Origin of the sequence: Vibrio sp. 1F263 (genome assembly GCF_041439035.1) — a bacterium.
GTDB classification, from domain to species: Bacteria; Pseudomonadota; Gammaproteobacteria; order Enterobacterales; family Vibrionaceae; genus Vibrio; species Vibrio tasmaniensis_A.
On record NZ_JBGONI010000012.1, the window covers coordinates 1 to 57,671 of the forward strand.

General features: G+C 44.4%; 50 protein-coding genes and 1 tRNA gene (1 of these 51 running past the window's edge). 12 read left to right on the forward strand and 39 right to left on the reverse strand.

Annotated elements, in window-relative coordinates; translation table 11 throughout:
- Positions 1-100 precede the first annotated feature (100 nt).
- The 9 genes from ACED25_RS10185 to ACED25_RS10225 all read right to left on the reverse strand — a co-directional run bounded on the left by ACED25_RS10185 (position 101) and on the right by ACED25_RS10225 (position 11,477).
- Positions 101-193 (reverse strand) — tRNA-Ser (locus ACED25_RS10185).
- Positions 194-667: 474 nt separating this feature from the next.
- A complete protein-coding gene (csrA, locus tag ACED25_RS10190) occupies positions 668-865 on the reverse strand; it encodes a carbon storage regulator CsrA (RefSeq protein WP_009847619.1) in 198 nt (65 codons plus the stop codon).
- 92 nt (positions 866-957) lie between these two features.
- Positions 958-2,139 (reverse strand): aspartate kinase, encoded by a 1,182-nt coding sequence (locus ACED25_RS10195; RefSeq protein WP_080518014.1) that lies wholly within the window; start codon positions 2,137-2,139, stop codon positions 958-960.
- A gap of 220 nt (positions 2,140-2,359) precedes the next feature.
- Positions 2,360-4,942, reverse strand: coding sequence for an alanine--tRNA ligase (gene alaS, locus ACED25_RS10200; RefSeq protein ID WP_371695207.1), 2,583 nt, complete (start codon positions 4,940-4,942; stop codon positions 2,360-2,362).
- Between the two features lie 248 nt (positions 4,943-5,190).
- Positions 5,191-7,062, reverse strand: coding sequence for an alpha-amylase family glycosyl hydrolase (locus ACED25_RS10205; RefSeq protein ID WP_371695208.1), 1,872 nt, complete (start codon positions 7,060-7,062; stop codon positions 5,191-5,193).
- 363 nt (positions 7,063-7,425) lie between these two features.
- Positions 7,426-8,547 carry an ABC transporter ATP-binding protein gene (locus ACED25_RS10210; protein WP_371695209.1) on the reverse strand — a complete coding sequence of 374 codons (1,122 nt, stop codon included), beginning with the start codon at positions 8,545-8,547 and terminating at the stop codon, positions 7,426-7,428.
- 239 nt (positions 8,548-8,786) lie between these two features.
- Positions 8,787-9,269, reverse strand: coding sequence for a glycosidase (locus tag ACED25_RS10215; RefSeq protein WP_371695210.1), 483 nt, complete (start codon positions 9,267-9,269; stop codon positions 8,787-8,789).
- Positions 9,270-9,367: 98 nt separating this feature from the next.
- On the reverse strand, positions 9,368-10,408 hold the full coding sequence (gene lpxD / locus ACED25_RS10220; protein WP_017097678.1) for a UDP-3-O-(3-hydroxymyristoyl)glucosamine N-acyltransferase: 1,041 nt from the start codon (positions 10,406-10,408) through the stop codon (positions 9,368-9,370).
- Between the two features lie 37 nt (positions 10,409-10,445).
- Complete coding sequence (locus ACED25_RS10225) at positions 10,446-11,477, reverse strand: hypothetical protein (protein WP_012604766.1); 1,032 nt, start codon at positions 11,475-11,477, stop codon at positions 10,446-10,448.
- A gap of 500 nt (positions 11,478-11,977) precedes the next feature.
- On the opposite strand from ACED25_RS10225, the gene ACED25_RS10230 reads away from it, so the two are divergent.
- The 6 genes from ACED25_RS10230 (at position 11,978) to ACED25_RS10255 (ending at position 19,250) form a co-directional block, all read left to right on the forward strand.
- Positions 11,978-13,222: a maltose ABC transporter substrate-binding protein gene (locus tag ACED25_RS10230; RefSeq protein ID WP_371695211.1), complete on the forward strand. Its 1,245-nt coding sequence runs from the start codon at positions 11,978-11,980 to the stop codon at positions 13,220-13,222.
- 125 nt (positions 13,223-13,347) lie between these two features.
- Positions 13,348-14,631 carry a carbohydrate ABC transporter permease gene (locus tag ACED25_RS10235; protein WP_371695212.1) on the forward strand — a complete coding sequence of 428 codons (1,284 nt, stop codon included), beginning with the start codon at positions 13,348-13,350 and terminating at the stop codon, positions 14,629-14,631.
- Positions 14,632-14,668: 37 nt separating this feature from the next.
- Positions 14,669-15,502, forward strand: coding sequence for a sugar ABC transporter permease (locus tag ACED25_RS10240; RefSeq protein ID WP_029223077.1), 834 nt, complete (start codon positions 14,669-14,671; stop codon positions 15,500-15,502).
- Between the two features lie 9 nt (positions 15,503-15,511).
- Complete coding sequence (locus tag ACED25_RS10245; protein WP_371695213.1) at positions 15,512-17,350, forward strand: glycoside hydrolase family 13 protein; 1,839 nt, start codon at positions 15,512-15,514, stop codon at positions 17,348-17,350.
- Positions 17,334-18,395 carry an ROK family protein gene (locus tag ACED25_RS10250; protein ID WP_371695214.1) on the forward strand — a complete coding sequence of 354 codons (1,062 nt, stop codon included), beginning with the start codon at positions 17,334-17,336 and terminating at the stop codon, positions 18,393-18,395. Before ACED25_RS10245 ends, ACED25_RS10250 begins: the two co-directional genes overlap by 17 nt.
- Positions 18,396-18,449: 54 nt before the next feature.
- On the forward strand, positions 18,450-19,250 hold the full coding sequence (locus ACED25_RS10255; protein WP_009847632.1) for a TrmB family transcriptional regulator: 801 nt from the start codon (positions 18,450-18,452) through the stop codon (positions 19,248-19,250).
- 295 nt (positions 19,251-19,545) lie between these two features.
- Here the strand turns inward: ACED25_RS10255 and recA are convergent, their stop codons facing one another.
- On the reverse strand, positions 19,546-20,586 hold the full coding sequence (recA, locus tag ACED25_RS10260; protein ID WP_009847633.1) for a recombinase RecA: 1,041 nt from the start codon (positions 20,584-20,586) through the stop codon (positions 19,546-19,548).
- A 139-nt stretch (positions 20,587-20,725) separates the two neighbouring features.
- Complete coding sequence (locus ACED25_RS10265; RefSeq protein ID WP_029225457.1) at positions 20,726-21,220, reverse strand: CinA family protein; 495 nt, start codon at positions 21,218-21,220, stop codon at positions 20,726-20,728.
- Positions 21,221-21,344: 124 nt separating this feature from the next.
- On the opposite strand from ACED25_RS10265, the gene mutS reads away from it, so the two are divergent.
- The gene (mutS, locus tag ACED25_RS10270) at positions 21,345-23,906 is read left to right on the forward strand and encodes a DNA mismatch repair protein MutS (protein WP_371695215.1); all 2,562 of its coding nucleotides are present in this window, start codon (positions 21,345-21,347) and stop codon (positions 23,904-23,906) included.
- A gap of 143 nt (positions 23,907-24,049) precedes the next feature.
- On the opposite strand, the gene rpoS is transcribed toward mutS, so the two are convergent.
- From rpoS to rlmD, 13 genes are all read right to left on the reverse strand, one after another.
- Positions 24,050-25,030 carry an RNA polymerase sigma factor RpoS gene (gene rpoS, locus ACED25_RS10275; RefSeq protein ID WP_009847636.1) on the reverse strand — a complete coding sequence of 327 codons (981 nt, stop codon included), beginning with the start codon at positions 25,028-25,030 and terminating at the stop codon, positions 24,050-24,052.
- Between the two features lie 98 nt (positions 25,031-25,128).
- Positions 25,129-26,043: a murein hydrolase activator NlpD gene (gene nlpD, locus ACED25_RS10280; protein WP_371695216.1), complete on the reverse strand. Its 915-nt coding sequence runs from the start codon at positions 26,041-26,043 to the stop codon at positions 25,129-25,131.
- Between the two features lie 35 nt (positions 26,044-26,078).
- Positions 26,079-26,705 (reverse strand): protein-L-isoaspartate(D-aspartate) O-methyltransferase, encoded by a 627-nt coding sequence (locus tag ACED25_RS10285; protein ID WP_009847638.1) that lies wholly within the window; start codon positions 26,703-26,705, stop codon positions 26,079-26,081.
- On the reverse strand, positions 26,706-27,449 hold the full coding sequence (gene surE, locus ACED25_RS10290) for a 5'/3'-nucleotidase SurE (protein ID WP_371695217.1): 744 nt from the start codon (positions 27,447-27,449) through the stop codon (positions 26,706-26,708).
- Positions 27,450-27,547: 98 nt separating this feature from the next.
- Positions 27,548-28,594, reverse strand: coding sequence for a tRNA pseudouridine(13) synthase TruD (gene truD, locus ACED25_RS10295; protein WP_029223074.1), 1,047 nt, complete (start codon positions 28,592-28,594; stop codon positions 27,548-27,550).
- 22 nt (positions 28,595-28,616) lie between these two features.
- Positions 28,617-29,096 (reverse strand): 2-C-methyl-D-erythritol 2,4-cyclodiphosphate synthase, encoded by a 480-nt coding sequence (gene ispF, locus ACED25_RS10300; RefSeq protein WP_029223073.1) that lies wholly within the window; start codon positions 29,094-29,096, stop codon positions 28,617-28,619.
- A gap of 2 nt (positions 29,097-29,098) precedes the next feature.
- Entirely contained in the window at positions 29,099-29,800 is a 702-nt protein-coding gene (ispD, locus tag ACED25_RS10305) for a 2-C-methyl-D-erythritol 4-phosphate cytidylyltransferase (RefSeq protein WP_009847642.1), read from the reverse strand.
- Positions 29,800-30,081, reverse strand: coding sequence for a cell division protein FtsB (gene ftsB, locus ACED25_RS10310; protein WP_012604777.1), 282 nt, complete (start codon positions 30,079-30,081; stop codon positions 29,800-29,802). Before ftsB ends, ispD begins: the two co-directional genes overlap by 1 nt.
- Positions 30,082-30,379: 298 nt before the next feature.
- Positions 30,380-31,678 carry a phosphopyruvate hydratase gene (gene eno / locus ACED25_RS10315; RefSeq protein WP_009847644.1) on the reverse strand — a complete coding sequence of 433 codons (1,299 nt, stop codon included), beginning with the start codon at positions 31,676-31,678 and terminating at the stop codon, positions 30,380-30,382.
- 81 nt (positions 31,679-31,759) lie between these two features.
- Complete coding sequence (locus ACED25_RS10320) at positions 31,760-33,400, reverse strand: CTP synthase (protein ID WP_371695218.1); 1,641 nt, start codon at positions 33,398-33,400, stop codon at positions 31,760-31,762.
- Positions 33,401-33,532: 132 nt separating this feature from the next.
- Entirely contained in the window at positions 33,533-34,348 is an 816-nt protein-coding gene (gene mazG / locus ACED25_RS10325; protein WP_029223072.1) for a nucleoside triphosphate pyrophosphohydrolase, read from the reverse strand.
- Positions 34,349-34,678: 330 nt separating this feature from the next.
- The gene (gene relA / locus ACED25_RS10330; RefSeq protein WP_009847647.1) at positions 34,679-36,904 is read right to left on the reverse strand and encodes a GTP diphosphokinase; all 2,226 of its coding nucleotides are present in this window, start codon (positions 36,902-36,904) and stop codon (positions 34,679-34,681) included.
- A gap of 136 nt (positions 36,905-37,040) precedes the next feature.
- Positions 37,041-38,360 carry a 23S rRNA (uracil(1939)-C(5))-methyltransferase RlmD gene (rlmD, locus tag ACED25_RS10335; RefSeq protein WP_371695219.1) on the reverse strand — a complete coding sequence of 440 codons (1,320 nt, stop codon included), beginning with the start codon at positions 38,358-38,360 and terminating at the stop codon, positions 37,041-37,043.
- 165 nt (positions 38,361-38,525) lie between these two features.
- Here rlmD and barA point away from each other — a divergent pair, with 165 nt between their 5' ends.
- The gene (gene barA / locus ACED25_RS10340; RefSeq protein WP_371695220.1) at positions 38,526-41,339 is read left to right on the forward strand and encodes a two-component sensor histidine kinase BarA; all 2,814 of its coding nucleotides are present in this window, start codon (positions 38,526-38,528) and stop codon (positions 41,337-41,339) included.
- 125 nt (positions 41,340-41,464) lie between these two features.
- Here barA and acpS read toward each other — a convergent pair whose 3' ends face one another.
- The 11 genes from acpS to rpoE all read right to left on the reverse strand — a co-directional run bounded on the left by acpS (position 41,465) and on the right by rpoE (position 50,899).
- Positions 41,465-41,845 carry a holo-ACP synthase gene (gene acpS, locus ACED25_RS10345; protein ID WP_009847650.1) on the reverse strand — a complete coding sequence of 127 codons (381 nt, stop codon included), beginning with the start codon at positions 41,843-41,845 and terminating at the stop codon, positions 41,465-41,467.
- 93 nt (positions 41,846-41,938) lie between these two features.
- Positions 41,939-42,676 (reverse strand): pyridoxine 5'-phosphate synthase, encoded by a 738-nt coding sequence (gene pdxJ / locus ACED25_RS10350; RefSeq protein ID WP_009847651.1) that lies wholly within the window; start codon positions 42,674-42,676, stop codon positions 41,939-41,941.
- Complete coding sequence (gene recO / locus ACED25_RS10355; protein ID WP_012604785.1) at positions 42,673-43,401, reverse strand: DNA repair protein RecO; 729 nt, start codon at positions 43,399-43,401, stop codon at positions 42,673-42,675. The genes pdxJ and recO overlap by 4 nt, the downstream gene beginning before the upstream one ends.
- A 102-nt stretch (positions 43,402-43,503) precedes the next feature.
- Complete coding sequence (era, locus tag ACED25_RS10360) at positions 43,504-44,475, reverse strand: GTPase Era (RefSeq protein ID WP_004735384.1); 972 nt, start codon at positions 44,473-44,475, stop codon at positions 43,504-43,506.
- A complete protein-coding gene (rnc, locus tag ACED25_RS10365; protein ID WP_004735383.1) occupies positions 44,468-45,145 on the reverse strand; it encodes a ribonuclease III in 678 nt (225 codons plus the stop codon). The genes era and rnc overlap by 8 nt, the downstream gene beginning before the upstream one ends.
- Positions 45,146-45,171: 26 nt before the next feature.
- Positions 45,172-46,068: a signal peptidase I gene (gene lepB / locus ACED25_RS10370; RefSeq protein ID WP_017103267.1), complete on the reverse strand. Its 897-nt coding sequence runs from the start codon at positions 46,066-46,068 to the stop codon at positions 45,172-45,174.
- A 245-nt stretch (positions 46,069-46,313) separates the two neighbouring features.
- Positions 46,314-48,107, reverse strand: coding sequence for a translation elongation factor 4 (gene lepA, locus ACED25_RS10375; RefSeq protein ID WP_371695221.1), 1,794 nt, complete (start codon positions 48,105-48,107; stop codon positions 46,314-46,316).
- A 137-nt stretch (positions 48,108-48,244) separates the two neighbouring features.
- Positions 48,245-48,715 carry a SoxR reducing system RseC family protein gene (locus ACED25_RS10380; protein WP_371695223.1) on the reverse strand — a complete coding sequence of 157 codons (471 nt, stop codon included), beginning with the start codon at positions 48,713-48,715 and terminating at the stop codon, positions 48,245-48,247.
- Positions 48,712-49,674, reverse strand: a complete 963-nt coding sequence (gene rseB / locus ACED25_RS10385) for a sigma-E factor regulatory protein RseB (RefSeq protein WP_009847655.1) — start codon at positions 49,672-49,674, stop codon at positions 48,712-48,714. Before rseB ends, ACED25_RS10380 begins: the two co-directional genes overlap by 4 nt.
- Positions 49,671-50,294, reverse strand: a complete 624-nt coding sequence (locus tag ACED25_RS10390) for a sigma-E factor negative regulatory protein (RefSeq protein WP_029223850.1) — start codon at positions 50,292-50,294, stop codon at positions 49,671-49,673. Before ACED25_RS10390 ends, rseB begins: the two co-directional genes overlap by 4 nt.
- Positions 50,295-50,320: 26 nt before the next feature.
- The gene (rpoE, locus tag ACED25_RS10395; protein ID WP_004735377.1) at positions 50,321-50,899 is read right to left on the reverse strand and encodes an RNA polymerase sigma factor RpoE; all 579 of its coding nucleotides are present in this window, start codon (positions 50,897-50,899) and stop codon (positions 50,321-50,323) included.
- 389 nt (positions 50,900-51,288) lie between these two features.
- Between rpoE and nadB the strand changes: the two genes are divergently transcribed.
- Positions 51,289-52,905, forward strand: coding sequence for an L-aspartate oxidase (gene nadB, locus ACED25_RS10400; RefSeq protein WP_009847657.1), 1,617 nt, complete (start codon positions 51,289-51,291; stop codon positions 52,903-52,905).
- Between the two features lie 65 nt (positions 52,906-52,970).
- On the opposite strand, the gene ACED25_RS10405 is transcribed toward nadB, so the two are convergent.
- Positions 52,971-53,411, reverse strand: coding sequence for a protein YgfX (locus ACED25_RS10405; RefSeq protein ID WP_347230482.1), 441 nt, complete (start codon positions 53,409-53,411; stop codon positions 52,971-52,973).
- A complete protein-coding gene (locus ACED25_RS10410; RefSeq protein WP_004735374.1) occupies positions 53,359-53,619 on the reverse strand; it encodes a succinate dehydrogenase assembly factor 2 in 261 nt (86 codons plus the stop codon). Before ACED25_RS10410 ends, ACED25_RS10405 begins: the two co-directional genes overlap by 53 nt.
- A 167-nt stretch (positions 53,620-53,786) precedes the next feature.
- Here ACED25_RS10410 and ygfZ point away from each other — a divergent pair, with 167 nt between their 5' ends.
- From ygfZ to ACED25_RS10425, 3 genes are all read left to right on the forward strand, one after another.
- On the forward strand, positions 53,787-54,758 hold the full coding sequence (gene ygfZ, locus ACED25_RS10415) for a tRNA-modifying protein YgfZ (protein ID WP_135382346.1): 972 nt from the start codon (positions 53,787-53,789) through the stop codon (positions 54,756-54,758).
- 4 nt (positions 54,759-54,762) lie between these two features.
- Positions 54,763-55,224 carry an aminoacyl-tRNA deacylase gene (locus tag ACED25_RS10420; RefSeq protein WP_009847659.1) on the forward strand — a complete coding sequence of 154 codons (462 nt, stop codon included), beginning with the start codon at positions 54,763-54,765 and terminating at the stop codon, positions 55,222-55,224.
- 563 nt (positions 55,225-55,787) lie between these two features.
- A complete protein-coding gene (locus ACED25_RS10425; RefSeq protein WP_009847660.1) occupies positions 55,788-55,994 on the forward strand; it encodes a DUF1107 domain-containing protein in 207 nt (68 codons plus the stop codon).
- A gap of 148 nt (positions 55,995-56,142) precedes the next feature.
- On the opposite strand, the gene ACED25_RS10430 is transcribed toward ACED25_RS10425, so the two are convergent.
- Both ACED25_RS10430 and ubiH read right to left on the reverse strand, forming a co-directional pair.
- Positions 56,143-57,366: an FAD-dependent 2-octaprenylphenol hydroxylase gene (locus ACED25_RS10430; protein WP_135382347.1), complete on the reverse strand. Its 1,224-nt coding sequence runs from the start codon at positions 57,364-57,366 to the stop codon at positions 56,143-56,145.
- An 11-nt stretch (positions 57,367-57,377) separates the two neighbouring features.
- Positions 57,378-57,671, reverse strand: the 3' end of a protein-coding gene (gene ubiH, locus ACED25_RS10435; protein WP_371695224.1) for a 2-octaprenyl-6-methoxyphenyl hydroxylase. The gene runs 885 nt beyond the window's last position; only the last 294 of its 1,179 coding nucleotides appear in the window; the start codon falls outside the window, past its right edge; its stop codon occupies positions 57,378-57,380.

Consider the following 57,671-nt stretch of genomic DNA (forward strand, 5'->3'; position numbering starts at 1 on the left):
CCTCCGACCGCCTGGTTCGTAGCCAGGTACTCTATCCAGCTGAGCTAAGGGCGCACATTGTTACTTCTGTGTTTGCTTGCAAATTCAAACGTGCAAGAAATGGCGGTGAGGGAGGGATTCGAACCCTCGATGCGGCTACAAACCACATACTCCCTTAGCAGGGGAGCGCCTTCGGCCTCTCGGCCACCTCACCGTCTTGCGGAGGCACATATTACGTTTTACCGAAAATATGTCAAACACTTTATTGAAAAAAATTGGACAAAAACACTCAACCGTTTGCTATTTAATCAAAGCGCTTGCAAATTGAACTTATAAGCTTCAAATCGCGCTTTTTCCCTTAAAAATTAAGGTGAAAGATTGGCAATAATAAATAGCCGAAAACAATTATCTAATTTATCCAGCAGCAAGTGCTACCGCTGTTTGCACAATACTACGGGATGCGTATTTGCGCCATAGGGGAAGCTAACAAATCTTGAGTTTGCGCAGACAAAATACCGTGTAATAGCGATGATCGATCCTATTTGTATTTCATAACGTCATAAAGTTCTCACTTCACCGCGTTAAGACTAACCCGTTACCACCCCATCGATGTTCAAATGCGTATTTCCATTCCCCCAAGATCAAAAAAGGCTAGCAACAATGCTAGCCTCTTCTCTACGCAAAAGTATTAGTAGTTGCCAGGTGCAACGTTACCATTACCTTTTTCAGCTTGAATGCGCATGTAGATCTCTTCACGGTGAACAGATACTTCTTTAGGTGCGTTAACACCAATACGTACTTGGTTACCTTTAACGCCTAGTACAGTAACTGTTACTTCGTCACCAATCATCAGTGTTTCGCCAACGCGGCGAGTCAAAATTAGCATTCTTTGCTCCTTGAGTAATCTCTAAATTTATCTAGCTACGCGAGCATTATCCAACAAAAGTTATATTTTCGTAAACTATCGATTGAGTTTATTTAACCAAAATGCACTTCTTTTTTAGGATAACCCTGTGTTTCACGCGCTACGATGTATGCATTGTGTAATATGTTAGCAGCCATATCGACTTGCGTTGGTGATATCACCAAAGTTAAAGACTGCTGTTGCAATAAGTGATGCTGTACATCAATTTCGCCTTCAGACAACAATCCATGTGAACTGACCACAATTTCTTGTGTTCGGCTTCCTACCACAGTTAACAAACTAACCTGTTCACTATTACGGATTTTCTCGTCAAAAACTAGTTTTAATTTAGCACTTATGTCCGGTTTGATAATGAGTGCTGCCCGTTCTGCTTCCTCGATCACACTACAGACTTCAATCCCTAATAAATGGCAATGCGACATGAGAGACGGTAAATCTTGATTCAAACACTCGACGCGAACCATATCTCTTTGAATGGCTATCCCAGCAATATCATTCAAACAGTCATTACCCGCGATAAGAGTTCCCTCGCCTTCTTCAAAGCTCGAAAGCACTCTCAATGGTACATTGTGTCGCCACGCATGTTGAACACATGGAAGGTGTAAAACCTTAGCGCCTCTGCGAGCCATTTCTTCCATAGAGGGAAAGTCTAAGGTATCTAATTTCTTAGATTGCTTAACCACTCTAGGGTCGCAGGAATATACACCATCAACATCGGTATATATCTGACACTCTTTCGCTTGAAGGGCGCCCGCCAACGCAACGGCCGTGGTGTCTGAACCACCTCGCCCTAAGGTTGTGATATCACCTTTTGCATTAACGCCTTGAAAACCTGCAACAATGACAATCTGGTCATCATCTAACAGCGCTTTAATAGGAGCGGTATCAATACGCTCAATCGTCGCATTATTATGATTAGAATCGGTGTGTATTTTGGCTTGATAGCCAGTCATCGATGTCGCTTCATAACCCAACTTGTGCAACGTCATCGCCAACAAAGCCATGGAAACTTGTTCTCCGGCCGTTAACAGCACATCCAACTCTCTAGCGTTTGGTACGCTATCAACTTGTGAAGCTAAGTTAACTAACCGATTTGTTTCACCTGACATAGCAGAAACGACAACCAGGATCTGGTTCCCTTCATTTTTCGCTTCAATGATTTTTTCTGCTACATGATGGATTCGTTCAATTGAACCCACCGACGTTCCACCAAATTTCTGCACGATAAGAGGCATTTTCACCCTTCCTCACCTTCCCAAGACCAATGTCTATATATGACAAAAAAACACATACTCCGCGTCATGGCGAAGCAATAAAAAATTAACCAAGGAGTCTAACGTTACCATTAGCCTTCTTGGTTAATCTCAATCAAACCTTTTTCAAAGGTTCTTCCAATGGGCAAAATAAAAGATGCCCAATCAGTTGATTGGGCATCTTTGTATCAATTACTTAAGCTTAAAGACGCTCTTCAAGCCAAATACGTACTGATTTAAGCGCTTCAGGTAGTGCTTCAACGTCAGTACCACCCGCTTGAGCCATATCTGGACGACCGCCGCCTTTACCGCCAACTTGCTCAGCAACCATCTTAACGAGGTCACCCGCTTTAACTTTGCCGATAAGGTCTTTAGTTACGCCAGCAATCAGGCCAACTTTACCGTCTGCTACGTTCGCGATCAGGATGATGCCGCTACCCACTTGGTTTTTAGCATTATCAACCATAGTACGTAGGTTCTTGTTGTCTGCGCCTTCAATGGCAGCAACCAGTACCTTAGTTCCAGAGATCTCTTCTACTTTACCCATGATGTTTGCACCTTCAGCTGCAGCCATCTTTTCTTTAAGTAGTTGGATTTCTTTCTCTAGCGATTTCGCTTTCTTAGCTGATTCAGCAAGCTTCTCTTCGTAAGCGTTAGCCTGAGCTTCTACTGCATCTAGAGCTGCTTCACCCGTTACCGCTTCAATACGACGAATACCAGCAGCAATACCACCTTCAGAAGTGATCTTGAATAGACCGATATCACCCGTGTTGCTTGCGTGGATACCACCACAAAGCTCAGTAGAGAAATCGCCCATAGACAGAACGCGAACTTCATCATCGTACTTCTCGCCAAACAGTGCCATCGCACCTTTTTCTTTCGCTGACTCGATGTCCATGATGTTAGTTTCAATCACATGGTTCTTACGAACTTGTGCGTTAACTAGACGCTCTACTTCTTTAATCTGTGCTGGTGTTACCGCTTCAAGGTTAGAGAAGTCAAAACGTAGGTTGTCTGGCTTAACTAAAGAACCTTTCTGAGCAACGTGCTCACCTAGCACTTCGCGCAATGCAGAGTGAAGTAAGTGAGTTGCAGAGTGGTTTAGTGAGATAGCAGCACGACGCTCAGCATCAACGCGCGCTTCTACTTTATCGCCTTGAGCAAATACGCCTTCAACGAGCTCACCGTGGTGTGCAAATGCATTACCTAGCTTTTGAGTATCTTGTACTTTGAATAGACCTGACGCTGTGCTTAGCGTACCCGCGTCACCACATTGACCGCCTGACTCAGCGTAGAATGGTGTCTCTTCAAGGATGATGATTGCTTTGTCGCCAGCCGATAGTGAAGATACTTCTTCGCCGTCAACGAATAACGCAGAAATTTCACCCGCACCTTCAGTACCTGTGTAACCACAGAACTCAGTGTTCGTGTCTACTTTGATCGTTGCGTTGTAATCAGTACCGAACTGACCCGCTTCACGTGCACGCTTACGCTGTGCTTCCATCGCCTTCTCAAAGCCTTCTTCATCGATAGTAAAGTCACGTTCGCGAGCTACATCGTTAGTAAGGTCAGCTGGGAAGCCGTATGTATCGTAAAGTTTAAAGACTGTTTCACCGTCAAGCTCTTTACCTTCAAGTGCGTCTAATGCGTCGTTCAGGATAACCATGCCGCGCTCTAGCGTGCGACCAAAGTTCTCTTCTTCGATGCGAAGTACTTTTTCAACAAGCTCTTGCTGTTTCTTAAGCTCTTCAGCTGCAGAACCCATCACTTCAGCCAGTACACCCACAAGTTTGTGGAAGAACACGCCTTGTGCACCAATCTTGTTACCGTGACGCACTGCACGACGAATAATACGACGTAGAACGTAGCCACGACCTTCGTTTGAAGGCATTACGCCATCAGCGATTAGGAATGAACAAGAACGGATGTGGTCAGCGATAACGCGCAGCGATTGGTTCGATAGGTCGTCGTGACCGACTACTTCTGCTGTCGCTTTGATTAGCTTTTGGAATACATCAATTTCGTAGTTAGAGTGAACGCCCTGCATGATTGCAGAGATACGCTCAATACCCATACCAGTATCTACAGCTGGCTTAGGTAGCGGTTCCATAGTGCCGTCAGCGTGACGGTTGAACTGCATGAATACGTTGTTCCAAATCTCGATAAAACGGTCACCATCTTCTTCAGGTGTACCAGGGCGGCCGCCCCAAATGTGTTCACCGTGATCGTAGAAGATCTCAGTACATGGACCACAAGGGCCTGTGTCACCCATTGTCCAGAAGTTATCAGATTCAAACTTCTTGCCGCCTTCTTTGTCGCCGATGCGAACAATCTTGTCAGCTGGAATGCCCACTTTCTTGTTCCAGATTTCGAATGCTTCGTCATCTGTCTCGTAAACCGTTACTAACAGGCGATCTTTTGGCAGACCTAGTGTTTCAGTTAGGAATTCCCAAGCAAAGCCAATCGCTTCTTCTTTGAAGTAGTCGCCAAAGCTGAAGTTGCCTAGCATTTCGAAGAACGTGTGGTGACGAGCCGTGAAACCTACGTTTTCAAGGTCATTGTGTTTACCACCCGCACGTACACAACGCTGAGCCGTAGTTGCTCGAGTGTAGGCACGTTTTTCTGCGCCTAAGAAGCAATCTTTGAATTGGTTCATGCCTGCATTAGTAAATAGCAGGGTTGGATCGTTATGTGGAACTAACGATGAACTGTCTACGATTTGGTGTTCTTTGCTCTCAAAGAACTTAAGGAACGCGTTGCGAACCTCATCAGTGCTCATGTACATGCAGCTCTTCCTGAAAATAGTCGAGTTAGAATTTTGCCGTATTGTAGATCATGGTTAAGGCTTCGACTAGTTTTCTTGTAGAAAAGACACCCTTGGGCAGGATTTTAGTTGGAATTCGATAAAATGAAGAATATTCCACTAGCTCAAGCGAAGAAAAACAAAAAACCTCGCACACTATGTACGAGGTTTATGCTGTTGAGACTCAATCGAAAACCAGTAAAACCGTTATCAATAGCCTGTATTACCTGTTAGTGCTTAGTGCGTAAGATAACCACTTCATTTTGGTCTAGATTAAATGTACCGCTGCCATTAGAAACAACCACTTGGTCAGTGCCTAATACACTGTCGTAAGTTCCATTTGCCAATCCTAAATTCACCGCGTTAACCGATGTACCTTGACCGAGGTTCATTGCAACCACAACTACGTCATCGCCTGCGTTACGTTCATATACCAATACATCATTGCTTATCCAACGCTCGATATAATCACCTTGCTGAACCGCATAGCTGTCCTTACGAAGCTTACTTAATGTTTTTATCATCTTGTAAGCATTGGTCGTTTTATCAAAGCTTGGCATCATTTCACGGTTGTATGGGTCATTACCTTGTTGGCCAAAACCGTTGGTAGTGAAGTTAGCCGCGTAGTGCTCTGTTCCATAGTAAATACATGGAATGCCACGAGAAGTCATAATAAGCGCTAAACCCAGCTCCACTCTGTCTTGTGCAAATGCAACACTTTGACGACCACCCCACTTGTCTTTGCCTGCGCCAAAGTTCTTCGCGTCTGAGCGTAAAACGGTAGAGATACGTGACGCATCGTGGTTATCTAAGAACACCACTTGCCAATCACTGCTTGTGAATTTTTGGTCTCTCAGCTTCATGTAGTTATTAATGGCATACATGCCAGTGCCATTGTGTTGTAGCAAGGCGTTTTCGATGGTGTTTCTCAAACCAAAATCAAGCAATGCAGAGCCTGATGTATTGGCAAAATCGATAGATGCAAAGTTTGATCCCGTTGCGTCAGCACCTGAATCCATCCACTCACCAAAGAAATAGAAATCTTTACCTTGGCTTTTCTTCGCGTATGCGTTTATTTGGCCAGTAAAATCTTGGATAAACTCTTTATCCATATGTTTCACCGCATCAATACGAATCGCATCCACACCTAAGTCTACCCAAAATTTCGCGCCATCAATCAAGTACTGACGCGCAGGGCCATCTTTACGTTGGTCAAAATCGGTTAAGTTAAACAAGGTTTTATTACGGACCGCCCATGCGTCGTTCCATTCCCAATCTTTACCGTTTTCAGCGATCGCTCCATTATGATGGTAATACCCTGCATTATCATTTTTGTAGTCGGTAACTCGGACACCCTTTTTATAAAGTGCACCGTATTCCCCTTCATCATCAGGGTTAGAGTGATTAGGCGCATAGTCCAGCACGAGTTTCATGCCGTAGCTATCCATTTTCGTCTTTAATGCTTTAAAATCTTCAACGGTACCCAGGTGCTCGTCAACTTTAAAGAAGTCACGTCCCCAGTAGCCGTGGTAACCCGCTCCACCCCGACTGTCAGGGACGTTAATGTTATCAGCTGGAGGCGTTATCCAAATGGCCGTGATCCCCATATCATGCAAGTAATCTAGCTTTGCAGTTAAACCTTTTAAGTCACCACCAAAGTATTTTTTGAAATCCGATTTGTCTGCCGAATACATGTCGGCACCCGTCGCTGTATTATTGGCTGAATCGCCATCATAGAAACGGTCAAGAAACACGAAATACATGGTTTCATCACGCATATCAAAGGGCAGTTTTTCATGGACCACCACTTTATTCGTGTCGTCATAGAAATTAATTTCGTAGGTTTTATTAGGGTCAACAGAGAAATTTGATAGAGGGTAGTTTTCAGACCAATCACCAAAGCGATCAACCTTAAAACTAGGAGAGTTCGTTCCATCACCGGTATTAAATTTTTTCACTATTTGCCAGTGGTTTGCTTTCACTTTAACCATAGATTCGGCTTGCCAGTTATTGGCTGTACCACGGAAATAGGCCTGGTTCCAATCTGCCATAGCAGGTAGGGAAGCCAGTAATGCTGATAGCACAATAAGCTTATTCTTCATGTGTCGTCCTTTATTCACGTTATGTTGGTGTAGGTTATTGTTTTATATCCTTGTCACGCGATTTAACTATCAGGTCGTGTTTCGTGAGCATGCTATATAGTCTCCCTCCCATACAACCATTACGGCCGCGTTAAATAATGTCAGAAGCGATGAAGTCAGCTGTACGAATAAAACCTTCCTTATATAAGTTCTATTTAATTGAGGCGTGACAGTATCTTGAGAATGAGTTCTCAGGATTCATTTATATTTTTATTATGCCCTTAAGCCAAAGTGAGATACTTAGGGCATATTATTAAAGTGAGGTGTTAGAACGTTCTATTGAAACCATTCATCTACGATAGTTAATGCCAATAAGGCCTGATTTTACAACGTCAGGTTCTGTTCGGTTTCACCATCAAAAATATGGCAAAAAGCAGAATCAAAATTAAAGCGTACTTGGCTGCCAATATCTGATGTACTTATGCTTTGGTTATTCACTCGCGCAACAATTTCGTTATCACCCAATTTGAAATACAGGTATTTTTCATTCCCTAAGTTTTCAACCACGGTCAGCTCACCAGGGTGTACGTTCACCATCTCATCATCAGCGGCAATATTTATGTGTTCAGGTCGAATGCCTAGACACACGGGCTTATCAATATGATCCACAAGCTTTTCTTGCAAACGTTTAGGAATAATAATTTGGGCGTTAGGGGCAAGTTCCACGTAAATATCATCACCTAACTTGCGTAGGGTTGTGTTCACTAAATTCATGGCTGGGGAGCCGATAAAACCCGCCACAAACTTGTTCTGTGGTGCGTTGTACAAGTTGGTCGGCGTGTCCACTTGCATAATGTTACCTTGATTTAATACACAAATTCGGTCGCCTAAAGTTAAAGCTTCCGTTTGATCGTGCGTGACATAAATCATGGTCGCAGGGTTACCTTCATCTTTAAGAGACTTGTGTAGTTGTGCGATTTTCACACGCATCGAAACACGCAGTTTGGCATCAAGGTTGGATAGAGGCTCATCAAATAAGAATACGTCCGGTTTACGAACAATGGCTCGCCCCACTGCGACACGCTGACGCTGACCACCCGACATTTCTTTAGGCTTACGATACAGGAGATCAGTAATTTCTAGTTTTTCAGCGGCATCTTCTACGCGTTGTTTGATCTCTTCTTTTGGTCGCTTTTGCATTTTCAAACCAAAGGCCATGTTATCGAAGACCGTTTTGTGTGGGTACAACGCATAGTTTTGGAATACCATGGCAATACCACGCTCTTTAGGCGCTAAATCATTCACCACTCTATCGCCAATACGCACTTCGCCTGCTGAGATATCTTCTAAGCCAGCAATCATTCGCAATGTGGTAGATTTGGCGCAACCAGACGGCCCCACAAATACCATGAACTCACCTTCGTGAATATCTAAGTCAATTCCGTGTACGGCTTTAAAACCATTATCGTACTGTTTTTCTACTTTACGCAGGTTAACTGTTGCCATTTGAAACTCCGAATACGGGTTAAATCTTGATAGGTAAAAATCTTTTTAGCCAGTGACTGGAGCTCTCAAGTTACTGGCTAAAAAGACGTAAATGTTAATCATTTAGGGTTTATGTTTAAAACATAGGTACTCTGATATTCAGAGCACCTTTCATCTGTATCACTGCGTTCAACCACGAGTTTATAAAGCGTGGTTATAAATAGTGATATAGAGTGGGTCATGTTGGTTGGCTACATCGCTTATTTACACGCTTTAACCAATGCGCGAACCGGCTTCTTATCTTCGCTAATTTCAACACTCCATAAATATTTGCCATCCTCTGGAATATTAACGGTTGTGTTTTTTGCAAAGCCACCGCGTTTTAGTGCTTTCTCATAACCTGCTGTCATCGACATGCCAGCTGCGGTAAATTGTGGAGACCAGCCCATCGTTGCGAACTGCAAACTTACGTTGCCCGCTTTTTCTTCGCTTACCACTTGGTAAATACCTTTGCCTTTATGCGACATTTGACGGTTTTCCATGTGGATCCACTGACCATCTGGGAAAGTGCCTATAACATAAAGTGAAGGACGAATTGGCCCGCGATCTTCCACCGTGGCGAGATTACAATCGGCGAAAGGACCTGTTGCTTTCATTTGATTAGCTGCTGGCGTGTCAGCTGTGCTCGCACAGCCCATTAACGCTGAAGATAGAAGTGCGGCTACAAGTAGAGTACGTTTCATTGTCATTTCCTTATTATTTTTTATATATGTAGGGTTCTATTCCGTTTTAGTCATCGCGAGTTAGGGCTTTAATTTTTTAAAGCTCTCGGTTCGGCAACCTATAAACGAAATAGTCTCGCTATTAAGCTCTTTTTCGGTACCACCGATCTTTTGTCTGTATCAAGTTCTAACGATTTAGAGTTTGGACGGGGGTTACTGTTTTTTTGATGAGTTAATTTGTTCAATACGGCTAAGTTTTTATAATAAGAACGTGCATCTTTCGCCGGATAACCGAACAGATCACTATTGGCAGGGAAAGAGTGGCTCACACCTGATTTGGCTTTGATAACGGAGTTTTTCCCGATAGTAAGATGCCCTGCGGTACCGGCTTGACCATGTACAATGACATGATCTTCCAAAGTAGTGTGGCCCGCAAAACCAGCCTGAGATACCAGTAAACAATGCTGACCTATTTTGCAGTCATGCCCTATTTGCACTAGGTTATCTATTTTAGTTCCACGACCAATAACGGTGTCGCCTAAAGTGCCTCTGTCGATGGTGTTATTACAGCCAATTTCAACTTCATCACCAATGATCACTCGACCCACACTTTCCACGCGTTCATAACGGGTGTTGTGCCCGGTCATGTATTCGAAGCTGTAATTACCAATGGAGTTGTTAGAGTCGATGGTGACATTGTTACCAATCACTGTGCCTTCTTTGATGACTGTATTGGCATGAATTGCAACGTTATTGCCGATTGTTACACCGTTCATGATTTTAACACCGGGCATGAAATGGCAACCTTCACCTATTTGACAATGCTTTCCGATATAAACATCGGGAGTATCTGATGTATTCCCTTGATCAAATAATTGATATTTTTGAACTTTATAATGACGCATTAGTTGATTGAGCTTCTCAGCTTCGAGCTTCTCAATCACGATTTTTGTTTTTGCTTTAGTCTGTAAAATGGCTTCTGGCCCAACAATGACATCAGCCAAAGTTTCAGATAGCCCTTTTAAATCGGCTTTAGCAAAGACAATGGCTAAGCCGCCCTCTTCTACGCTGGAAACTGGGCGAATCTTCGATATTTCTACCGTGTTATCACCTTCAATTTTTCCACCAACGATTTGGGCGATATCTGAAACTTTGATCATAATATTACTCTGTCATTTGAGTTGTGATTAATACCACTTAGAAGCGGTAAAGCGCTTGTAGGTACATTGTTTCTTGTTCTACAGTTTTCTCTTCGCCTTTCAGCTTAGAGAAAGTCTCTGTGTCTTTAGCCCACTCAAGTTCGCCTTTTACCAACCAATCGTCGCCAATTGCTTGCTCATAGCCTAAAGTTGCCTTACGAATATCTTTGAAGAAAGTTTCGTTCTTTGCCCAACCGTCTGTATGTTTCGTTTCGTTTTCACCAATACGAGCACGAACGTACATAGTGCCGGCTTCTTCAAAGCTGTACTGAACGATTGGCTCAATGTACATCTCGGTGAAATCGCTGGCTTCATTGAGTGAACCGTTAGCGGTTTTCGCTTTATTTTCTTTAACTTGATAGTAGAGCTCAGCTGCAACTTCCCACTGACCAAAGCGCTTGTAAGGTTTAAATAAGAGGCTGTAACCTTCCTCTTCACGAGAACCCCAAGCACTCTTATCTGAATCGTTGTATAGGTACTCTAGGTTTGAATAGAAACCCGCTGAATATTCATTATTCCAGTACGTGAGGTATGGACGAATACTGTGCTCAGCTTTCGTGGTTTTCAAGCCGTCTACTTTCGCAGAGGTAACAATATCACCCTTTGTATATTCCAACTCATAGATCAAGCCCGTTCCCCAACCATTTCCTAGTTGAAAACTTTTGTTTAATGATAATAAGTGCTTATATCCATTTTCTGTTTCTGCGTATGCGCCTTTCTTTTTCTTACGATTTTCAAGTTTGAACGCGTAAAGTGCGGTCGCATTCCAAGCAGCGTTGTTATAGAAGACGTTAAACACTTCATGAGTCGTTGTACGCTCTTTAGACTTGCCGCCACCCCATGATGCAAAATCAGTGATGTTTTTCTCTTCGACTTCAATCGATGTTCCAACATGCCCACCAAATTTTAAAGCGTCATAAAAAAAGATATCACTTGGAGACATAGTTCGGTCATCAGCAGCCGAAGCGCCAGCACTAATAAGTAAAGTGTTGGTAATCACTACAGACAATAATGTTTTTTTCACGGTCATTCCTTATTGATTCTTCACTGAATCATTTGTTGTTATTTGTAGGGTTATTTTTGTTCACTGTTTCTCTTTATCTATCCACTGTGTCTCTTGATAGGCTTGCTGATTTCGCAACATTTAACCAGAAAAACATAGTCGTCCGTAATGAACGCCTATTTATTGTTCTAGAATTATAAATGTTTTGCTCCCTATTGAATTTAGAAATGAGAGATCAGTCACCCTTGACTGCGGAGATTATTGATCACCATCACAAACGGTAGGCTTTTCATTAATCTAAGTATCAAAACGAACAAAGAACCGCTCAAAAGCCCCAATAAACAAGACATAAAGCCCTATAGCTACCAGATGTAAAAAGCACAAACGGAAGGTGATAACCATCACAAATACGCTGACATTTCAACCAGGTGATGTTGACATATTGTCGGTGAGACATAACATAGTAGTACTTAACGAACTACTACCAAGAATTTAAATAGCGCGGTGTCAGTATGAAAAATTCAGGAATGAAAAAGAATCTATTCGCGGCAGCCTTAATGGCGGCAACGTTAACGACCAGTACATTAACGGCTGCAGCCGATGCAAACGCAGACACAATTCAGCCAGAAAATGGGGCTGAGTTGTTAATCTGGACCGACAAAACAACACTCGACTACATGGAGTACGCCGCTCAGTCCTTTAATAAGGAGTTAGGATACGATATTGATTTTTCATTCCGTGGGTTAGCGCCGATCGATGCCGCTTCTCGTTTGATTCAGGATGGCGGCTCTGCTCGCGTGGCAGATGTAGTAGAGATTGAACATGACTTATTAGGGCGATTAGTCGTGGCAGGTGGGGCGATGGAGAATCTGGTATCTGCCGAACGTATCTCGAATACTTTTATGCCAAATGCGATTAATGCGTCTCAAGCTGAAGGGGTGAGCTATGGCTTCCCAGTTAGCTTCGCCACTACCGCTCTGTTCTACAATAAAGATTTACTGACTAAAGCACCTGAAACTTTTGAAGAAATTATTGAATTTTCAAAAACTTTCAACAATAAGCAAGAGCATAAATACGCACTGCTTTGGGACATACAGAACTATTACGAGTCTCGTATGTTTGTCACGCTTTACGGCGCATACGAATTTGGTAGTAACGGTACCGATGCAAAAGACATCGGCATCAATTCTGAAAAAGCCCAACAAGGCTTAGAAGCAATGAAAACCCTGCAAGTGGCCAACAATTCAAATCCGGTTGATATGCGCAACCCGCAAGTACGTCGTGGCTTATTTAATGAAGGAAAAGTCGCCGCTATTATCGACGGTCCTTGGGCAATCGAAGGGTATCAAGAATCAGGTATAAATCTTGGTGTTGTACCTATGCCTAAACTAGCAGGCCAACAACCACGCACTTTTGCAACTGTTCGTCTTGCGGTTGTGTCTTCTTACACTGAGTATCCGAAAGCCGCACAATTATTTGCAGACTACCTTACTTCCGACGCGATGCTGAAAAAACGCTATGAGATGTCAAGAGCACTCCCTCCGATCCAGTCAGTTATGGAAGAGATCATTGTTGATGCCGATGAAGCAACTTACGCCATTATTACGCAAGGTTTCTACTCAGACGCAATGCCATCGATTCCTGAAATGGGCTTCATTTGGTCACCAATGGCCAGTGCTATTACAGACTACTGGGTAAACGATAAACCTGCGAGTTCTGTTCTTGACCGTGCGCTTTCGATCATCGAAGAACAAATAGAATTACAAGAGTAACCTCTGAACTCCCGTCGCGACTCACAAGCGACTTAGCTCATGCGCTGTGTCAAAGCCACAGCGCTAGTTCAGGGCGTGACCAGAAAACGAATACATAACGACAACCTAAACAATAGAGATAAACAATGTTGTTAACAGAGAATCAGCCGGCATCACGAATGCCCGCTTCACTCCTTATTATGGGGAGTACACAGATCGTAAAAGGTCATTGGATAAAAGGCGGTGTATTTTTAGCCATGCAGCTAATCACATTGTTGATTCTCCCGGAGCTGTTGGCCTCGCTAAAAGGCTTAGTCACTTTAGGAGATGTCGCTCAAGTTCGTGAAGGCTTTAAAATATTACAGGGCGATAACTCTGTCTTTATGTTGGTCGAAGGGGTCATAGCCCTGCTCTACAGCTTCTTATTCATCTGTCTGTACATCACTAATGTCCAAGATGCAAAAGTCAGCCTTAAGTCACGACTGAACCTTCGAGAACAATTTAAAGACATTTACGACCAAAAGTTCGCGTTCATCATGCTATCGCCAGCTTTTATTGCCAGTATCGCATTCATTATTTTGCCAATCATTATTACGGTACTCGTCTCTTTCACTAACTATTCGGCACCTCATCATATCCCACCAAGAAACCTCGTCGATTGGGTGGGGTTTAAAAACTTTGTTTCACTATTTGAACTGAAAATATGGTCGAGCACTTTCTTCGGTGTCGCTTCTTGGACGGTTCTGTGGGCATTTTTTGCCACCATATGTACTTGTGGGTTTGGTTTTTTACTGGCGCTTGCGCTGCAAAATCGAAACATTAAAGCAAAAAAAGCATGGCGCTTTATCTTTATTCTCCCTTATGCCATTCCTGCTTTCGTGACCTTATTGATGTTCCGCTTGCTACTGAATGGTATTGGACCAGTCAACGCAACGTTAAACTCGTGGGGCTTTGATTCGATTGCCTTCTTATCAGACCCTTTCACCGCAAAAATTACCGTTATCGCGGTGAGTGTTTGGGTTGGCGCACCTTACTTTATGCTGCTTATTGCAGGGGCACTGACTAACATTTCAAGCGAACTTTATGAAGCCAGTGAAGTCGATGGTGCAAGCAAGTTCCAGCAATTTAAAGAAATCACCCTGCCTATGGTGTTGCACCAAGTGGCCCCATCGTTGGTCATGACCTTTGCCCATAACTTCAATAACTTTGGGGCGATTTACCTGTTAACCGAAGGGGGTCCTATCAACCCTGAATATCGATTCGCAGGACATACCGACATTCTGATCACTTGGATTTACAAGCTCACGCTCGACTTCCAGCAGTATCAAATCGCTTCGGTTATCTCAATCATTATCTTCTTGTTCTTGTCTGGTATTGCGATATGGCAATTCAGCCGCATGAAGTCATTCAAAGACGATGTAGGTATGTAACATGGCTAATTTAAATAGTACGAATAAGTTAATTAACATGGACAAATACATTGGCAAAATAGGCACCCTAGTCGTGTACCTATTTCTCATTGCCAACGCATTATTAGTACTTGGACCAGTGATTTGGACAGTGCTAGCTTCATTCAAAACAGGGAATAACTTATTCAGTTCTTCTTTCACAAGTATTGACTTTACGCTCGACCACTACCGCGCATTGTTCACGGACACACCCTATTTAGACTGGTATAAAAACACCTTTCTTCTCGCGACAGCGAATATGGTTATCTCACTGGTTGTCGTGACTATTTCAGCGTTTGTGTTCTCTCGCTACCGCTTCAATGGTAAGCGCAACATTATGATGAGCATTCTTGTATTGCAGATGTTCCCGGCCTTTCTTTCGATGACGGCTATCTACATCTTGCTATCAAAAATGGGATTGATTGATACCTATGCTGGCTTGTTATTTGTGTATGTAACGGGCTCATTACCATTCATGATTTGGTTGGTGAAAGGTTATTTCGATGCCATTCCCACTTCATTAGATGAAGCAGCAAAAATTGATGGCGCAGGCCACATGACGATTTTCCTCGAGATCATTCTCCCTCTCGCGAAACCTATCTTAGTGTTTGTTGGTTTAGTGTCTTTCACCGCACCTTGGATGGACTTCATTTTACCTACGCTGATCTTACGCAGCGAAGAAAAAATGACGCTAGCCATCGGTATTTTCAGTTGGATTTCATCTAACTCAGCGGAGAATTTTACGCTGTTTGCCGCGGGTTCATTATTGGTTGCAGTGCCCATCACTTTGCTATTTGTTGCGACTCAAAAACACATTACTACCGGCCTCGTCAGCGGTGCAGTTAAAGAATAATAATTAGGGATGATTTCCGCTATGGCTATTACAAATTCAGTTATCAACAAACCGATTACAAAAAGCTCGCTGACTCACTCAGCAAAAAGTGCAGACAGCTACGCTTACAACAATGAAACGCTTCACCTTCGCTTACGCTGTGCAAAAGGCGAACTAGACAAGGTTTCACTTTGGATAGGCGACCCGTACCACTGGGCAGAAGGTGGTCTCGATGGTGGCAACCTAGGTGGCAGTGATGCACACGGTTGGGTGGGTGGCAATGAAGTGACCATGATTCATGAAGGGGAAACCGAGTACCACGACCACTGGTTTGCAGAGTTTACTCCACCGAAACGTCGTAGCCGCTATGGCTTTATTTTGTACGGAAAAGGCGGCGAAAAGATTCTATTTGGAGAAAAACGCTGCGCCGACATTTCAACGACTAAAAACGCAGAAATCGAGCTGAGCAACTTAAGTAATTTCTTCTGTTTTCCTTACATAAACCCTCGTGACGTTTTAAAGACACCGACGTGGATAAAAGACACCATTTGGTACCAAATATTCCCAGAGCGCTTTGCTAATGGTCGCCCTGAAACTTCACCTGCCAACGTGCAGCCTTGGGGAACCAGACCTGTATCCGACAACTTTATGGGTGGCGATTTATGGGGCGTGATCGATAAGCTCGATTACCTGCAAGATCTTGGCGTGAATGGTTTGTATTTGTGCCCTATTTTCACAGCCAACGCCAACCACAAATACGACACTGTCGACTACTACAATGTAGACCCGCACTTTGGCGGCAATGAAGCTTTTAAAGCACTCGTCGATGAAGCCCATAAACGCGGCATGAAAATTATGCTCGACGCGGTGTTCAACCACATTGGGTCTCAATCACCACTATGGCTAGACGTTGTGAATAACGGGGCAAAGTCCAAATACGCCGACTGGTTTTGGATCAATCAGTTCCCTGTATACCCAGATACGCCAAAAGAAGAATGGGATTTCTGGAACTTAAACTACGAAACTTTCGCCAACGTCGTCGAAATGCCAAAGCTGAATACTGAAAATGAAGAGTGTCGTGCATACTTATTAGACGTAGCGCGCCACTGGGTAGAAGAGTTCAACATTGATGGATGGCGTTTAGACGTAGCCAACGAAGTGGACCACGCGTTTTGGCGTGACTTCCGTAAAGTCGTAAAAGATGCCAACCCAGACTGCTACATTCTTGGTGAGATTTGGCACGAAGGTATGCCTTGGTTACGTGGCGACCAATACGATTCGTTGATGAATTACCCGCTGACACAAGCCATTACCGACTACTTTGGTCTTGGCGACGTTGATAAAGAGAGCTTTGTAAATGCAGTGAACGCGTCGTACATGGCATACCCACGCAACGTAAACGAAGCGATGTTTAACTTATTAGATAGCCATGACACCACTCGCATTATCTCTTTATGCCAGGGCGACAAACGTAAAGCTAAATTAGCCTATTTATTTATGTTCACTCAAGTCGGTGCTCCATGCATTTATTATGGTGGCGAAATTGGTATGGATGGCGGCCGCGGCATGGGCAGCGAAGACAACCGAAAATGCATGATATGGGAAGAATCAGAGCAAGACTTAGAATTCAAAAATTTCATTCAAGAAATGATCGCTTTGCGTAAAGCTAATCCCGATTTTAATCAGCCTAGCATTGACTGGTTAAACGTGGAGGATGAAAAAGGGACGGAAGACAAAGAGTGTATCGCTTACCGCCGTGGCAATTTAATGTTTGTTCTAAACAACAGCGATAAAGATAAACAGATCATGCTCGATGGAAAATCACTGACCATTAGCGCTTATGGCTACGTGATTGAGCAAGCGAACTAAATCCAAGTGTTTCTTTAATCAAATCATGCTCATTAAAGCAGAACCAAATATAGTGATGGGAATCGCGATTGATTCCCACTCTATTTACTCGGTCGCCAGCACTTCTAACGGACAAGAGGTGTATAGAATGGTGCAGCGCATTCCTGACGACCTTGCCCACTTGACCCAACATTTGATAAGCCGAATATCGAGCGTCAGCTACCGCTATGGACGTATCGCCACGATAGGCATAAGTGTATCCGAGTTTTTTTTATCTCATTGCCAATCCGCACGTAAACTTGCAAAACCAAGTCCTACTCACTCACCAGAAATCACCCAATTAACACTAAACCTGAATCAGCATTTCAAGGTCGACTGCTCGCTTGTGATGCATTCACACAGTGCGGCCATTGCGTGCGACGCTATTAGTAACGCCATGAAAAGCGCTGACTCAATTGAACAACCACTCTCGGCAGGTTCAAGTCTAAATAAGAGGGCAAGAGATTTATACAAAGAGGCCATACTCAGCGTATTTTTGGGCGATGGTTGTGGCATAAGTTTTTATCAAAATAACGAGCAAGTGCACCACCCATTAAGCTCACATTGGGCACATTCAACGTTACCAAATTTTCAATGGCTCGTTGATGGCTTAACTCCTATATGTCGCTGTGGAAACGAGGCGTGCATTGAACAGTTTTTATCCGCACCAAGTATTGAGCGGCAATATCATCAAGTCGTGCTAAAAGACCAAACTTTAACGCAAATTTTTTCAGGCGTAGACCAAAGTGAACCGCATGCATCGCGCATCTATCGTACTTATATCGACCAATTGGCGCGCAGTTTAGTTAATCCCATTCAACAATTACAGCCTACACGACTCGTATTATCAGGCGAAGCAACGACCTATCCTACATTAACGGCAGATTTAAAAGTCGCATTGTCTCGCTACATTCACGTTAATGAAATTCCAGTGATTATTCACCCAAAACAAGATGAATTCACCTTTGCTCGCGGAGCGTTTCTCATCGCTGAAAAAAATCACAACAATCATTTACGCTCGTCGTGACAAGAATGGTAACCTTAGAAGGAGAAGATATTGAATAGTTTCAGAGGACAACCCGTGTCAGAGCTAGTCACCAAATTAATGGATTTTGGGTTTACCAAAACCGATGCGCTTGTTTATATTAATTTACTCAAAAATGGCCAATCCAGCGGATATAAAATCGCGAAAGAGATCTCTATCTCCCGCTCTTCTGTTTACTCGTCTATCGATAACCTTTACGCCAATGGCTACATTTTCATGTCTGATGGCGACACTAAAGAGTACGAAGCTAAATCACCAGACTTGATTTTCAGCCAGATAGAAAAAAAGACCGTCACTAATATTAATTTCCTTAAATCAGAATTATCTAAGATGATGCTGAAAGAGGAAAAAGAGTTCGTTTACAACGTATCGGGGTTCGACAACTTACTTCAAAAGGCCAAGGAAATCATTAATCAGGCAAATCTAGAAATTTACCTGAATACCGATTTTAACCTTGAATTGTTTGGCAAAGAATTATGCGACGCCGTGGAACGTGGAGTTCGAGTGATTGGCTTTTCATTCAACAAAATGGCGAGCCCACATGAAAAAATAGAATTACATTCGCGTTCTGAAAATGAAGAAACCGAATACCCTTCACACCGCTTTATGTGTGTAGCCGATATGAAGCTCGCCCTCATGTTCTCACACCGTGAAGAAACTTTAGGCTTGTATGCAAACAATCGCTTAATTGTAAAAATGATCGCAGAGCATATTCACAGCGATATTTACCTAACAGAATACGAGCGCCTGGCTCCTAATCAGCACCAACACGTCAGAGTAAATACGATTCACGAACAGCACAATGCTATGGTACTCGACGAGCTTAAGAAGCACTAGTTCAGCAGATCGAATTCAATAATAAGATACGAACAAAGGTCTAGTAATAGGCCTTTAGGGGCAAGAACTTTTGACGGTAATCGATTTAACCCAAAGGGTTTCTTTGATTATTTGATAAAGAATAGACCTATGAGTGCATGACTGTAAGTAATCTAGAGCAACCACCGTCACTTTCCTCTAAACATTCAAATACCTTACATTTTTACGACTGAAACAATAAAGCCTCGAAAATTCGAGGCTTTAAAATCTTTCAAAGTCATGCTTTCTTATGAAGGTGACTTAACAAAACGTTAGCTTATAGCTCTTCGTTTTCTTCTTCCTTCTCTGCACCTTTCTCTTCAAGCACAGCAGGAGTTAGCAGTAACTCACGAAGTTTAGTATCAATTTCTAGAGCAACTTCTGGGTTTTCACGCAGGTATTTACCAGCGTTAGCTTTACCTTGGCCGATCTTGTCGCCTTTGTAGCTGTACCAAGCGCCTGCTTTTTCTACTAGCTTATTCTTAACACCTAAGTCGATAAGCTCACCTTCGCGGTTGAAGCCCTTGCCGTAAAGGATTTGAGTTTCAGCTTGTTTGAATGGTGCAGCAATCTTGTTCTTAACAACCTTGATACGAGTTTCGTTACCAACAACTTCATCACCATCTTTAATCGCGCCAGTACGGCGAATATCAAGACGAACAGATGCGTAGAACTTAAGTGCGTTACCACCTGTTGTTGTTTCAGGGTTACCAAACATCACACCAATTTTCATACGAATTTGGTTAATGAAGATAGCCATACAGTTAGACTGCTTAAGGTTACCTGTTAGCTTACGCATTGCTTGAGAAAGCATACGTGCTTGAAGCCCCATGTGGCTATCGCCCATTTCGCCTTCGATTTCTGCTTTAGGTGTTAGTGCTGCTACTGAGTCAATAACAAGAACATCGATAGCACCTGAACGAGCCAGTGCATCACAAATTTCTAGAGCTTGTTCGCCTGTATCTGGTTGAGACACAAGCAAAGCGTCGATATCAACACCCAACTTTTGAGCGTAGATAGGGTCTAGTGCGTGCTCGGCATCGACGAATGCACACGTTTTGCCCACTTTCTGTGCTGCAGCAATAAGCTCAAGCGTTAGCGTTGTTTTACCTGATGATTCTGGACCGTAAACTTCTACGATACGTCCCATCGGTAGGCCACCAGCACCTAGTGCGATATCTAGAGATAGAGAACCTGTAGAAATAGTTTCTACGTCCATTGTGCGGTTATCACCAAGACGCATGATTGAACCTTTACCAAATTGCTTTTCAATCTGACCAAGGGCTGCGGCTAACGCTTTTTGTTTATTCTCGTCCATTACTATCTCCACATAATCGGTTGTCTTAACAAGCGATCTAGAATCTATTTCTAACCCACATAGGGGTGACTAATTGGCTTTTATTATACTGTTGATTCATACAGTGTCTATACCTGTATGAAAATAATTTGTACAAATGTTACTTACCTTCCATTGATAGGTAATCATAAATAACTTGTAGGGCATGGTGCGTGGCTTGTTGGCGTACTTGTGATCTGTCGCCTGTAAATACATGCGTTTCTACTTTATCCCAACCGTTTAGTGCTTTCCAAGCGAAACATACCGTTCCAACAGGCTTATCTTCGGTCGCGCCACCTGGGCCAGCAATACCACTGATCGATACAGAGATAGTCCCATTTGAATGTTGCAATGCCCCGCTCGCCATTTCTATTACGACAGGCTCACTCACCGCACCGAACTCAACTAAGGTTTTAAGCTGTACGCCGATCATCTCTTGCTTCGCTTCATTGCTATAAGTAACAAAAGCGCGATCAAACCAACCAGAGCTCCCTGCGATATCCGTCACCGCGCTAGCAACCCCACCGCCAGTACAAGATTCAGCCGTCACTAAAACGTGTTTATGTTTAGCGAGTAAGTATCCAAGCTGTTCACTAAGATCTTGAGTCATCTGCATCATCAACTTCCCTTTATCTACTGTCATATCATTCGGATTCGCATCTTTTCGCATGTGTCGCTTTTCGCACGAAACGCTTTCACGTATCCTAAGCCGCAATAGAAATAAACGAAAGAAGTTAACTGTGAAAGCCGATCAAAAACATACTCCCATGATGCAGCAGTACCTAAAGCTAAAAGCAGAAAATCCAGAAATTCTGCTGTTCTACCGCATGGGCGATTTCTACGAGCTTTTCTATGATGATGCTAAAAAAGCTTCTCAACTCCTCGATATTTCACTGACTAAACGTGGTTCATCAAATGGTGAACCGATTCCTATGGCGGGTGTTCCTTACCATGCCGTTGAAGGGTACCTTGCAAAGTTAGTGCAACTTGGTGAATCCGTAGCAATTTGTGAGCAGATTGGTAATCCAGCAACTTCAAAGGGCCCGGTTGAGCGTGCTGTCGTGCGTATCGTTACACCCGGAACCGTGACCGATGAGGCTTTGCTTTCTGAGCGCATTGATAACCTGATTGCAGCCATCTACCATCACAACGGTAAGTTTGGTTACGCGACACTGGATATTACCTCTGGTAGATTCCAACTTTGCGAACCAGAAACCGAAGAAGCAATGGCGGCAGAACTGCAGAGAACCTCACCTCGTGAGCTACTGTTCCCTGAAGATTTCGAACCTGTAAATCTAATGGCAAGCCGTAATGGCAATCGCCGCCGCCCGGTATGGGAATTTGAATTAGATACCGCGAAGCAGCAATTGAATAAGCAGTTTGGTACTCGCGATCTGGTTGGCTTTGGCGTAGAAGGCGCGAAACTAGGCTTATGTGCGGCTGGTTGTTTGATCCAATACGTGAAAGATACCCAACGTACTGCCCTTCCACATATCCGTTCACTGACGATGGATAAGCAAGATCACTCGGTGATCCTCGATGCAGCGACTCGTCGTAATTTGGAGATCACGCAAAATCTTGGTGGTGGTACTGATAACACCCTTGCCGAAGTACTTGATCACACCGCGACGGCTATGGGTAGCCGTATGCTTAAGCGCTGGTTACATCAACCAATGCGCAATATCTCTGCACTCGATCAGCGCCTAGATGCTATTGGTGAAATGAAAGATTTGGCTCTCTTTACAGAGCTACAGCCAACCTTGAAACAGATCGGGGATATCGAACGTATTCTTGCTCGACTAGCACTTCGCTCAGCTCGTCCTCGTGATATGGCACGACTTCGCCAAGCGATGGAATATTTGCCAGAACTTGCAGAAACACTGACGCAATTAAAGCACCCATACCTAACTCAACTTGCTCAATATGCCTCGCCTGTGGATGAGGTTTCTGAACTACTTGAGCGAGCGATCAAAGAAAACCCTCCCGTGGTTATCCGTGACGGTGGTGTAATTGCAGAAGGCTACAATGCCGAGTTAGACGAATGGCGCGACCTTGCAGCTGGCGCAACCGAATTTCTTGATAAACTTGAGCAAGAAGAGCGCGAACGTCATGGTATCGATACACTTAAAGTGGGCTACAACAACGTACACGGTTTCTTCATTCAAGTAAGCCGCGGACAAAGCCACCTTGTGCCACCACACTATGTTCGCCGTCAAACGCTGAAAAATGCAGAGCGTTACATCATTCCTGAGCTAAAAGAGCACGAAGACAAAGTGCTTAGCTCTAAATCGAAAGCCCTAGCTATCGAGAAGAAGTTGTGGGATGAGTTGTTTGATTTGTTACTGCCTTATCTAGAGCGACTACAAAACATTGCTTCTTCAGTGTCTCAACTGGATGTTCTACAAAACTTAGCTGAACGCGCAGACACCCTTGATTACTGTCGTCCAACCATGACAGAGTCTGCTGGCGTACAAATTCAGGCGGGTCGTCACCCCGTTGTTGAACAAGTAATGGACGAACCGTTTATTGCTAACCCTATCGACCTCAATGAACAACGTAAGATGCTGATCATCACAGGTCCAAACATGGGTGGTAAGTCGACCTACATGCGTCAGACCGCACTCATTGCGCTGATGGCTCATATTGGTTGTTATGTTCCAGCAGAAAGCGCGACGATTGGTTCTATCGACCGTATCTTCACTCGTATTGGCGCATCCGATGATTTGGCTTCGGGTCGTTCAACCTTCATGGTTGAGATGACAGAAACCGCAAACATTCTGCACAACGCGACACCAAATAGCCTTGTGTTAATGGATGAAATCGGTCGTGGTACCAGTACTTACGATGGTCTGTCTCTGGCTTGGGCAAGTGCGGAATGGCTAGCCAATCAAATCAATGCGATGACACTATTTGCAACGCACTACTTTGAGCTAACTGAGCTACCAAACCAAATACCAACCTTAGCGAACGTACACTTAGATGCGGTTGAACATGGCGACAGCATTGCCTTTATGCACGCAGTTCAAGAAGGTGCCGCAAGTAAATCTTACGGCCTTGCGGTTGCAGGATTGGCTGGCGTGCCTAAAGCAGTGATCAAAAACGCACGTGCGAAGCTGACTCAGCTAGAAGCATTGAGTATCGACTCTCCGACATCAAAGCCAAGTGGCGTTGATATCGCGAACCAACTGAGCCTGATACCTGAACCAAGTGAAGTAGAACAAGCACTTGCGAATGTTGATCCTGATGATCTGACACCTCGCCAAGCATTGGAAGAACTCTACCGCTTGAAGAAGCTGCTTTAGTTTCTTATCAAGTAGCTTGTTATTGCCGTCCGTGATTTTGATTAGACGGCATGAAATACCAAAGCCACAAACAAAAAAAACGCTGACTTTAAGTCAGCGTTTTTATTTGCCTTCTATTTAGAGAAGCAGCATCATCCGTTCAATTAGTCGTTTTCTACGTTGAACAGGTTTTCCATATTCAGACCTTGCTTGATAAGAATCTCACGTAGACGACGCAGGCCTTCAACTTGGATTTGACGAACACGTTCACGAGTCAGGCTGATTTCACGGCCTACTTCTTCTAATGTTGACGGTTCATAACCTAATAGTCCAAATCGACGTGCAAGCACTTCTTTCTGCTTAGGATTCAGCTCATCAAGCCAGAAAATCAACGAGTTCTTAATATCGCTATCTTGAGTTGAAACCTCAGGATCTGAGTTATTGATGTCCGGAATAATATCCAGTAGCGCTTTCTCACCATCACCACCGATAGGTGTATCAACGGAGCTCACTCTTTCGTTTAGACGAAGCATCTTGCTCACATCACCAACAGGTTTGTCTAGCTTAGAAGCAATTTCTTCTGCCGTTGGTTCATGGTCAAGTTTTTGTGATAGCTCTCGTGCCGTACGCAGGTAGATATTCAGCTCTTTCACAACATGAATTGGCAAACGGATAGTGCGAGTCTGATTCATTAGCGCGCGTTCAATGGTTTGACGAATCCACCATGTTGCGTAAGTTGAGAAGCGGAAGCCACGCTCTGGATCAAATTTCTCTACGGCGCGAATCAAACCTAGGTTGCCTTCTTCAATAAGATCGAGAAGTGCAAGACCACGGTTGCTATAACGACGAGAAATTTTTACCACCAAACGCAGGTTACTTTCGATCATGCGTTTGCGTGCTGCTTCATCACCGCGTAGAGCTCGACGTGCATAAAGCACTTCTTCTTCAGCGGTTAATAGTGGTGAGAAACCGATTTCGCCTAAGTAGAGTTGAGTCGCATCTAAGCTTTTAGACGTAACTTCAGTCTCTTCTTTCGCTTCGGTTTTCTTAGTGACTGTTCGTTTTGCTTTTCCAAGAGCTTCCTGTTCCGTGGTTGCTTGGTTAAGATCGAACTCTTCTTTGGTTACTGCATTGCTTATACTCATAACGCCTCCCCCTGGCGAAATTAGCATGACATTACAACTTCATATGTCGCTAAATGACTATGTCACTCCATACAATACGTAATTTTTGCATATTGTATTTAAGGTAAATACCGTTTTGGATTAACTGATTTACCTTGGTAACGAATCTCAAAGTGCAGCCTGACACTGCTGGCTCCAGAGCTTCCCATTGTTGCAATCTTCTGCCCTGGTTTCACACTTTGCCCTTCAGATACTAATAGTCGGTCGTTATGCGCGTATGCACTTAAGTAATTATCATTGTGCTTCACAATCACTAGATTGCCGTAGCCTCGTAATGCATTACCCGAATAAACAACCGTTCCCCCTGCAGTAGATACTATTGGCTGACCTCGCTGTCCTGCTATGTCTATGCCTTTATTTCCTTGTTCGCCTACAGAGAAATTCTTAATTACTCTCCCTTTCGTTGGCCATAACCATTTGGATACTTTGTTACTCGTTGGTTTTGTTGGCGGTGTAACATTCTGTTTACCTTTAGAACCAACATACTCCTTTGATTTGGATTGTACAACCTTCTTTTGTGGATCTTTTTTCGCCACTTTGGTGGTTGTTTGAGCGGGCGCAGGTTTAGAGCTTTTACTCTTTTGAGATGTTGTTTTAGGTTTGCTTGAGGCCAACAAAGTTGTGGATGCGGCAACAGGCGCAGCGACGGCTGCAACCGCTACCGTTGATTTACCATACGCTGGAGCGTTGTAGCTAGGACGCCATAACTTAAGGCTCTGTCCGGGATGGATGGTATAAGGTGCAGACAGATTGTTATAGCGAATCAGCTCTTTAACATCTTTATTTGTTACGTAAGCAATAAAATAAAGGGTATCGCCTTTTTTCACTTCATAGTAACTACCACGATAACTACCACGATCAATCGATGAGTAATTCTTGTTTAAGCTTGAAACTGGCGCAGGCGAATTCGCAGCACACCCAACAAGTGCACAGCTAAGCAGTAGAGAACTTCCTTTAAAAACCTTCGAACGCATCGACTTTCTATCCACCTACACCATTAATAATTTTATTAAGCTAACTCACCAGGTACAAGAGGTACAAATCGCACCATCTCGATAACACTCGATAAGAACTCATCACCGTGGCGAACAATCTTCAACAGTTGTTGTTCATCATCTCCGACCGGAATTAATAAGCGGCCTCCATCTTTCAACTGCTGCAAAAGCGCTTGAGGGATCGACTCTGCAGCAGCGGTGACAATAATCGCATCAAAAGGCGCCTTAGAAGACCAACCTTGCCAACCATCACCGTGCTTGGTTGAGATGTTGTAGAAATCGAGTTGCTTCAACCTACGCTTAGCATCCCATTGTAGCGACTTTATTCTTTCAACCGAATACACGTGATCAACCAGCTGAGCCAAAACAGCCGTTTGATAACCAGAACCCGTTCCGATCTCCAAAACGCGGCTGTCTTGTTGTAACTCAAGCAGCTCGGTCATTTTAGCAACAATGTAAGGCTGAGAAATTGTCTGCCCCTGCCCGATAGGCAGCGCATTATTATCATAGGCTTGGTGATGCATAGCCTGTGATAAAAAGCTCTCTCTCGGTAGTAAGTAAATAGCATCAAGAACCTTTTGATCCTGAATACCATTTTCTATCAGAAAAGTAACTAAGCGCTCAGCTTGTGGATTACTCACTTATTTATCCCCTAACCATGTAGTCATCGCACCCAACGACTCATGTGCCGTCAGATCAACTTGTAGTGGTGTTACCGACACAAAACCATGTTCAATGGCGTAAAAATCGGTACCCTCACCAGCATCTTGCTCCTTACCAGGAGGGCCAAGCCAATAGATATCATGACCACGTGGGTCTTTCTGCTTAATCATATCTTCAGCATGGTGACGAGCACCTAGACGTGTCACCTGAGTACCCGATATTTGTTCTAATGCTAAGTCAGGGACGTTCACGTTTAACAGGCGATTGGTCGGGATTGGGTTTGCTAAATGTTGTTCAACAATACGGCGAGCAACCGCTGCCGCTGTCTTAAAATGTTGTTTTCCAACCAGAGAAAATGCCACAGATTGAACACCTAGAAAGTGGCCTTCCATTGCTGCTGCGACTGTACCTGAATAAAGCACGTCATCACCAAGGTTAGCTCCGTGATTAATACCCGTTAAAACCAGATCAGGCATGTCACTCTTTAGGAGTTCGTTCAATGCGAAATGTACACAGTCGGTCGGTGTTCCTTGTACCGAATAGGTACTTCTAGCAATCTCTTGAACACGCAAAGGCTGTTCCAAAGTTAATGAATTTGAAGCACCAGAGCGATTACGGTCAGGTGCCACAATGATAACTTCAGCAAGATCACGTAATTCATTTGCCAGCTCATGAATACCTTGAGCATGCACACCATCATCGTTGCTGAGTAAAATCTTCATCTTGTATCCTTTCTTTTGTACCAATGCCAAGTCACTTAAATACCGATATAAAGTCACTTAAATATCAATATAAAGTGACTTAGACCCAAGCAGAATCATTATTGCTCGTAGGTTCTTTCTACGTGTACTTCTTCAACTAGCTCACGAACGATAGCGGTTGCGAAACAGCCTGCATCCAGAGAGAATTTAAGAGTGACATTGTCTTCGTTTACTTCCCACACTAAACCCATCGGCTTCAACGACGCTTCACGGCGATCATGGCGCATACGGTTGCCACAAATAAGCGCCATTAGATCCGGTTCAGCATCAAGGTGTTTCTGCTCTAGAGCTTGAGACGCATCCGTCGTCGGTAACGCATTATCTCCAGCTAAAGCAACGGTAATAAACGCAGAACCATTGGCGATATCTTGGTTTACAGCTTCGATATTAGCGGCTGTCACAGCAAGTTGAGCATCGTTTTTAACTACAATATCGCCGACCAATGCCGAAGCAAACGCATCGTGCTCAATACGGTCAGAAAGAATTAAGTTGTAGATCCAAGAACGAGCTGCAGAGAGGTACAAGCTGCGCTTATTTTGATTACGTGTACGAACGTTTTCACGCCCCCAACGACGAGCTTCAGATAAGTTGTTACCTTCATTGCCAAACCTCTGAGCACCAAAGTAATTTGGCACGCCCACTTGAGCGACTTTTTCCAAACGTTTGACTACATCATCGCAGTCCGTTACTTCAGACAAAGTTAGCTCGAATTGGTTGCCAACTAAATCGCCTGGACGTAACTTTTTGTTGTGGCGTGCTGTCGCCAAGATCTCAATGCTTGGGTATTGTGCAAGAAAAGCAGAAAAGTCAGGTTCACCTTTTGGTAGATGCACGCTCAACCACTGTTCTGTCACAGCATGACGGTCTTTCAAACCAGCCCAACTCACGTCTTTCGACTTAACACCACACGCTTTAGCCAGCTCGTTTGCTACAAAGCTCGTGTTCTCACCCGTTTTACGAATACGAACCATAAGGTGTTCGCCTTCACCAGTGAACTCAAAACCTAAGTCTTCATTAACGACAAAGTGTTCGGCTTTTGCTTTTAGTTTTGCTTTCGCAGTTGGTTTACCGTTTAGATAAGCCAATGAAGATAAAATATCTGACATGCTGTTCTTTTCGTGTTGGTGCTTACGCACTTTTAGTAATTAGGACCACCGCTTCACATGCGATGCCCTCTTTGCGACCTGTAAAACCTAAACGCTCAGTGGTCGTCGCTTTTACATTCACATTGCTAATGCTGGTTTCTAAATCTTGTGCGATAGCGTGGCACATAGAGTCTATATGAGGCGCCATCTTTGGAGCTTGCGCCATGATAGTAATATCGGCATTACCAATCACGTAGCCTTGTTCTTTTACTCGACGATAAACATCTTTTAGAAGTTCACGGCTATCCGCGCCTTTCCACTCATCATCAGTATCGGGGAAATGACGACCAATATCGCCGGCAGCAATCGCACCTAATAAAGCGTCACATAACGCATGAAGGGCAACATCACCATCTGAGTGTGCGATAAGACCCTGCTCATAAGGGACTCTAACGCCACCTATAATTACCGGACCTTCACCACCAAACTTATGTACATCAAAGCCATGGCCAATACGAATCATCATTATTCCTTATTCTGACTTAAATAGAACTCAGCAAGTGCTAAATCTTCAGGCTGAGTAATCTTAAAATTATCTGAACGCCCTGCCACTAAAGCGGGCGATAAACCTTTCCATTCAAAGGCTGAGGCTTCATCGGTAATCGAAACGCCTTGTTGCAACGCCTCGCTTAATGCATTCCACAGAGGCTTTGCTCTGAACATTTGCGGCGTAAGTGCATGCCATAGATCGGCTCGCTCAACGGTATGTTCGATCTGCCCTTGGGCACCTCGCTTCATCGTGTCACGAACTGGCGCCGCTAAAATAGCCCCTACATCATGGCTCATCGCGCCGGAAATTAGCTTGTCGATATCACTGAGTTGGACACAAGGCCTTGCCGCATCGTGAACCATTACCCAATCGCTAAGCTGCTGCTCGGCGATACAGTTTAGTGCAGAGAGTACCGAGTCCGCTCGTTCGCTTCCGCCAGACACTCTGACCACTTTTGGATTCTGGTTGAGTGCTAACTCCGGGTAATAGGGGTCATCATCGCTGATCGCAACGACAATTTGAGAGACTTGTGGATGAGACAGTAATTTCTCAATGGTGTGCTCTAAAATCGTTTTGCCGTTAATCTTAAGATATTGCTTAGGGCGGTCTGCTTTCATTCGGCTACCGACGCCCGCTGCAGGTACAACGGCAATCACACTTTGAAGTTGAGTCGACATTAATGGGATTCCTCACCAATGATGCGGAAAAACGTTTCGCCTTCTTTTACCATTCCAAGCTCATGACGTGCGCGCTCTTCTATCGCGTCTAAGCCTTGGCGTAGATCATCGATTTCCGCAAACATCTCTGCGTTACGAAGATGGAGCTTTTCGTTTACTTGCTGTTGAACTTGGATTTCGTTGTTCACACCGTAGTAATCAGAAATACCATTTTTACCGAGCCACAGTGTGTGTTGTAGCCAGCCAAACACTATGAGCAGTACTAAAGCAAAAATTCGCATAACACCTTTCGCCGGTTGAAAAAGAAGGAACTAGAATAAGGCACATATATACCATAATGAGCTTATTGGTGCGAGATATGTGGTGTTAGGGAATCAATAAGTCGGAGAATTATTGTCGGGATAGATATGGTAACAATGAGATTCCCTACTCCTTCCTTCGTCAGTCTAGGGAATAACGAACTTTAGATGTAACGAGGAGGAGCTTTAGAAATTAGATCTCACTTTCCTACAAGCAAAAAAAAACGCCCTACCGAAGTAGAGCGTTTTCAAAAGCTTTAAGCTAATAATTCAGAGTGAATTATTGACCTTTAACTTCTTTAAGACCGTTGTAAGGAGCTTTAGAACCTAGAGCTTCTTCGATACGGATAAGTTGGTTGTACTTAGCAACACGGTCAGAACGGCTCATAGAACCAGTTTTGATTTGACCTGCAGCTGTACCTACCGCTAGATCAGCGATAGTTGCATCTTCAGTTTCGCCAGAACGGTGAGAGATTACTGCAGTGTAGCCAGCGTCTTTAGCCATCTTGATAGCAGCTAGAGTCTCTGTTAGAGAACCGATTTGGTTGAACTTGATAAGGATAGAGTTAGCTACGCCTTTCTCGATACCTTCAGCAAGAATCTTAGTGTTTGTAACGAACAGATCGTCACCAACGATTTGAAGCTTGTCGCCTAGAAGTTCAGTTTGGTGCTTGAAGCCATCCCAATCAGACTCGTCAAGACCGTCTTCGATAGAAACGATTGGGAAGTTGTTCGCTAGCTCAGCTAGGTAGTGGTTGAACTCTACAGAAGTGAAAGTTTTACCTTCGCCCTTCATGTTGTAGATACCAGCTTCTTTGTCGAAGAACTCAGATGCTGCACAGTCCATAGCAAGAGTAACGTCTTTACCTAGTTCGTAACCAGCAGCTGCAACAGCTTCTGCGATAACTTCTAGAGCTTCAGCGTTAGACTTAAGGTTAGGAGCGAAACCACCTTCATCACCAACTGCAGTGCTGTAGCCTTTAGACTTAAGAACTTTAGCTAGGTTGTGGAATACTTCAGCGCCGATACGTAGACCTTCTTTAAGAGTCTTAGCGCCAACTGGTTGGATCATGAACTCTTGGATGTCAACGTTGTTATCTGCGTGCTCACCACCGTTGATGATGTTCATCATTGGTAGAGGCATAGAGAATTGACCAGCAGTACCGTTTAGCTCAGCAATGTGCTCGTAAAGAGGCATGCCTTTCGCAGCAGCAGCAGCTTTTGCGTTAGCTAGAGATACAGCTAGGATAGCGTTCGCACCGAACTTAGACTTGTTTTCAGTACCGTCTAGGTCAAGCATGATTTGGTCAACGTCAGCTTGTGCTTTAGCGTCAGAACCTACTAGAGCTTCAGCGATTGGGCCGTTTACAGCTTCAATAGCTTTAAGAACACCTTTACCTAGGAAACGTGATTTGTCGCCGTCACGTAGCTCAAGAGCTTCGCGTGAACCAGTAGATGCGCCAGATGGAGCAGCAGCCATACCTACGAAACCGCCTTCTAGGTGTACTTCAGCTTCTACAGTTGGGTTACCACGTGAATCGATGATTTCACGACCTAGAACTTTAACGATCTTAGACATTGAATGTTTCCTTCTCGTTGAATATATAAATGTCAAATTTAAAGGTAGCAGCACAACTTACGCAGCTACCTGTATTCCTTTTTACTTCTCTAATTCGCCGCGCTGGAACTCGCCAGCTGCTTTAACGAAACCTGCAAACAATGGGTGACCATCGCGAGGTGTTGAAGTGAACTCTGGGTGGAATTGAGCAGCAACGAACCATGGATGGTTCGGGTTCTCAATAACTTCAACCAGTTTCTTGTCCGCAGATAGACCCGATACTTTTAGGCCCGCTTTTTCAATTTGTGGACGAAGATTGTTGTTCACTTCGTAACGGTGACGATGACGTTCATGGATCGTCGCGCTACCGTATAATTCGTAAGCTTTTGTCTCTTTCGCTAGGTGACAAAGCTGTGAACCAAGACGCATTGTGCCGCCAAGGTCAGATGTTTCTGTACGCTCTTCAACTTTACCTTCGCCATCAGTCCACTCAGTGATAAGACCAACAACTGGGTACTTAGTTTCAGTACAGAATTCAGAAGAGTGTGCCCCTTCCATTTTCGCAACGTTACGAGCGTACTCGATAAGTGCTACTTGCATACCTAGACAGATACCTAAGTAAGGTACTTTGTTTTCACGAGCGTATTGAGCAGCAAGAATCTTACCTTCAACACCACGATCACCAAAGCCACCAGGAACTAGGATTGCATCTAGGCCTTCTAAAACTTCTACGCCACGAGACTCAACGTCTTGTGAATCTACGTATTTAATATTAACGCTTAGGCGATTTTTCAAGCCCGCGTGTTTTAGCGCTTCATTTACTGATTTGTATGCGTCTGGTAGTTCAATGTACTTACCAACCATACCAATCGTCACTTCACCCGTTGGGTTAGCTTCTTCGTAAATTACTTGTTCCCATTCAGACAGGTCTGCTTCTGGAGCTGTGATGCCGAAACGCTTACATACAAGTTCATCAGTGCCTTGAGCTTTAATAAGCTGAGGGATCTTGTAGATAGAGTCAACATCGCGCATAGAAATAACTGCATTTTCTTGCACATTACAGAACAGAGCAATTTTCTTACGCTCGTTCGAAGGAATGTTGCGGTCTGAACGACAAACTAGAATGTCTGGCTGAATACCAATAGACAGCAGCTCTTTTACAGAGTGTTGCGTTGGCTTAGTTTTCACTTCGCCCGCAGCTGCTAGGTATGGCACTAGAGTAAGGTGCATGAACATTGCGCGTTCACGGCCTAGCTCTACTGCTAGCTGACGAATCGCTTCCATGAATGGTAGAGATTCGATATCACCAACCGTACCACCAACTTCAACTAGCGCGATATCGTGGCCAGCTGCGCCAGAAATTACACGTTCTTTGATAGAGTTAGTGATGTGCGGGATAACCTGAATAGTTGCACCTAGGTAATCACCGCGACGCTCTTTAGCGAGTACGTCTGAGTAAACACGACCTGCAGTGAAGTTGTTACGCTTAGTCATCTTGGTGCGAATGAATCGCTCGTAGTGACCAAGGTCAAGGTCAGTTTCAGCGCCATCTTCCGTAACGAACACTTCACCGTGTTGAGTCGGGCTCATTGTGCCTGGATCAACGTTGATGTAAGGGTCAAGCTTCATCATAGTCACTTTAAGACCACGAGCTTCTAAAATAGCCGCAAGAGATGCTGCTGCAATACCTTTACCTAGAGAGGATACAACCCCGCCAGTAACAAAAATGTAATTTGTCGTCATGTTTAACCTGAAATTGGTTGAATGAGGGAAATGGATTACTTCTGGACGGGATGAAAATATACCAGAAGCCCCTTATCGCCACAACGTGAAATCTATCACACTGCTATTTTTTATTTTTTGCTTCAAATCAATTCATGATAAAAGCTTTGATGATCTTTTCTCCGCCACTTTGACTTCATCCCATATGGAATCAAGCTGTTGTAGAGAAAAGTCGGTCAAAATTTTATCTTGCTGACGAACTTTTTGTTCCACACCTTTAAAGCGGCGTGAAAATTTCAGATTGGCTTTATTGAGAGCCGTTTCTGGATTTTTACCCAAATGTCGCACTAAATTGACGGTAGCAAACAACAAATCACCCAGTTCTTCTTCAACTAAATCTTCGTTTGGCGTTACTTGAAGCGCTTCTTCTAGCACCTCATCAACTTCCTCTAAAACCTTATCAGCGACCGGGCCGATAGAGTCCCAATCAAAGCCAAATTTCGCGACTTGCTTTTGAATCTTTGTAGCACGCGAAAGTGCAGGTAGAGAGTTTGGTATTGAGTCTAGAATACTTTCTTGAGTTTTGCCTGCCTGTGCTTTCTCTTTGGCTTTTTCAGCTTCCCAGTTGGCATTAATTTCTTCATCACTGGCAAACTCTGTATCAGAAAATACGTGTGGATGACGGCGCGTCAGCTTCTCATTGATACCGTCGACCACATCAGAGAACTCAAACAAGCCCTGCTCTTTCGCCAATTGGCTATAGAAGATCACCTGAAACAACAGGTCACCCAACTCTTCTTGTAAGTTTGGCCAATCTTTATTGTGAATCGCGTCCACCACCTCATAGGTCTCTTCGATCGTATGCGGCACAATGGTTTCAAAATTTTGTTTTAAATCCCAAGGACAGCCACCCTCAGGATCGCGCAGCTTAGTCATGATCTGTTCAAGTTGTTCAATCGGGTGATTCATCGTTTTCTTCCTATTCACTGTCTTTGATTTTTAAATTTAAAACTTCACTAAAACTAAAAAAGGTGAGCAGCCAAAACCACTCACCTTTCTATTTTTTCGGTCATCCTCAAGAGCGAAGAATGAGCGAGTTGGGGATCTCAAATCGCTTGGCGAGATTCCCTATCACGTTCGTCCCTCACTGTAGGGAATGACGACTATCTTTGTTTTACTAAGTAATTGGCTCTTCTAACAAGGCAACAAACTTACGAGACTTCTGAGCATAGCTTGCCTATGTGATGAAGCGAGTATAGTGCAGTTAACACAGTTAGAAGGCCAAGTACGACGTAAAAACTAGCCTAGGCGTTTTACGCTCATAACATCTTTGATCTGTTCTACTCGGCTTGTCACTCGACTCAGAATTTCAATATTGGTCACTTCCAAATCGAAATCCATCACCGACAGCTGACGTTTATAGTCAATACGGCTCTTCATTGTCGTCACACTGACTTTTTCGTTCAAGAACAGGGATGTGATGTCTTTCAACAAGCCGGTACGTTCTAGCGCCTCTACACGCAGTGTTAAGATATACGAGCCTACAAAACCATCTCCCCACACCGTATCGATGATACGTTCAGGGGCATGTAGGTTAAGTTCACTTAACTGCTCACAATCGCTGCGGTGTACTGAGATACCACGCCCTTGAGTAATGTAACCTTTGATCACATCCCCCGGGATAGGCTGACAACAACGAGCCAAGTGGGTCATTAGGTTATCAACACCTTCAACAACGACAGCATCCTTTTTCGGACGGCTCTGATGCGCTGGCTTATTGTCAGACTCAAGCAACTTCTCGAGTGCTTTCTTATCTTCTTCTTCAGCCGTCGGCTTATTGACCAGAGCATTGATGTGATTAACCACTTGGTTAATACGCAAATCACCGCTACCAATACCTGCATACAATTCATCAGGTGTATTGACGTTGAATCGTTTCAGCGCATATTGCTCAGCATCTTTCAGTGTTGCGCCGACTCTGCCTAGCTCGACTTCTAGGATGTCTCGTCCAGCTTCGAGATTTTTCTCACGACTCTGAGCGCGGAACCAAGCGTTAATTTTTGCTCGAGCTCGACTTGAATGAACAAAACCTGTGGTCGGATTTAACCAATCACGTGATGGATTCGGTTCTTTTTGAGTAATGATCTCAACTTGATCGCCCATCGCCAACTTATGAGTAAACGGAACGATTCGACCTGCGACTTTGGCACCGATACAACGGTGTCCAACCATCGAGTGAATGTGGTAAGCAAAATCCAACGGCGTTGCACCCATTGGTAAATCGACCACATCACCGCGTGGTGTAAAGGCATAGACTCGGTCATCAAAGACTTGGCTACGTACTTCATCCAGCATTTCGCCAGAATCCGACATCTCTTCTTGCCAGTCGATAAGCTTACGCAACCACGTGATTTTCTCATCGTAGCCACTGCGTACACCGCTAGAAGCACCTTCTTTGTACTTCCAGTGCGCAGCCACACCTAACTCAGAGTCTTCGTGCATTTGCTTGGTACGGATCTGAATTTCGATGGTCTTGCCTTCAGGGCCAAGAACTACGGTATGAATTGATTGGTAACCATTGGGCTTAGGATTCGCCACATAGTCATCAAATTCACTTGGAAGATGTTTATATTTGGTGTGAACCACACCTAGACCGGCATAACAGTCTTGCAGTTGGTCGGCAATAATACGTACCGCACGCACGTCAAAAAGCTCATCAAACTCTAAGCCCTTTTTCTGCATTTTACGCCAGATGCTGTAGATGTGTTTGGGACGACCGCTGACTTCAGCATTGATGCTTGAACGGTTCATTTCTGATGTTAGGTCATCAACAAAGTCAGTGATGTATTGTTCGCGCACGATACGACGCTCTGACAGCTGTTTGGCAATCTGCTTGTAGGTATCTGGTTGTTGATAGCGGAAAGCGTAATCTTCAATTTCCCACTTTAGCTGACCAATGCCTAAACGGTTTGCAAGAGGCGCATAGATGTTAGCACACTCTTTCGCTGCCGCACGGCGAACAGCATCAGGGGCCTTTTTTACCTCGATGAGGTTGCAAATTCGTTCTGCTAGCTTGATGACGACGCAGCGGAAATCATCGACCATGGCCAGTAACATTCGACGAACGTTATCTACTTGTCCCGAGGCAGCACTGCCTTCAAGGGTAACGTTGAGCTGGCCCAAAGCTGCCATTTCTTCAACGCCATCAATTAACTTTACGGTTTCTTTACCGTAGCTTTCTTCAAACGCTTCACGTCCAAAAACGCCGCTTGAAACAACGGGGAAAAGTTGCGCTGCAATTAAAGTGGCACGGTCCATCGACAACGTAACCAAGATTTCGATCATCTCACGTCCACGCCAAAGCAGGAGCGACGCTTGCTCGTGATCTTTTAATAGCTCTTCACAGTGACGATAAACTTTGGTCAGTTTATTCGAGGTTTTTACGTCTTGATTCAGTGACGCAATCCAACTTTCTAGCTCAAACTGTTCGCTTGGGTTTAAATGTGCGCTTCGTACCGCAACCATCATGCCTTCCTAGTTATTATGTTTTATACCCAATTCAATATGACTAACTGATTCCAAGTTAGTTCGACTCATATTGATATCAGCGCAGGCTTCCCTGCGCCTTTGTGATTCATTTTTAAGCCTTATTTAAGGGCTTCTAAGCCTTGATAAAGAGAGCCATCGATTCTAGATGACTGGTATGGGGAAACATATCCAACATACCAAGTTTGGCTAATTGATAGCCTTGTTTTTCTAAACTCTCAGAATCTCTCGCTAGAGTAGCAGGATTACACGAAACATAAACCACACGCTTCGCTCCTAACGCTGAAATTTGATCAACGATCCCACTCGCTCCAGCACGTGCCGGGTCAAGCAATACTTTATCGAATTTCTCTTTTGCCCAAGGCTGTGAAGATAAGTCTTCTTCAAGGTTAGCTTGGTAAAATTCCGTATTGCTTAACTGGTTTAACGCTGCATTAGATGTGGCTTGCTGAACCATTTCATCAACGCCTTCTACACCAACCACAAACGCCGATTGTTGCGCGATAGGCAGACTGAAGTTGCCTAAACCACAAAACAGGTCAAGCACACGCTCATCCGCTTGAGGCTCTAACCACTCAATCGCTTGAGCAACCATCTGTTGGTTCACTTTCTGGTTAACTTGTATAAAGTGGTTTGGCTCAAAAGGTAAGGTTACACCGGTTTCACTATAGCTTGGCGAATCACCCACCAAACGAACCAACTTATCGGTTTCTGGCATCGAGTACAGCGTTGCACCTTCTTCTTTCGCGAGCGTCATCAACGCTTGCTCATCTTTTTCAACCAAAGGTTTAAGGTGACGCAGCACCATAACAAGGCCAGTATCACCCAACACCAATTCAACATGTCCTAAAGACGTAAGGCTACTGAAAGTGTTCAGTAAACTTTTCAGTTTTGGCAGCAATACATTAAGGCGAGGGTCAAGCACCGCGCAGTCGGTGATGTTTTCAATCTGTTTACTTTGTTTCTTACGGAAACCAAACTGAAGCTGCTGTGTCTTCTTATCAACAAATAGACTGATACGCGCGCGACGACGATAACCGGTTTCATCACCGACAATCGGCTGGGCGACTTCGGTGTTAGCCGTTTGGTATTTGCTCATCAGGTGCGTCAAAGATTGTGATTTATGCTCAACCTGAGATGAGTAACCGAGATGTTGAAGATGACAGCCACCACACTGATTAAAGTGCTTACAGAATGGCTTTAAACGCAGCTCACTCGGTTGAAGTAATTTGATGAGTTTTGCTCGCGAAAACTTACTTTTGCTCTCAGTAAGTTGAATAACCACCTTCTCACCGGGCAATGCGCCATCAATGAAAACGGGTTTGTTCTTCTGATAAGCGATGCCAGCGCCATTGTGATCCATTCGTTCAACCAAAACCGATTGATGCTTGGTCTCGAGTTGAGTTTTCTTTTTTGGTTGGAAAAAACGTGCCATTGCTTGTGCCTAATGTATCTTTTAATAAGTAATTGGTATCCAGGACTCACTATTCTGTCTTGGAATCATTGTCGAACGTCACGGCTTTGATTAAGCTTACCGTTCACTTAACCGCCATTGTGTGCGTTATTTTCCCATATCCAGACCTCGATGTAATTAAAGAACATGACCAGATATGGCTTAAGAGCCCGTGTAATTACCTTAACTCTAGCTCCAACCCTAATTATTGGGCTGCTATTGAGTGCATTTTTCTCATTTAACCGCTATCAAGACCTTGAGGGTCAAGTGGTTAACACTGGTACTAGCATCATTGAACCACTAGCGATTGCGAGTGAGTCTGGCATGAAGCTCGAAAGTCGAGAGTCTGTTCGTCAGCTGATTAGCTATGCTCATCGAAAAAATTCTAAGCTGGTGCGCAGTATTGCGGTGTTTGATGAATGTCATGAGTTGTTTGTAACGTCAAACTTCCATCCTGATTTTGAAAGCCTGACCTATCCGAAAGATAAACCGATTCCGCATTTAAGCTCATCGAACCTGCTCGATAACACGCTGATTCTTAGGACACCCATCATCGCTGAGGGACAATACATCAACTCAGCTAATGGCCAGTCTCAAGCGAACCAAGCGATCGGTTATATTGCGATAGAGTTAGACTTGTCGTCACTTCGATTGCAGCAATATCAAGAAGTGTTCTCTGCCTTCTTGGTGCTGATCCTTGGTCTTGGACTTTCTGGGGTATTTGCCTTCCGCTTGATGCACGATGTAACCCAACCGATCACACACATGAAAAACATGGTCGATCGAATTCGTCGTGGCCACTTAGATGTGCGTATCGAAGGCAAAATGCATGGTGAGCTTGATTCACTGAAAAACGGTATCAACGCGATGGCGGTCTCGCTATCAGAATATCACGTCGAGATGCAGCACAGCATCGACCAAGCAACATCTGATCTGCGTGAAACCCTAGAGCAATTAGAGATTCAAAACGTTGAGTTAGACATTGCGAAAAAACGAGCTCAAGAAGCCGCTCGTGTTAAATCCGAGTTCTTGGCGAATATGTCTCATGAGCTTAGAACACCACTCAATGGTGTGATTGGCTTTACTCGTCAGATGCTCAAGACACACCTATCGAACAGCCAAACCGATTACCTGCAGACCATTGAACGCTCGGCCAACAACCTACTCAGCATCATCAACGATATCTTGGACTTCTCGAAACTTGAAGCCGGCAAACTCGCTCTAGAAAACATTCCATTTGAATTCCAAGCGAGCCTAGAAGAGGTGGTTAACCTTCAAGCCACTAATGCTCATGAAAAAGGTCTTGAGCTTACACTTAAGATCGACCCGAAAGTACCACCAGGCGTTGTTGGTGATCCACTGCGTATCCAACAGATCCTGACTAACCTCGTGGGTAACTCGATCAAGTTTACCGAGCGTGGCAACATTGACATCAGCGTTGAACTTCGTTCACAAAGCGAAGACAACATTGAGCTGCAGTTTATGGTTCGAGATACGGGCATTGGTATCTCAGAGCGCCAACAAGCACAACTTTTCCAAGCCTTCAGCCAAGCTGATGCGAGCATCTCTCGTCGTTATGGTGGTACAGGCTTAGGTCTGGTAATCACCCAAAAACTGGTCAGCCAAATGGGCGGAGAGATCAGCCTAACCAGTCGTCTTCACCAAGGTTCAACCTTCTGGTTTACTTTGAGACTATCAACGACTGATATGCCGATGACTGAACTGATTGAGACTCAGTGCCTGCAAGACAAGCAGCTGCTGCTTATCGAGCCAAACATGCAAGCGGCGTCGATTACTCAGCAAATCTTAACCCAAGAAGGCTTGGTGGTAACGTATCGTTCGGTGATGCCTGACGAGTCGACCTCGTATGACTACGTTCTACTCAACCTAGCCGCGAACCAAGAGTATCAATTTGATACCGTGAGTGGTTGGGCGATTGGCGCGAAGAAAATCGCTCAGAACGTCATTATTGGTACGCCAAGTACCGAGCTTGCATTAGGTGAGCAACTGATGAAAGAGGTTGATGTCCAATGCATCACCAAGCCTCTCTCTCGTAAGAAACTTCTACAAACTCTGATCTCTAATCAAGCACCCACTTTGATTGCACCAGCGATTGAAACGCACTCGGAAGAGAAGCTGCCACTTACTGTATTGGCGGTAGACGATAACCCAGCAAACCTTAAATTGATCACCGCGCTACTAAAAGAGCGTGTAGAGACGGTCATCAGTTGCACCAGCGGACAGAAGGCCATAGACAAGGCGAAGGAGACCCCATTTGATATCATCTTCATGGATATCCAAATGCCGCAAATGGATGGTGTGACGGCCTGTAAGAATATAAAAGAGCTAGCGAATAATGCGAATACCCCCGTCATTGCCGTCACAGCACACGCGATGGTTGGCGAACGGGACCGTCTACTTGAAGCCGGCATGGATGACTACCTCACCAAACCGATAGAAGAGCACGTGTTACAGCAGGTTCTGATTCATTGGAGCCCTACCTCTGAGGTTGAGCACATTGAAAAAATAGACCCAGCCCACCCGGCAGTCTCTGCGGAAGTAGACAACAGCTCAGTTTCAGATTCTGAGGCTAACGTGCATAAGAATATCATCATTGATTGGCAAGCAGCTATGAAGCAAGCCGCCAACAAAGAAGACCTCGCACGCGATATGCTACAAATGCTAGTCGACTTCATTCCTGAGGTTTATGAAGCCGCAGAGAAAGCGATAGAAGACAGTGACTACCCCGTTGAAGCGCTGACACACATCATCCACAAGATGCATGGCAGCAGCTCATACAGTGGGGTACCAAGGCTTAAGTCGGTATGTGCAACGATAGAGAAAGAACTTCGTTCAGGCACTTCTGTTGAAGACATTGAACCGGAGCTTTTTGAACTTCAGGATGAATTAGATAAGGTTCAAGCAACCGCGATTCATTATTTGAAACCAGCCAAGACCTAGCGAATATTTCTTACTCACAAATATTCATTAAACGGTTTACCAGCCAATAAAAAAGCAGAGCTCATGAGCTCTGCTTTTTTCTGTCTAGAACCTAGGGTGCTAGATATAGAGTAGCGGTAATCTATTTACGACTCGAGTAGTACCGTCGCCACCGCATAATGGCGCTCATCAGAGATAGTCAGGTGAATCGACTTTGTACCACTCGCATCTGCGATTTCACGCGCTTTTTTATGCAGGCTTAGAACTGGCTTGCCATGCTCATCATTTGAAATCTCGAAGTCGTGGAAGGTCACACCAAGAGCGATGCCTGTGCCTAATGCCTTAGACGCCGCCTCTTTTGCAGCAAAACGCTTTGCAAGGTAACGCCCTTTTTGCTTAAGTTGCTGGAATACTTCAAATTCAGAATCGGTCAAAATACGCTGAGCGAAAGCCTCACCACTTCGTGATAATGCCTTTTCAACACGTTCAATTTCTGCGATATCTGTACCTAATCCAACAACAGCCATGTTTACCCTACTACCAACTTCTATCTATTAACTTTTCGATTCTACTGATTAACCGCTTAACGCTTACAACTAAACGAATGCCGAGTTAAAGAACTAAGCGTTGTTGCGCGCTGTTTCCATCACGGCTTTCATATCTGCAACGGCTTTATTCAAACCATCAAAGACTGCGCGGCCCATGATCGAGTGACCGATGTTCAACTCGTAAATCTCAGGAAGTGCCGCAATCGGCGCTACGTTATGGTAAGTCAGACCGTGACCCGCATTCACTGTAATACCAAGGTCGTCTGCGTAGCTTGCACCTGCAGCAATCTTTTTAAGCTCGTCTTGTTGGTCTTCTTCAGTTTTAGCATCAGCATAGTGGCCAGTGTGCAGTTCAATGAACGGTGCGCCACACGCTTTCGCAGCATCGATTTGCTCACGATCGGCATCGATAAACAGAGATACTTTGATACCAGCAGCCGACAATTTTTCGGTCGCCGCTTTGATCTTTTCAAGTTGACCAACCACGTCCAAGCCGCCTTCCGTCGTCAGCTCTTCACGCTTTTCTGGAACCAGACAAACGAACTCAGGATTAGTATCGAGTGCAATTTGAACCATCTCGTCCGTTACGGCCATCTCTAAGTTCATGCGAGTCTGGATTGTCTCAGCAAGAATACGTACATCGCGATCAACAATATGACGGCGATCTTCACGCAAGTGAATCGTAATGCCGTCAGCACCCGCACGTTCAGCAATTTCAGCTGCGTGTACTGGGTCTGGATATTTAGTACCACGTGCATTACGTAGAGTTGCAATATGGTCGATATTAACGCCTAAAAGGATTGAGCTCATTTTCCAATACTCCGTGCTCTAGAGAGGGCTATTGTTGGCATAAATAGCTCTCTACTTTTTAATGGTTTGCCGCCAAGATACGGCTTTAAGGCTATGCGTGTAAAGCGTTTTGCCGCTTTTAACTGCTCTTTAGTGATAAACCTACGCTCACTGATTGCGATAAGTTCATCGCCCATAAAAGTCAGGTTATCTCGACGCACCGAAGCGATGAAGCCTTTCTGCTCTCGATAGCGATAAGTCATGCTCGGATCAATCGCTTCGCCAGTGCCCGCGCAGTGTAAAAAGTCGACGCCATACCCCATAGCGGAAAGTAGAGCCAATTCAAAACGACGTAGCGCTGGCTCAGGGTTCTCATTATGAGCGAGTTCTGTTAAGGCATGAAGATAGTCATGAAAAAATGCGGGCATGGCCACTTCGGCCATCAACACTCGCCCAACTAATTCATTAACGTACATTGCTGAATACAGATTAATGCCGGCAAGAGGAAGCCCCAAGCTGATCGGTTCAGCTTGGCGCAACGTTTTCATTGAACCATTGCCAGACCACTTAAGCAGTAGCGGCGTAAAAGGTTGCAATGCACCTTTCAAATTAGAACGCTTACTCCGCGCACCTTTAGACATCAACGTCACCCGACCGTACTCTTCGCTGAAGACGTCCAGAATCAGGCTCGACTCACTGTATGGTCGACGGTGCAACACAAAGCATCGCTGTAACCCTTCGCTCAATCACTTACCCTTCTTACAGATACAAAAAGAGAGAGTTCGCACTCTCTCTTGTATTTATATTCAATTCAACTTTCTTAATATCAGAAAGTGACGTTCAATATATTATAGATCGTCGATGTAGCCTAACGAGCGAAGTGCACGCTCATCGTCAGCCCAACCAGACTTAACTTTAACCCAAGTCTCTAGGTAAACCTTACGACCGAACAGTTCTTCCATGTCGATACGAGCTTCACGACCAATCGTTTTGATCTTCTCGCCCGCTTTACCAATTACCATCTTCTTCTGACCAGTACGTTCAACAAGAATCAAAGCATTGATGTGGAAACCATCATTATCTGGGTTGTAATCAAAACGCTCGATTTCAACCGTTACTGAGTAAGGTAGCTCTTCGCCTGTGAATCGCATCAGTTTTTCACGGATGATTTCAGAGGCCATAAAGCGCTGTGAGCGATCCGTTACGTACTCTTCAGGGAAGTGGTGCGTCGCTTTTGGTAAAGAATTACGAACGTGCTTACGCAGTACATCGATATTCTTACCTTGCTTCGCCGAGATTGGCACAACATCAAGGAAGTCCATCTTCTTAGACACTTCCATCATGTGTTGCATCACGTCTGTACGGTCTTGAACGTTGTCTACCTTATTAATACAAAGGACTACTGGGAAGTCTGTTTTTCTCAGCTTGTTCAGTACCATTTCATCGTCGTCAGTCCAGTGAGTACCGTCAACAAGGAAGAATACTAAGTTCACATCGCTCAATGAGCTATTCGCCGCACGGTTCATCAAACGGTTGATTGCACGCTTTTCTTCGATGTGAAGTCCAGGAGTATCAACGTAGATCGCTTGGTAATCGCCTTCAGTTTCTACGCCCATAATACGGTGGCGTGTCGTCTGAGGTTTACGTGATGTGATCGAGATTTTCTGACCCAAAATATGGTTCAGAAGCGTCGATTTACCTACGTTTGGTCGACCCACGATAGCGATGAAGCCACAGTGTTGGTTTTCCGGTAGGCCCGTTTTTTTGCTATCAGATGAAAAGAATGCATCGATATCGAAATCTTGATTGTTATCAGACATTGCTTAATTGCTCTAATGCTGTTTCAGCAGCCGCTTGTTCTGCCTTGCGGCGGCTAGTGCCTTTACCGATAACAGGTTTATCCACACCTGCCACTTCACACTCAACCGTAAACTCTTGGTTGTGTGCTTCACCTTTAATATTAGTCACTGTGTAGACAGGTAGGGGATTTCTTCGACCTTGTAAAAACTCTTGTAAGCGAGTTTTTGGATCTTTTTGAGATACACCAGGCTGAATAGACTCTAGGCGAGATTGGTACCAGCTTAAAATAATACGGCGAACAACCTCGGTATCACTATCTAAATAGACAGCGCCGATGATCGCTTCAACTGCATCCGCTAGAATAGAATCACGACGGAAACCGCCACTCTTCAACTCACCTGGACCTAATTTTAAGTAATCTCCTAGTTCGAATTCACGACCTAGTTCTGCCAATGTATGACCACGTACTAATGTTGCGCGCATGCGGCTCATATCACCTTCGTTTACCTTAGGGAAACGGTGGTAAAGATCATCAGCGATAACAAAACTTAAAATTGAATCGCCCAGAAACTCAAGACGTTCGTTATGTTTACCTGCGGCACTGCGGTGAGTCAGCGCCAAATGGATAAGATCGGCATCATTAAACTGATAGCCAATCTTTCTCTCTAGTTTATCAATTGGAGAATTCATGCTCTCTCGATGTGTTATGTGATCGATTAGTGAATCCCACCGATGCGATTAAAACGCACACCAGTAGGAATCCATGTTGGAAGTACACTGTCTGAACCGCGTTCGAATTCGAAGCTGATCCAAATAGCAACGGCCTTACCAACAAGGTTTGCTTCAGGGACAAAGCCCCAGTAACGGCTGTCAGCACTGTTGTCACGGTTATCACCCATAACAAAGTATTGGCCTTCTGGAACGATCCACTCGTTAACACCATTGCGAGGTTGATATGCTTGCACACGATCACGGCGTAATGGGTTAACTAAGATTTGGTGCTCCACGTCACCCAGTTGTTCATTCAACTGAATTAGAGGCACACCATCTTGAATAAATTGGCTTTCTTCAACGTTACTCAACTTCACTGGTTTACAGCTACTGCCACCCTTCGCTTGAATGCAGATTTCTTTATTGCTGCTGTAGCGAATGGTATCACCCGGCATACCAATAACACGCTTGATGTAGTCGATATTCGGCTGAGGTGGGTATTTGAATACGATTGAATCACCACGTTCTGGTTTGCCTGTTTCTACCAATTGAGTGCGCCATACAGGATCTTTTAGACCATAAGCGTACTTTTCTACCAAGATGAAATCACCAACCAATAGTGTTGGCATCATCGAGCCAGATGGAATTTGAAACGGTTCATAAATAAATGAACGCAAAACCAAAACAAATGCAATTACAGGGAAAATGGACACACTGTTTTCAACCCACCAAGGCTGAGCCGTAACTTTTGCGCTGGTTGCAGCGTCTAGGCCATTCGACTGTGCTTCAACGTCAGCCAGTTTTTGTTGGCGCTTCTTCGCCCACACAAACTTTTCCAACGCCCATACAATGCCAGTCACTAGAGTTACGATCACTAAGATAAGCGAAAATGTATTAGCCATTGATATCCCTTAAATTTCATTTCTTTAAAAATAACGAAAGTGAAAGAGCATAACTCTTTCACTCTGCTTAATATTTCTAATTTGTATCAATCATGCTGACTAAATGCTGGGAAGATTACGCAGGAAAAATCGTTTAGTTCGAGGCGCAAAGTGCAGTGACTAGTGGGCCTAATTGCAATCTTTGCAACAAAGAAATAAACGATTTTAACCAGTAATGTTCAGCAGATAGTTAGTGCGATTGATACCTAGTCTTTGCCAACATGAAGAATTGCTAAGAATGCTTCTTGAGGCAGTTCAACGTTACCGATCTGCTTCATACGCTTCTTACCTTCTTTTTGTTTCTTAAGAAGTTTCTTCTTACGACTGATATCACCACCGTAACATTTTGCGATTACGTTCTTACGCAGTTGTTTCACTGTAGAACGAGCAATAATGTGGTTACCAATCGCGGCTTGAATCGCGATATCAAACATCTGGCGAGGGATGAATTCTTTCATCTTCTCAACCAGTAGACGACCACGAGACTGGGCAATATCTTTGTGTGTAATGATCGCCAGTGCATCAACCGTTTCACCATTCAACAATACATCTACACGTACCATGTTTGATGCTTCGTAACGTTGGAAGTTGTAATCCAATGATCCGTACCCGCGAGACGTTGACTTCAGACGGTCGAAGAAGTCTAGAACCACCTCAGCCATTGGAAGATCGTACGTCACAGCAACTTGGTTGCCGTGATAAACCATGTCGACTTGCACGCCACGCTTCTCAACACACAGTGTGATCACGTTGCCTAGGTAATCCGAAGGTACCAGAATATTACAGCGAGCAATCGGTTCACGAATTTCTTCTAAGTCATTAATAGCAGGCAGTTTAGCCGGGCTATCAACATAGAGAATTGTGCCATCCGTTTTTACAACTTCGTACACTACGGTTGGTGCCGTTGTGATTAGGTCTAGGTCGTATTCACGCTCTAAACGCTCTTGGATGATCTCCATGTGAAGCATTCCTAAGAAGCCACAACGGAAACCAAAGCCAAGTGCTGCTGAACTTTCTGGTTCGTAAAATAGTGATGCATCGTTCAGGCTTAGTTTGCCTAGTGCGTCACGGAAGTTTTCGTAGTCATCAGACGATACTGGGAATAGACCTGCGTATACCTGAGGCTTCACTTTTTGGAAACCAGGTAGACGTTCTGTGCTGCCGCCTTTTGCAAGCGTCAACGTATCACCAACAGGTGCGCCAAGGATGTCTTTAATACCACAAACAACCCAGCCAACTTCGCCAGTATTTAGCTCAGTTGTGTCGATTTGCTTAGGTGTGAAGATACCTAGACGGTCAACACCCCAAACTTGGTCTGTCGACATTACTTTAATCTTGTCGTTCTTCTTCAGCTTACCGTTCTTGATACGAACCAAAGAAACAACGCCTAGGTAGTTATCGAACCAAGAGTCAATGATCAGAGCTTGTAGTGGCGCTTCTGGATCACCTTCCGGTGGCGGGATAGCCGTTACGATGTTTTCAAGAACGTCATCAACACCGATACCGGTTTTTGCAGAACAACGCGTCGCTTCCATCGCATCGATACCAACGATCTCTTCGATTTCTTCAGCAACTCGTTCAGGTTCAGCAGCAGGTAAGTCAATCTTGTTCAAGATTGGCACTACTTCCAGTTCCATTTCGATCGCGGTGTAACAGTTTGCTAGAGTTTGAGCTTCAACACCTTGGCCGGCATCTACTACAAGAAGCGCGCCTTCACAAGCGGCTAGAGAGCGAGATACTTCGTAAGAGAAGTCTACGTGTCCAGGGGTATCGATAAAGTTAAGTTGGTAAGTTTCACCATCTTTAGCTTTGTAATCTAAAGTCACACTCTGCGCTTTAATTGTAATACCACGCTCGCGTTCTATATCCATAGAATCGAGGACTTGAGCTGCCATCTCACGTTCACTTAACCCTCCACAAACTTGGATTAAGCGGTCAGAAAGGGTCGACTTACCGTGGTCGATGTGGGCGATAATCGAAAAATTACGAATGTGCTTCATAGGCTTGGTGTGACTAAACTCTTTGAATAGGGATAATAAGAAAGCCGCAACGCGTCCAATCTACAGTCAGCATTGGTGGCGGCATTTCAATCAAGTTGGCAGATTCTACCCAATTTAAGGGCAATAAGCATCATAAATTAGATGAGAGACTTGCCTAGGATTCTAATCAAGACAACTTCTTGCTTGGATTTATCTTCCATTGGTTTGGCTAAGCGCTTCGCCAAACCAATACCACCAGCAGTAAACAGCGCTGCAGTTAAGATAACAATGCCCTCGCCCCCTTGAAGTAAGGGTTGTAACAAGAGTTGTCCAAAACCAGCACCAACCATCAACATGAAAAGCGGGATAAGATAAACAATAGCCGCAGACTGAAGTAGGCTTTTTTCTGGAAAGCCAATTTCTACGATCTGGCCTGCTTTAACTAAACTTTGGGTTTTAAGCTGCCAAAACAAGGATTTATTGCCAACAGCCTTGGTCACGATACCCGTTCCGCAGCTTTTTTGAGATGAGCAGCTGCTGCAACTGGTTTGTTGTTCGCAGTTCAGTTGAACAAAATATTGCTTACCTTTTTGTTCGACTGAGCTAACGGTTGCCAACGCAGTCATCATTGCGCTGGTGCCGGTTTATTGAACGTGACGGATTGAGCGATACGCTTGGCCGTTGCTGGCGGAATATCACCAACCACAGAGATTTCTTTGTCGCCAATCACTAAGCTGTGCAAGGTTCTTCGCCCTTGGCGTACCAGCTGTCCTTTCAATGAATGTTCGTCTTTATCGGCGATATAAACCGAAAAGCTAAATAATCCATCACTGAAAAGCTGGCTTTCAACCATTTTTTCAGTCGCAGCCATTTGGTAACGGCTGAGTTCTTTCGATTTAAATCCTTCTGGCACCCACGAGGCTTGCCAGTCGGTCTCACTCACCAAGCCTTCTGGCAATGACAAAACCTTCGGCAATTTAGCTTGATTCAAGCCGCCCATTGCTTCTGCAATTTTATCGTTCACGACATAAGAGATAGTGCGGTACTGCTCAAGCACTTCGCCATCACGATCCAAAAGATCGGCACGCAAAGGAAGGTTGGTTTTCTCGTCGACCCAAACCACATAAGAGTATCGAAGGCCGTCTTTCGGCACTACGCGTAATACTTGCGTGGTACTGCCCGCCTCACGAGAACGCCCAACTTTTACAAAATCGTAGTATTGGTTGAGAGAATCGATATCTCGATTAATCATCGGTATGACAGGTGCAACCATGCTGCCAGACTGAATAGTAAATGGCTCTGTACCCGGTTCGATGTAGCTAACTTCATTGCCACGTCGAATAACCTCACGAACAGGGCCGCTTAGATAAACAAGGTGTGCAAGTTGTTGGTCGTCGTTAACTGCATGACGATAAAGCAGAGGTTCAATACTGCTCTTCTTTATCAATATGTAGGAGAGTTCGTAATTTAGATGCTGACTGGCCTCGTTCATTTGATGTAACAAGGCCTTTGCAGTGGTTTCCTCTGCAAAGGCTGTTGGAGACATCAAGCTGAACAGTGTCAGTGCACTGACCAGGATTTTCTTCATTCAATATCCGATTCTAGGTGTGCATCTTCCATTGGCGATGCATCACTGTTTAATCTTAGTTGTAGCTCATAATCTTCTAACAATGCATGAACGCGTTTGCGTTGCTCTTGCATGTTAGCTTCAGATGCAGGTCTCTCAACAGAGTCACGCGTTAAGCTTACTGGTTCCGCAGAACCTGCAAATGGAATCGTCTGGAGTACAGGCAACTGCTCTGGAGCTGCTGGATCGCTGCCGCCGTATTGCTGAACACCTAATACAACTGCTAATGAAACACACGCTGCCACGGCAACTTGTCCAAACTGTTGTAACCACGCAGGAAGCTGACGCTTCGCTTGCTGAGGTTTAGGCTGCTCTTCTATCGGAGCAACAATAGGTTCAACATTCACTTGGTGCAGGTTCGACATTGAACCATGTGCAGGCTCATCATCAAGCGCTGCCGCTACACTGTTAGCAATGTTCCACTCTGGAGTTTCTGGCGCATCCCCACGCATAACATCACCAATTAAATGGTAACTCTGCCAGGTATCCATGCTTTCTTGATCAGATTCGAGATCTACTATGAGAGCTTTATCGATCGTTTCACCATCCATGAGTGCCGAAAGCTTTTCTTTATCAGCCATTATTTTCACCATAATTATTACAAGTTCTAGCGTTGTAAAAGAGGTTTAATTTTCTTTTCTACCGCTTCACGAGCTCGGAAAATACGCGAACGTACGGTTCCTACAGGGCAATCCATTACTTCTGCAATCTCTTCGTAGCTCAAACCTTCGAGCTCACGCAACGTCATTGCAGTTTTTAAGTCTTCGGGTAGCGCTTCAATCGCTCCAAAAACAACTTGTTTCAATTCGTTTGACAGCGTTAAGTTCTCAGGGTTCGATATTTCTTTTAACGCGCTGCCTGTTTCGTAATATTCTGCATCTTCTGCATCGACATCTGTTGCTGGCGGCCTGCGGCTCTGGGCAACAATATGATTTTTAGCGGTGTTCACGGCAATTCGGTACAACCATGTATAGAAAGCACTCTCACCACGAAAGTTAGGTATCGCGCGGTAAGCTTTAATAAAAGCTTCTTGTGCTACATCAGGTACATCACCGGAATTATTCACGTATCGAGAGATAAGATTACAAACTTTGTTTTGATACTTAACCACTAATAAGTTAAATGCCTGCTTATCTCCACTCTGAACTCGCTCAATCAACACTTGATCGGTTAGCTGCTCGTTCATTCGAGCGGGTACTCCTATTGTTATAACCCTTACCTTCACAGATATGGGTACTAATTATGCGAAATGTAGTATTGACACCACCGTCTACAAGAGCACTATTGTGACTAAGCCAAATACCGAAAGTTCCAACTTTCCTAAAATTATTTGCCATTATTGTTTCACAATGTGATGTAATAAAAATAGTTATCCCTATCAATTTGGGGAAACTTGAGCAAAAGCAATGGTATTGAGCAATTAAATATTTCTAGATAGCTGTCTATATATTGATTTTGTGTCGTGTTTTAGGATGACTAGGGAAAGATTATAACAGTCTTACCCAAACTCCTAAAACAAGACGAAGTCAATTGAGCATGGACAACTCGACAATAGCCCGGGATTTAATAAGTTTTATGAACGCAAACCGTGAACATCAGTGTGATGTATTAGTGGTAGGAAGTGGTGCGGCAGGCTTGTCATTAGCCTTACGCGTAGCAGAACATGCAAAAGTAATTGTATTAAGCAAAGGACCACGCAGCGAAGGATCGACGTATTACGCACAAGGTGGTATTGCGGCGGTGTTCGATGAATCGGACAGTATTGAGTCTCATGTAGAAGATACTCAAATTGCTGGGGCTGGGTTATGCGAAGAAGATACAGTTCAATTCATTGCTGAAAATGCTAAAGAGTGTGTGCAATGGCTGATTGATGGTGGTGTTCCATTTGATAAAGATGAGAACAGCACAGAAGGCCAACCAAAATATCACCTCACTCGTGAGGGCGGCCACAGTCACCGCAGAATTCTGCACGCTGCCGATGCAACTGGCATGGCGATGCAAACCTCACTGCAAGATAACGTCAAGAATCACCCAAATATCGAGATCTTCGAGCGTCACAATGCGCTGGATTTAATCACTGAAGATAAGATAGGTGGTTCGAAAGACAAGGTTATCGGTGCCTATATTTGGAACCGTAACCAAGAACACGTTGAAACCGTGCGCGCTAAATTTGTTGTATTAGCAACAGGCGGCGCTTCAAAAGTTTACCAATACACCTCTAACCCAGATGTCTCTTCAGGTGATGGTATTGCTATCGCTTGGCGTGCGGGTTGTCGTGTGGCAAACCTTGAGTTCAACCAGTTCCACCCGACTTGCTTATTCCACCCAGAAGCGCGTAACTTCCTACTAACGGAAGCATTGCGTGGTGAAGGTGCCTATTTGCGTCGCCCAGATGGCTCTCGCTTTATGAAGGACTTCGATGAGCGCGGTGAATTGGCTCCACGTGATGTGGTTGCTCGTGCGATTGACTTTGAAATGAAGCGCTTAGGTGCTGACTGCATGTATGTTGATATCAGCCACAAACCTGAAGAATTCATCACGACGCATTTCCCAATGATCCATACTCGCTTGATGGATTTGGGGATTGATATGACCAAAGAACCGATTCCAATCGTACCGGCAGCTCACTACACTTGTGGTGGTGTCATGGTCAATAAGCAAGGTCAAACTGACCTCACTAACCTATATGCGATTGGCGAAGTGAGTTATACCGGCTTGCACGGTGCAAACCGTATGGCTTCAAATTCACTGCTTGAGTGTGTGGTATACGCGTGGGCAGCCGCAAAAGATATCGTTGAAAACATCGACCAATCTCAACTGTGCGCTGAACTTCCGGCATGGGATGAAAGCCAAGTCACCAACAGTGATGAAGAAGTGATCATTCAACACAACTGGCACGAGCTAAGACTGTTCATGTGGGATTACATGGGTATTGTTCGAACGGACAAACGCCTTGAACGTGCAATGCGCCGCATTCAGATGTTGCAGCAGGAAACTCATGAGTACTACAGCTACTTTAAGGTTTCAAATAACCTATTAGAACTGCGTAACTTACTACAAGTGGCTGAGTTGATGGTTCGCTGTGCAATGCAACGTAAAGAGAGCCGCGGCCTACACTACACGCTGGATTACCCAGAACTTGCAGAAGACAGCGGCCCAACCATTCTGACACCAGAGAAAAGCCAGTCTTGATTTTTGGTCATGGAAAAAGACGACAGGGAGCCTAGAGCTCCCTTTCTTTTATCTTTGGTTCTTGTTTATCCAATGCTTTCGTTTATCAAACGGACTCGTTGTAAATGCGCCAAGAAGTGTCGATATTCACGTTCATTGCAACTATCTCGCCACAACAAGACTGAATATCCGCACTCAAACTGCAATTTAACGAAGAACTGCGCCCAGATCTTATCAACGGACTTAAGTGTGTAGGCTTGCTCATTGAGTCGGATCTCGCCATCTTCTTTATAGTCAAAGCACCCATGTGCTGTATTAAAAATTACATGATTGGCTTTAAACAAACTGAACACTAAAGCTAAACAATAGAGGGCAACAGCGAGTGGAATAGAAGAGAAAACGATGAAAAACAAAAGGCACCCAAAAACAGTGCCTTTTGCAAATAATGCGAAATACGAAGGGTTAAGCTGAAGCTTAACGAACCTTGCTGAGGTTATGCGCGACAATTTTATCAACCATTGAAGCATGGCCTAGGTTTTCACTGCGTCCGTGTCCCATTACCCAAGTAAACAGGTCTGGGTCATCACACTCTAATAGAGAAACAAACTCACGCTGCTCCTGCTCTTGCAATGAATCAAAACACTCTTCAAAAAATGGCATGATAACTACGTCAAGTTCCAACATGCCACGACGGCAACCCCATTTAATTCGTGCTTTCTGCTCTGCAGTGTACATTGGCTATCCTCACCTATAATTTTTCTTTCTCGGAGTGTAACAAGTCATACGCTCTGCAACTACTATGTGAGTCACAGTCCCTATCTAAGCTCACAAAAAAACCTAAGCTGACAAAGAAACAGAACCGGATTAACATAGAGCCAAATAAAATTCTTAGGAAAGATAAAATGGATTGGAAAAACACATTTCAGCCGCTCGCTCATACGCAAAAAGAATCGCTTCCAGATCTGATGATGACACACGTGTCAGACTGGAGCGCAATTACCATGATAGGCGATGACAAAAAGTCGTACCTACAAGGTCAAGTTACGTGCGATGTCGTCACTCTTCCTAATGATGAATCTACATTAGGTGCGCATTGTGATGCGAAAGGAAAGGTATGGAGTATCTTTCGCTTGTTCCACCACAACGGTGGCTACGCACTCATGCAGCCTAAGTCTGCGATTGAAGTCGAATTAGTTGAAATCAAGAAATACGCTGTATTCTCTAAGGTTGATATCGAGCAAACGTCTGACGTTGTTATCGGTGTCATGGGCGCGTCCGCTGATCAATACATTGACTCGATTTCAGAAAGCCAAGGTAAAGTGCGTGTAATCTCTGGTGGCACCGCTGTTCAAGTCTCTGACAACCGTTGGGCTCTACTTGTTACGCAAGAAGCAGCAGAAGCCTTGGTATCAAGCAGCACTGCAGAAAAAGTATCAGAAGCGCTTTGGCAGTATCATGAAATTCTTGATGCTCAGCCGAACCTATCGAAAGCAGAGCAAAACGAACACATCCCTCAAGCACTCAACCTGCAAGCGATTGGCGGTATCAGCTTTTCAAAAGGCTGTTACACAGGTCAAGAAACAGTTGCTCGTGCTAAATACCGTGGCATGAACAAGCGTGAAATGCGCATTGTTTCAGGAACGAGTTCAGATGTATTGTCTCTAGAGAATACGATTGAACTAGAGCGCAGCGTAGGTGAGAACTGGCGCGGTGCAGGCCGACTATTAAACGTCTATCAATTTGCTGATAATCAGGCGATTGGTTTGATGGTGTTGCCAAACAACCTTGATGACGATGTTCAGCTTCGATTGACTGCGCAACCTGAGCAAGTATGGAACATTCTGCCACTGCCTTACAGCCTTGACGAAGAGTAGCCACGTGGAAACACTGATTACACAATGGTTAGATCAACAGCAGGTGGACTATCGCCTGTTGGTGCAAAGCAAGCCAACCACCAGCATCGAAGAGACCGCGCAAGAACGAGGCATTAATGCCTCTCAAATGGTCAAGTGCATCCTGCTTAAGGATATGGGAAACCAGTATGCGTTGGCCTGTACTCCTGGCGATCGCTCTATCGATCCAAAAAAAGTACGCTCGGTACTGAATTGCCGTCGAATGACCTGCGTATCACTCGCTGATGTTGAAGCCATCACCGGCTTTAAAGCTGGATGTGTTGGGCCTATTGCTCTAAAGAGATACATGCCGATCATTTTTGATCCTTCCATTCAGAGCAACTCGACCGTTACCATTAGCTCAGGTGATCGAATGGCTGGCGTTGCGTTGGATCCCAATGATCTCATAGCACTATGTGCACCGATCGTCGCTGACATCAGTCGATGAACGTTTCGAACAGATCATGCTTCGCAAGCTTCATGTTAATATTTCATTGAGTACATTTTTAGTGTGAACTTCGTCATAAGAAAAACACGCCCACCCTAAATAGTTACTCAAAATAAAAGCATAAGTAGTCATAAGGTTGAATTTGCGTTATTGTAATTTTACTGACTAGCCTTTAAGCAAATCAGTACAAGTGAATCCACTGAGTAACATCAGTATCCACTTTTGTGTAATGCATCTGTGACTATTCGCCCGTTTTAGACGGGCTTTTTTTTTGTTCAAAATTTACAATTTGATTACACAAACAAAAAAATCCCGCCTATTCTTATACTTGTAACATTAGCACTGCTTAATACCGGACAGGAAAGTTCGTAGCAGTTCACTACTCAGTACTATTTTGGGGAGGAGCTCACGTAAAAATAGATATTTACTGAAGAAAGTGCTTAGAACAGCACAAATATCTAATTAACGTCAACTCTACTGCATATTACTCCATGCTTATCACAATAATTATCTCGGAGTTTTTCTATAATATGCAGGCTAGGTAAATATAAGGATAATTAAAAATGAGACTGTTTAAGCGCTATACACCGAGTATGATTGCTAAACATGTAAGTCGACTTTTCAAAGGACGAATCTACATTTACGGCGTAGGTAAATTTGAGTTTGATAACGGTAAACTCGTACTACCAGACCGAGCAGAGAAGCGTCACTTCCAAACCGTGAAAGAAATAAATAGTGAAATCATGAAACTGCGCTGCGCGTACGCATGATCTGATAGTCTAAAGAATTAAAAACAAAAAGGGTTGGCATTATGCCAACCCTTTTTTCGTGTTCAGATTGAGTCAATGGCAATCAGCTCCAGCTGCTGACCATCAACAACGGCTCACCCGTGCGCGACTATTGATTTGCGATTGTTGATTATTGGTGCGTAACTGGACGCTTGGCTAAATCCGGAAGATTGCCCGACAACCCCAGCGCTCGCTTCATTATCTCATCTTTCGCACCCGGTAATTGACCAGCAAGCTTCATACCGATACCACGAATCAGCTTCTTAGCCGGATTATCGCCTTCAAACAGATCTTTAAAGCCCTGCATTGAAGCAATCATTTTCGCCGCCTCAGCTTTTCTCCAGCGCTCATAGCCACGAAGGTTGCGCTTGGTGCCAATATCCTCACCAGAAGCCCATAGCGTTAACAGCTCTTGCGCTAAGCTTGCAGCGTCTAATAGACCAAGGTTCACGCCTTGCCCTGCTAATGGGTGAATAGTATGAGCAGCATCCCCCACCAAAGCTACACGCTCTACCGCGAAATCTCGCGCATATCGCATACGCAGAGGGAAGGCAAAACGCTCACCAACCACTTCGCATAATCCAAGCTTTGAGTCGAACTCTGCCGTTAGCTGCTTATTAAAATCAGCATCCGACATTGATACAAGCTTCTCGGCACGATTAGGCTCCGTAGACCAAACTATCGAGCTCATATTCGTTGGTTGCATTGGCAGGAACGCCAATGGGCCTTGAGGTGTAAATATTTGACGAGCAACGCTATGGTGCTGCTCTGAGGTTTTGATGTTCGCGACAATCGCACTGTGGCCGTAATCCCAATGAGTTAATGGGATATCTTGTTGCTTGCGAACCCAAGAGTTTGCACCGTCAGCTCCAACAACTAACTTTGCTGTCAGCGCTTGGCCGTTGTCTAACGTTAGCCATGCTTCGCTCTCACCAATCGCCATCGTTTTACACGTTGCAGGCATGTATAGGCTGACATTATCTTGCTTCTTAACCTGATCAAGCAGCGCTAATTGAATTACGCGGTTTTCTACAATATGGCCTAGGTTAGGCTGTGCTAAGCGTGTTGAGTCAAACTCAATGCGAGCAAAGCTGTCTTGTTCCCACACTTCCATCGCTTGGTAGGGCGCAGCACGTCTTTGTTCGATACCTTGCCATGCGCCTAGATTGCGAAGAATCACTTCACTCGAGCGGCTCAATGCCGACACACGCACATCAGGCAATTCGCTAAGCCCTTCGCTAGGCGCTCTGCCTTCAATGACCGCAATTCTTAGATCGCTGTCTTTCAGTGCAGCCGCAAGCGCTAGGCCAACCATGCCACCGCCAACAATCGCGATATCAACACTTTGCATCATTATTTATTACCTTATCTTTCTACTAGGCCAAGCGTATGACGCAAAAGTGGACCTTTAAGTGGTGGAAGGTTATCAATTACGGCTAACCCAAGGTTTCGCCCAATACGAGCGGTCAAAAAATCGTTTGAGAACAGATGAACTAGGCTTGAAGTCAACGTAATCGTCGTGTCTCTGTCTTGTTCTCTACGCTTTCTAAAGTTAACAAGACCAGTGTAACGCCCAACATCATCCAGTTGGTTACATAACTCTTCAGCCAAAGAAGCCACATCACGAATGCCAAGATTAAAACCTTGCCCCGCAATAGG

Bases quoted from the DNA above. Each gene is read 5' to 3' on its own strand.
- csrA (WP_009847619.1), bottom strand. From the start codon at position 865: ATGCTAATTTTGACTCGCCGCGTTGGCGAAACACTGATGATTGGTGAC.
- ACED25_RS10195 (WP_080518014.1), bottom strand. From the start codon at position 2,139: ATGCCTCTTATCGTGCAGAAATTTGGTGGAACGTCGGTGGGTTCAATT.
- alaS (WP_371695207.1), bottom strand. From the start codon at position 4,942: ATGTACATGAGCACTGATGAGGTTCGCAACGCGTTCCTTAAGTTCTTT.
- ACED25_RS10205 (WP_371695208.1), bottom strand. From the start codon at position 7,062: ATGAAGAATAAGCTTATTGTGCTATCAGCATTACTGGCTTCCCTACCT.
- ACED25_RS10210 (WP_371695209.1), bottom strand. From the start codon at position 8,547: ATGGCAACAGTTAACCTGCGTAAAGTAGAAAAACAGTACGATAATGGT.
- ACED25_RS10215 (WP_371695210.1), bottom strand. From the start codon at position 9,269: ATGAAACGTACTCTACTTGTAGCCGCACTTCTATCTTCAGCGTTAATG.
- lpxD (WP_017097678.1), bottom strand. From the start codon at position 10,408: ATGATCAAAGTTTCAGATATCGCCCAAATCGTTGGTGGAAAAATTGAA.
- ACED25_RS10225 (WP_012604766.1), bottom strand. From the start codon at position 11,477: ATGACCGTGAAAAAAACATTATTGTCTGTAGTGATTACCAACACTTTA.
- ACED25_RS10230 (WP_371695211.1), top strand. From the start codon at position 11,978: ATGAAAAAGAATCTATTCGCGGCAGCCTTAATGGCGGCAACGTTAACG.
- ACED25_RS10235 (WP_371695212.1), top strand. From the start codon at position 13,348: ATGTTGTTAACAGAGAATCAGCCGGCATCACGAATGCCCGCTTCACTC.
- ACED25_RS10240 (WP_029223077.1), top strand. From the start codon at position 14,669: ATGGACAAATACATTGGCAAAATAGGCACCCTAGTCGTGTACCTATTT.
- ACED25_RS10245 (WP_371695213.1), top strand. From the start codon at position 15,512: ATGATTTCCGCTATGGCTATTACAAATTCAGTTATCAACAAACCGATT.
- recA (WP_009847633.1), bottom strand. From the start codon at position 20,586: ATGGACGAGAATAAACAAAAAGCGTTAGCCGCAGCCCTTGGTCAGATT.
- ACED25_RS10265 (WP_029225457.1), bottom strand. From the start codon at position 21,220: ATGCAGATGACTCAAGATCTTAGTGAACAGCTTGGATACTTACTCGCT.
- rpoS (WP_009847636.1), bottom strand. From the start codon at position 25,030: ATGAGTATAAGCAATGCAGTAACCAAAGAAGAGTTCGATCTTAACCAA.
- nlpD (WP_371695216.1), bottom strand. From the start codon at position 26,043: ATGCGTTCGAAGGTTTTTAAAGGAAGTTCTCTACTGCTTAGCTGTGCA.
- surE (WP_371695217.1), bottom strand. From the start codon at position 27,449: ATGAAGATTTTACTCAGCAACGATGATGGTGTGCATGCTCAAGGTATT.
- truD (WP_029223074.1), bottom strand. From the start codon at position 28,594: ATGTCAGATATTTTATCTTCATTGGCTTATCTAAACGGTAAACCAACT.
- ispF (WP_029223073.1), bottom strand. From the start codon at position 29,096: ATGATTCGTATTGGCCATGGCTTTGATGTACATAAGTTTGGTGGTGAA.
- ispD (WP_009847642.1), bottom strand. From the start codon at position 29,800: ATGTCGACTCAACTTCAAAGTGTGATTGCCGTTGTACCTGCAGCGGGC.
- ftsB (WP_012604777.1), bottom strand. From the start codon at position 30,081: ATGCGAATTTTTGCTTTAGTACTGCTCATAGTGTTTGGCTGGCTACAA.
- eno (WP_009847644.1), bottom strand. From the start codon at position 31,678: ATGTCTAAGATCGTTAAAGTTCTAGGTCGTGAAATCATCGATTCACGT.
- ACED25_RS10320 (WP_371695218.1), bottom strand. From the start codon at position 33,400: ATGACGACAAATTACATTTTTGTTACTGGCGGGGTTGTATCCTCTCTA.
- mazG (WP_029223072.1), bottom strand. From the start codon at position 34,348: ATGAATCACCCGATTGAACAACTTGAACAGATCATGACTAAGCTGCGC.
- relA (WP_009847647.1), bottom strand. From the start codon at position 36,904: ATGGTTGCGGTACGAAGCGCACATTTAAACCCAAGCGAACAGTTTGAG.
- rlmD (WP_371695219.1), bottom strand. From the start codon at position 38,360: ATGGCACGTTTTTTCCAACCAAAAAAGAAAACTCAACTCGAGACCAAG.
- barA (WP_371695220.1), top strand. From the start codon at position 38,526: ATGACCAGATATGGCTTAAGAGCCCGTGTAATTACCTTAACTCTAGCT.
- acpS (WP_009847650.1), bottom strand. From the start codon at position 41,845: ATGGCTGTTGTTGGATTAGGTACAGATATCGCAGAAATTGAACGTGTT.
- pdxJ (WP_009847651.1), bottom strand. From the start codon at position 42,676: ATGAGCTCAATCCTTTTAGGCGTTAATATCGACCATATTGCAACTCTA.
- era (WP_004735384.1), bottom strand. From the start codon at position 44,475: ATGTCTGATAACAATCAAGATTTCGATATCGATGCATTCTTTTCATCT.
- rnc (WP_004735383.1), bottom strand. From the start codon at position 45,145: ATGAATTCTCCAATTGATAAACTAGAGAGAAAGATTGGCTATCAGTTT.
- lepB (WP_017103267.1), bottom strand. From the start codon at position 46,068: ATGGCTAATACATTTTCGCTTATCTTAGTGATCGTAACTCTAGTGACT.
- lepA (WP_371695221.1), bottom strand. From the start codon at position 48,107: ATGAAGCACATTCGTAATTTTTCGATTATCGCCCACATCGACCACGGT.
- ACED25_RS10380 (WP_371695223.1), bottom strand. From the start codon at position 48,715: ATGATGACTGCGTTGGCAACCGTTAGCTCAGTCGAACAAAAAGGTAAG.
- rseB (WP_009847655.1), bottom strand. From the start codon at position 49,674: ATGAAGAAAATCCTGGTCAGTGCACTGACACTGTTCAGCTTGATGTCT.
- ACED25_RS10390 (WP_029223850.1), bottom strand. From the start codon at position 50,294: ATGGCTGATAAAGAAAAGCTTTCGGCACTCATGGATGGTGAAACGATC.
- rpoE (WP_004735377.1), bottom strand. From the start codon at position 50,899: ATGAACGAGCAGCTAACCGATCAAGTGTTGATTGAGCGAGTTCAGAGT.
- nadB (WP_009847657.1), top strand. From the start codon at position 51,289: ATGAACGCAAACCGTGAACATCAGTGTGATGTATTAGTGGTAGGAAGT.
- ACED25_RS10405 (WP_347230482.1), bottom strand. From the start codon at position 53,411: ATGCTTCAATGGTTGATAAAATTGTCGCGCATAACCTCAGCAAGGTTC.
- ACED25_RS10410 (WP_004735374.1), bottom strand. From the start codon at position 53,619: ATGTACACTGCAGAGCAGAAAGCACGAATTAAATGGGGTTGCCGTCGT.
- ygfZ (WP_135382346.1), top strand. From the start codon at position 53,787: ATGGATTGGAAAAACACATTTCAGCCGCTCGCTCATACGCAAAAAGAA.
- ACED25_RS10425 (WP_009847660.1), top strand. From the start codon at position 55,788: ATGAGACTGTTTAAGCGCTATACACCGAGTATGATTGCTAAACATGTA.
- ACED25_RS10430 (WP_135382347.1), bottom strand. From the start codon at position 57,366: ATGATGCAAAGTGTTGATATCGCGATTGTTGGCGGTGGCATGGTTGGC.